General features: G+C 66.6%; 63 protein-coding genes and 1 tRNA gene (2 of these 64 cut by a window edge). 39 read left to right on the top strand and 25 right to left on the bottom strand.

The genetic code is table 11. The features are described from left to right. Together GQY20_RS00585 and GQY20_RS00580 are read left to right on the top strand one after the other, a co-directional pair. Positions 1-213, top strand: partial view of a S8 family serine peptidase gene (locus GQY20_RS00585; protein ID WP_157215099.1) — the end only. It extends 1,107 nt beyond the left edge of the window; the window shows 213 of its 1,320 coding nt (coding positions 1,108-1,320); its start codon lies off the left edge, out of view; the stop codon is at positions 211-213. An 83-nt stretch (positions 214-296) separates the two neighbouring features. Beyond that, on the top strand, positions 297-875 hold the full coding sequence (locus GQY20_RS00580) for a hypothetical protein (RefSeq protein ID WP_157215098.1): 579 nt from the start codon (positions 297-299) through the stop codon (positions 873-875). Between the two features lie 181 nt (positions 876-1,056). On the opposite strand, the gene GQY20_RS00575 is transcribed toward GQY20_RS00580, so the two are convergent. Beyond that, positions 1,057-1,131 (bottom strand) — tRNA-Gly (locus GQY20_RS00575). Between the two features lie 178 nt (positions 1,132-1,309). Here GQY20_RS00575 and GQY20_RS00570 point away from each other — a divergent pair. The 3 genes from GQY20_RS00570 to GQY20_RS00560 are packed head-to-tail and all read left to right on the top strand — an operon-like array spanning position 1,310 to position 3,020. Then, positions 1,310-2,206 (top strand): tetratricopeptide repeat protein, encoded by an 897-nt coding sequence (locus tag GQY20_RS00570; protein WP_157216094.1) that lies wholly within the window; start codon positions 1,310-1,312, stop codon positions 2,204-2,206. Next, entirely contained in the window at positions 2,206-2,844 is a 639-nt protein-coding gene (locus GQY20_RS00565) for an LON peptidase substrate-binding domain-containing protein (RefSeq protein ID WP_157216093.1), read from the top strand. Before GQY20_RS00570 ends, GQY20_RS00565 begins: the two co-directional genes overlap by 1 nt. After that, the gene (locus GQY20_RS00560) at positions 2,841-3,020 is read left to right on the top strand and encodes a Trm112 family protein (RefSeq protein ID WP_157215097.1); all 180 of its coding nucleotides are present in this window, start codon (positions 2,841-2,843) and stop codon (positions 3,018-3,020) included. Before GQY20_RS00565 ends, GQY20_RS00560 begins: the two co-directional genes overlap by 4 nt. 4 nt (positions 3,021-3,024) lie before the next feature. Here GQY20_RS00560 and GQY20_RS00555 read toward each other — a convergent pair whose 3' ends face one another. Further along, the gene (locus GQY20_RS00555; RefSeq protein ID WP_157215096.1) at positions 3,025-3,582 is read right to left on the bottom strand and encodes a glutathione peroxidase; all 558 of its coding nucleotides are present in this window, start codon (positions 3,580-3,582) and stop codon (positions 3,025-3,027) included. Between the two features lie 28 nt (positions 3,583-3,610). Then, positions 3,611-4,831 (bottom strand): UbiH/UbiF/VisC/COQ6 family ubiquinone biosynthesis hydroxylase, encoded by a 1,221-nt coding sequence (locus GQY20_RS00550; protein ID WP_157215095.1) that lies wholly within the window; start codon positions 4,829-4,831, stop codon positions 3,611-3,613. A gap of 214 nt (positions 4,832-5,045) precedes the next feature. Between GQY20_RS00550 and GQY20_RS00545 the strand changes: the two genes are divergently transcribed. The 5 genes from GQY20_RS00545 to GQY20_RS00525 all read left to right on the top strand — a co-directional run bounded on the left by GQY20_RS00545 (position 5,046) and on the right by GQY20_RS00525 (position 10,713). Continuing rightward, a complete protein-coding gene (locus GQY20_RS00545; RefSeq protein ID WP_157216092.1) occupies positions 5,046-7,403 on the top strand; it encodes a DNA translocase FtsK in 2,358 nt (785 codons plus the stop codon). Between the two features lie 77 nt (positions 7,404-7,480). After that, positions 7,481-8,104, top strand: a complete 624-nt coding sequence (locus tag GQY20_RS00540; RefSeq protein ID WP_157215094.1) for a LolA family protein — start codon at positions 7,481-7,483, stop codon at positions 8,102-8,104. A 253-nt stretch (positions 8,105-8,357) separates the two neighbouring features. Continuing rightward, positions 8,358-9,155, top strand: a complete 798-nt coding sequence (locus GQY20_RS00535; RefSeq protein WP_157215093.1) for an exodeoxyribonuclease III — start codon at positions 8,358-8,360, stop codon at positions 9,153-9,155. Beyond that, a complete protein-coding gene (ribA, locus tag GQY20_RS00530) occupies positions 9,152-10,216 on the top strand; it encodes a GTP cyclohydrolase II (protein ID WP_157215092.1) in 1,065 nt (354 codons plus the stop codon). Before GQY20_RS00535 ends, ribA begins: the two co-directional genes overlap by 4 nt. Beyond that, on the top strand, positions 10,213-10,713 hold the full coding sequence (locus tag GQY20_RS00525; RefSeq protein WP_157215091.1) for a L,D-transpeptidase family protein: 501 nt from the start codon (positions 10,213-10,215) through the stop codon (positions 10,711-10,713). Before ribA ends, GQY20_RS00525 begins: the two co-directional genes overlap by 4 nt. Before the next feature lie 199 nt (positions 10,714-10,912). Here GQY20_RS00525 and GQY20_RS00520 read toward each other — a convergent pair whose 3' ends face one another. Next, the gene (locus GQY20_RS00520) at positions 10,913-11,578 is read right to left on the bottom strand and encodes a YggS family pyridoxal phosphate-dependent enzyme (RefSeq protein ID WP_157215090.1); all 666 of its coding nucleotides are present in this window, start codon (positions 11,576-11,578) and stop codon (positions 10,913-10,915) included. A gap of 58 nt (positions 11,579-11,636) precedes the next feature. Here GQY20_RS00520 and GQY20_RS00515 point away from each other — a divergent pair, with 58 nt between their 5' ends. Beyond that, positions 11,637-12,152, top strand: a complete 516-nt coding sequence (locus tag GQY20_RS00515) for a thiamine phosphate synthase (protein ID WP_232475820.1) — start codon at positions 11,637-11,639, stop codon at positions 12,150-12,152. 38 nt (positions 12,153-12,190) lie between these two features. Here the strand turns inward: GQY20_RS00515 and GQY20_RS00510 are convergent, their stop codons facing one another. Then, positions 12,191-12,886 (bottom strand): porin, encoded by a 696-nt coding sequence (locus GQY20_RS00510; RefSeq protein WP_157215088.1) that lies wholly within the window; start codon positions 12,884-12,886, stop codon positions 12,191-12,193. 222 nt (positions 12,887-13,108) lie between these two features. Here GQY20_RS00510 and GQY20_RS00505 point away from each other — a divergent pair, with 222 nt between their 5' ends. Genes GQY20_RS00505 through holA form a run of 4 tightly spaced genes read left to right on the top strand, consistent with a single transcriptional unit; the run spans position 13,109 to position 17,595 of the window. Continuing rightward, complete coding sequence (locus GQY20_RS00505; protein WP_157215087.1) at positions 13,109-13,543, top strand: DUF3576 domain-containing protein; 435 nt, start codon at positions 13,109-13,111, stop codon at positions 13,541-13,543. A gap of 19 nt (positions 13,544-13,562) precedes the next feature. Continuing rightward, positions 13,563-16,070, top strand: a complete 2,508-nt coding sequence (gene leuS / locus GQY20_RS00500) for a leucine--tRNA ligase (RefSeq protein WP_157215086.1) — start codon at positions 13,563-13,565, stop codon at positions 16,068-16,070. Continuing rightward, complete coding sequence (lptE, locus tag GQY20_RS00495) at positions 16,067-16,570, top strand: LPS assembly lipoprotein LptE (RefSeq protein ID WP_157215085.1); 504 nt, start codon at positions 16,067-16,069, stop codon at positions 16,568-16,570. The genes leuS and lptE overlap by 4 nt, the downstream gene beginning before the upstream one ends. After that, on the top strand, positions 16,567-17,595 hold the full coding sequence (holA, locus tag GQY20_RS00490) for a DNA polymerase III subunit delta (RefSeq protein WP_157215084.1): 1,029 nt from the start codon (positions 16,567-16,569) through the stop codon (positions 17,593-17,595). Before lptE ends, holA begins: the two co-directional genes overlap by 4 nt. A 68-nt stretch (positions 17,596-17,663) precedes the next feature. Here holA and GQY20_RS00485 read toward each other — a convergent pair whose 3' ends face one another. Genes GQY20_RS00485 through GQY20_RS00460 form a run of 6 tightly spaced genes read right to left on the bottom strand, consistent with a single transcriptional unit; the run spans position 17,664 to position 23,414 of the window. Continuing rightward, positions 17,664-18,569 carry a ParB/RepB/Spo0J family partition protein gene (locus GQY20_RS00485; RefSeq protein WP_157215083.1) on the bottom strand — a complete coding sequence of 302 codons (906 nt, stop codon included), beginning with the start codon at positions 18,567-18,569 and terminating at the stop codon, positions 17,664-17,666. After that, positions 18,566-19,351: a ParA family protein gene (locus tag GQY20_RS00480; protein WP_157216091.1), complete on the bottom strand. Its 786-nt coding sequence runs from the start codon at positions 19,349-19,351 to the stop codon at positions 18,566-18,568. Before GQY20_RS00480 ends, GQY20_RS00485 begins: the two co-directional genes overlap by 4 nt. Next, on the bottom strand, positions 19,351-19,977 hold the full coding sequence (gene rsmG / locus GQY20_RS00475) for a 16S rRNA (guanine(527)-N(7))-methyltransferase RsmG (RefSeq protein WP_157215082.1): 627 nt from the start codon (positions 19,975-19,977) through the stop codon (positions 19,351-19,353). The genes GQY20_RS00480 and rsmG overlap by 1 nt, the downstream gene beginning before the upstream one ends. Continuing rightward, on the bottom strand, positions 19,974-21,824 hold the full coding sequence (gene mnmG / locus GQY20_RS00470) for a tRNA uridine-5-carboxymethylaminomethyl(34) synthesis enzyme MnmG (protein WP_157216090.1): 1,851 nt from the start codon (positions 21,822-21,824) through the stop codon (positions 19,974-19,976). The genes rsmG and mnmG overlap by 4 nt, the downstream gene beginning before the upstream one ends. 51 nt (positions 21,825-21,875) lie before the next feature. Beyond that, complete coding sequence (gene mnmE / locus GQY20_RS00465) at positions 21,876-23,171, bottom strand: tRNA uridine-5-carboxymethylaminomethyl(34) synthesis GTPase MnmE (protein ID WP_157215081.1); 1,296 nt, start codon at positions 23,169-23,171, stop codon at positions 21,876-21,878. Positions 23,172-23,183: 12 nt separating this feature from the next. Continuing rightward, positions 23,184-23,414: a DUF6489 family protein gene (locus GQY20_RS00460; RefSeq protein ID WP_157215080.1), complete on the bottom strand. Its 231-nt coding sequence runs from the start codon at positions 23,412-23,414 to the stop codon at positions 23,184-23,186. A 62-nt stretch (positions 23,415-23,476) separates the two neighbouring features. Between GQY20_RS00460 and GQY20_RS00455 the strand changes: the two genes are divergently transcribed. From GQY20_RS00455 to GQY20_RS00445, 3 genes are read left to right on the top strand one after another with little or no spacing between them, the layout of a single operon-like run. Next, positions 23,477-23,962: a methylated-DNA--[protein]-cysteine S-methyltransferase gene (locus GQY20_RS00455; RefSeq protein WP_157215079.1), complete on the top strand. Its 486-nt coding sequence runs from the start codon at positions 23,477-23,479 to the stop codon at positions 23,960-23,962. Beyond that, positions 23,950-24,651 (top strand): dienelactone hydrolase family protein, encoded by a 702-nt coding sequence (locus GQY20_RS00450; RefSeq protein ID WP_157215078.1) that lies wholly within the window; start codon positions 23,950-23,952, stop codon positions 24,649-24,651. The genes GQY20_RS00455 and GQY20_RS00450 overlap by 13 nt, the downstream gene beginning before the upstream one ends. Next, on the top strand, positions 24,648-25,625 hold the full coding sequence (locus tag GQY20_RS00445; RefSeq protein WP_157215077.1) for a quinone oxidoreductase family protein: 978 nt from the start codon (positions 24,648-24,650) through the stop codon (positions 25,623-25,625). The genes GQY20_RS00450 and GQY20_RS00445 overlap by 4 nt, the downstream gene beginning before the upstream one ends. 235 nt (positions 25,626-25,860) lie before the next feature. Here the strand turns inward: GQY20_RS00445 and GQY20_RS00440 are convergent, their stop codons facing one another. The 5 genes from GQY20_RS00440 to hemE form a co-directional block, all read right to left on the bottom strand. Next, entirely contained in the window at positions 25,861-26,550 is a 690-nt protein-coding gene (locus GQY20_RS00440) for a YjbE family putative metal transport protein (protein ID WP_157215076.1), read from the bottom strand. A gap of 11 nt (positions 26,551-26,561) precedes the next feature. Continuing rightward, on the bottom strand, positions 26,562-27,818 hold the full coding sequence (gene rho, locus GQY20_RS00435; protein ID WP_157215075.1) for a transcription termination factor Rho: 1,257 nt from the start codon (positions 27,816-27,818) through the stop codon (positions 26,562-26,564). A 146-nt stretch (positions 27,819-27,964) separates the two neighbouring features. Continuing rightward, positions 27,965-28,288 (bottom strand): hypothetical protein, encoded by a 324-nt coding sequence (locus GQY20_RS00430; protein WP_157215074.1) that lies wholly within the window; start codon positions 28,286-28,288, stop codon positions 27,965-27,967. Between the two features lie 39 nt (positions 28,289-28,327). Then, positions 28,328-28,780, bottom strand: coding sequence for a CopD family protein (locus tag GQY20_RS00425; RefSeq protein WP_157215073.1), 453 nt, complete (start codon positions 28,778-28,780; stop codon positions 28,328-28,330). 16 nt (positions 28,781-28,796) lie between these two features. Then, complete coding sequence (gene hemE, locus GQY20_RS00420) at positions 28,797-29,819, bottom strand: uroporphyrinogen decarboxylase (protein ID WP_157215072.1); 1,023 nt, start codon at positions 29,817-29,819, stop codon at positions 28,797-28,799. Positions 29,820-30,108: 289 nt separating this feature from the next. On the opposite strand from hemE, the gene GQY20_RS00415 reads away from it, so the two are divergent. The 11 genes from GQY20_RS00415 (at position 30,109) to GQY20_RS00365 (ending at position 37,011) form a co-directional block, all read left to right on the top strand. Then, positions 30,109-30,933: a pyruvate, water dikinase regulatory protein gene (locus tag GQY20_RS00415; protein WP_157215071.1), complete on the top strand. Its 825-nt coding sequence runs from the start codon at positions 30,109-30,111 to the stop codon at positions 30,931-30,933. Further along, on the top strand, positions 30,930-31,526 hold the full coding sequence (locus GQY20_RS00410; protein WP_157215070.1) for a Maf family protein: 597 nt from the start codon (positions 30,930-30,932) through the stop codon (positions 31,524-31,526). Before GQY20_RS00415 ends, GQY20_RS00410 begins: the two co-directional genes overlap by 4 nt. Next, entirely contained in the window at positions 31,523-32,359 is an 837-nt protein-coding gene (locus GQY20_RS00405) for a shikimate dehydrogenase family protein (protein ID WP_157215069.1), read from the top strand. Before GQY20_RS00410 ends, GQY20_RS00405 begins: the two co-directional genes overlap by 4 nt. A gap of 8 nt (positions 32,360-32,367) precedes the next feature. After that, positions 32,368-32,982, top strand: coding sequence for a dephospho-CoA kinase (coaE, locus tag GQY20_RS00400; RefSeq protein WP_157215068.1), 615 nt, complete (start codon positions 32,368-32,370; stop codon positions 32,980-32,982). Next, positions 32,970-33,683 carry a DNA polymerase III subunit epsilon gene (gene dnaQ / locus GQY20_RS00395; protein WP_157215067.1) on the top strand — a complete coding sequence of 238 codons (714 nt, stop codon included), beginning with the start codon at positions 32,970-32,972 and terminating at the stop codon, positions 33,681-33,683. The genes coaE and dnaQ overlap by 13 nt, the downstream gene beginning before the upstream one ends. 74 nt (positions 33,684-33,757) lie before the next feature. Then, a complete protein-coding gene (gene hpf / locus GQY20_RS00390; RefSeq protein WP_157215066.1) occupies positions 33,758-34,336 on the top strand; it encodes a ribosome hibernation-promoting factor, HPF/YfiA family in 579 nt (192 codons plus the stop codon). 39 nt (positions 34,337-34,375) lie between these two features. After that, positions 34,376-34,846 carry a PTS sugar transporter subunit IIA gene (locus tag GQY20_RS00385; RefSeq protein ID WP_157215065.1) on the top strand — a complete coding sequence of 157 codons (471 nt, stop codon included), beginning with the start codon at positions 34,376-34,378 and terminating at the stop codon, positions 34,844-34,846. Further along, complete coding sequence (locus tag GQY20_RS00380) at positions 34,833-35,312, top strand: PaaI family thioesterase (RefSeq protein WP_157216089.1); 480 nt, start codon at positions 34,833-34,835, stop codon at positions 35,310-35,312. The genes GQY20_RS00385 and GQY20_RS00380 overlap by 14 nt, the downstream gene beginning before the upstream one ends. Next, positions 35,312-35,656 (top strand): DUF1491 family protein, encoded by a 345-nt coding sequence (locus GQY20_RS00375; protein WP_232475819.1) that lies wholly within the window; start codon positions 35,312-35,314, stop codon positions 35,654-35,656. Before GQY20_RS00380 ends, GQY20_RS00375 begins: the two co-directional genes overlap by 1 nt. A 162-nt stretch (positions 35,657-35,818) precedes the next feature. Beyond that, positions 35,819-36,475, top strand: a complete 657-nt coding sequence (locus GQY20_RS00370; protein WP_157215064.1) for a cell wall hydrolase — start codon at positions 35,819-35,821, stop codon at positions 36,473-36,475. 41 nt (positions 36,476-36,516) lie between these two features. Further along, entirely contained in the window at positions 36,517-37,011 is a 495-nt protein-coding gene (locus GQY20_RS00365; RefSeq protein ID WP_157215063.1) for an MmcB family DNA repair protein, read from the top strand. Positions 37,012-37,101: 90 nt separating this feature from the next. Here GQY20_RS00365 and GQY20_RS00360 read toward each other — a convergent pair whose 3' ends face one another. Further along, positions 37,102-37,647, bottom strand: coding sequence for an ankyrin repeat domain-containing protein (locus tag GQY20_RS00360; protein ID WP_232475818.1), 546 nt, complete (start codon positions 37,645-37,647; stop codon positions 37,102-37,104). Positions 37,648-37,750: 103 nt separating this feature from the next. Here GQY20_RS00360 and GQY20_RS00355 point away from each other — a divergent pair, with 103 nt between their 5' ends. Genes GQY20_RS00355 through GQY20_RS00345 form a run of 3 tightly spaced genes read left to right on the top strand, consistent with a single transcriptional unit; the run spans position 37,751 to position 39,505 of the window. Further along, on the top strand, positions 37,751-38,380 hold the full coding sequence (locus GQY20_RS00355; RefSeq protein WP_157215061.1) for an SCO family protein: 630 nt from the start codon (positions 37,751-37,753) through the stop codon (positions 38,378-38,380). Further along, positions 38,368-38,811, top strand: a complete 444-nt coding sequence (locus GQY20_RS00350) for a YcgN family cysteine cluster protein (RefSeq protein ID WP_157215060.1) — start codon at positions 38,368-38,370, stop codon at positions 38,809-38,811. Before GQY20_RS00355 ends, GQY20_RS00350 begins: the two co-directional genes overlap by 13 nt. Beyond that, a complete protein-coding gene (locus GQY20_RS00345) occupies positions 38,768-39,505 on the top strand; it encodes a M48 family metallopeptidase (RefSeq protein WP_198350794.1) in 738 nt (245 codons plus the stop codon). The genes GQY20_RS00350 and GQY20_RS00345 overlap by 44 nt, the downstream gene beginning before the upstream one ends. Here the strand turns inward: GQY20_RS00345 and GQY20_RS00340 are convergent. The 5 genes from GQY20_RS00340 to GQY20_RS00320 all read right to left on the bottom strand — a co-directional run bounded on the left by GQY20_RS00340 (position 39,484) and on the right by GQY20_RS00320 (position 44,887). Continuing rightward, the gene (locus tag GQY20_RS00340) at positions 39,484-41,511 is read right to left on the bottom strand and encodes a transglycosylase domain-containing protein (RefSeq protein ID WP_157215059.1); all 2,028 of its coding nucleotides are present in this window, start codon (positions 41,509-41,511) and stop codon (positions 39,484-39,486) included. The genes GQY20_RS00345 and GQY20_RS00340 overlap by 22 nt on opposite strands. 80 nt (positions 41,512-41,591) lie before the next feature. Then, positions 41,592-41,993 carry a peptide-methionine (R)-S-oxide reductase MsrB gene (msrB, locus tag GQY20_RS00335; protein WP_157215058.1) on the bottom strand — a complete coding sequence of 134 codons (402 nt, stop codon included), beginning with the start codon at positions 41,991-41,993 and terminating at the stop codon, positions 41,592-41,594. A 31-nt stretch (positions 41,994-42,024) separates the two neighbouring features. Continuing rightward, positions 42,025-43,149 carry an NAD(P)/FAD-dependent oxidoreductase gene (locus GQY20_RS00330; protein WP_157215057.1) on the bottom strand — a complete coding sequence of 375 codons (1,125 nt, stop codon included), beginning with the start codon at positions 43,147-43,149 and terminating at the stop codon, positions 42,025-42,027. Continuing rightward, positions 43,128-43,826, bottom strand: coding sequence for a methyltransferase domain-containing protein (locus GQY20_RS00325; RefSeq protein ID WP_157215056.1), 699 nt, complete (start codon positions 43,824-43,826; stop codon positions 43,128-43,130). The genes GQY20_RS00330 and GQY20_RS00325 overlap by 22 nt, the downstream gene beginning before the upstream one ends. Beyond that, on the bottom strand, positions 43,823-44,887 hold the full coding sequence (locus GQY20_RS00320) for a type III polyketide synthase (protein WP_157215055.1): 1,065 nt from the start codon (positions 44,885-44,887) through the stop codon (positions 43,823-43,825). The genes GQY20_RS00325 and GQY20_RS00320 overlap by 4 nt, the downstream gene beginning before the upstream one ends. Positions 44,888-45,099: 212 nt before the next feature. Between GQY20_RS00320 and GQY20_RS00315 the strand changes: the two genes are divergently transcribed. Both GQY20_RS00315 and GQY20_RS00310 read left to right on the top strand, forming a co-directional pair. Continuing rightward, on the top strand, positions 45,100-46,122 hold the full coding sequence (locus GQY20_RS00315) for a sulfate ABC transporter substrate-binding protein (protein ID WP_157215054.1): 1,023 nt from the start codon (positions 45,100-45,102) through the stop codon (positions 46,120-46,122). Positions 46,123-46,253: 131 nt separating this feature from the next. Beyond that, positions 46,254-47,783: a porin gene (locus GQY20_RS00310; RefSeq protein WP_157215053.1), complete on the top strand. Its 1,530-nt coding sequence runs from the start codon at positions 46,254-46,256 to the stop codon at positions 47,781-47,783. Between the two features lie 146 nt (positions 47,784-47,929). Here GQY20_RS00310 and GQY20_RS00305 read toward each other — a convergent pair whose 3' ends face one another. Continuing rightward, positions 47,930-48,325 carry a glycine zipper 2TM domain-containing protein gene (locus GQY20_RS00305; RefSeq protein WP_157215052.1) on the bottom strand — a complete coding sequence of 132 codons (396 nt, stop codon included), beginning with the start codon at positions 48,323-48,325 and terminating at the stop codon, positions 47,930-47,932. A gap of 192 nt (positions 48,326-48,517) precedes the next feature. Between GQY20_RS00305 and GQY20_RS00300 the strand changes: the two genes are divergently transcribed. Beyond that, a complete protein-coding gene (locus GQY20_RS00300) occupies positions 48,518-49,489 on the top strand; it encodes an esterase-like activity of phytase family protein (protein WP_157215051.1) in 972 nt (323 codons plus the stop codon). A gap of 168 nt (positions 49,490-49,657) precedes the next feature. On the opposite strand, the gene rpmB is transcribed toward GQY20_RS00300, so the two are convergent. Continuing rightward, complete coding sequence (gene rpmB / locus GQY20_RS00295) at positions 49,658-49,948, bottom strand: 50S ribosomal protein L28 (protein ID WP_157215050.1); 291 nt, start codon at positions 49,946-49,948, stop codon at positions 49,658-49,660. Between rpmB and GQY20_RS32375 the strand changes: the two genes are divergently transcribed. The 3 genes from GQY20_RS32375 to GQY20_RS00280 are packed head-to-tail and all read left to right on the top strand — an operon-like array spanning position 49,947 to position 51,124. Next, a complete protein-coding gene (locus GQY20_RS32375) occupies positions 49,947-50,423 on the top strand; it encodes a hypothetical protein (RefSeq protein WP_232475816.1) in 477 nt (158 codons plus the stop codon). The two genes, rpmB and GQY20_RS32375, sit on opposite strands and share 2 nt — an antisense overlap. A 20-nt stretch (positions 50,424-50,443) precedes the next feature. Continuing rightward, positions 50,444-50,638, top strand: a complete 195-nt coding sequence (locus GQY20_RS00285; RefSeq protein ID WP_157215049.1) for a YqaE/Pmp3 family membrane protein — start codon at positions 50,444-50,446, stop codon at positions 50,636-50,638. Positions 50,639-50,671: 33 nt separating this feature from the next. Next, entirely contained in the window at positions 50,672-51,124 is a 453-nt protein-coding gene (locus GQY20_RS00280) for a nucleoside deaminase (RefSeq protein WP_157215048.1), read from the top strand. A gap of 135 nt (positions 51,125-51,259) precedes the next feature. Here GQY20_RS00280 and GQY20_RS00275 read toward each other — a convergent pair whose 3' ends face one another. Further along, positions 51,260-51,934, bottom strand: coding sequence for an OmpA family protein (locus GQY20_RS00275; protein WP_157215047.1), 675 nt, complete (start codon positions 51,932-51,934; stop codon positions 51,260-51,262). 138 nt (positions 51,935-52,072) lie between these two features. On the opposite strand from GQY20_RS00275, the gene GQY20_RS00270 reads away from it, so the two are divergent. After that, positions 52,073-52,823, top strand: partial view of a hemolysin family protein gene (locus tag GQY20_RS00270; protein ID WP_157215046.1) — the 5' portion only. 581 nt of this gene lie beyond the right edge of the window; only the first 751 of its 1,332 coding nucleotides appear in the window; it begins with the start codon at positions 52,073-52,075; the stop codon falls past the right edge of the window.

The raw sequence follows: 52,823 nt of genomic DNA, 5'->3' as shown, positions 1-52,823 counted from the left end.
GCCGCCTTGCCCGGTCGTGGCTACGCGCCGGTGCGCGGGACGTCCTTTGCCGCGCCGCTGGTCGCCGCGCGCTTCGCAGCACAGACCGGGGACTCCGCGATGCGGCTCGCGGCGGTGACCGCAGAGGCGAAGCCGGGCCGGGGCCGCGTCGGCCGTGGCATCGTCTGCGCCGCCTGTCGCATCGACCCGGGTGCCGTCCGCGCAAAAAAATGATGGGGCTCGGGATGAAGCGCGCCGGTGCCGTCGTTGTCCTCGCGAAGGGCCGTGCAGAGGCCCCGACACGGAGGATCGGAATCATGACACGCAAGAGCTTTCTCATCACCGGCGGCATCATTCTGGCCGCTACGATCGGCCTGCCCGCGCAGGCGCAGCTCCTCGGCGGCGGCGGCGGCCTGGTGGGCGGACTCGGTGGCACCGTGAACGGCGCCCTCGGTGGAGCCGGCTCGCTCGGCAGCCCGCTCGGCTCGGCGACGCAGAGCGTGACCGGGTCGGTCGCGGGCTCCGGCAACGCGAAGGCCAGCAAGTCGGTCGACACGCGCTCGGGATCGGCCAGCGCCAATGCCGGTCTGGCCGGCACGGTCAGCGGCACGTTGAACAGCGCAACCTCGGCCCACGGGCCGGCGGGTACGGCATTGGCAGGCACCACCGGTCTCTCGTCGACCCAATCCGTCGACCGGAGCGCCGGCGTCTCCGCCCGCGCGATCGGTACGGACGGCGCCAAGTCCATGGCGGGACAGACGGTATCGACGGCCAGTGGGGCCGCCGGAACCGCAACCCAGGATGTGCGGGCCGCGGCTCGGTCCGCCAATATCGAGGCCGACGGTCGCGGCTCTGCCCGAGGCCATGGATCCCTCGCGACGGCGCCGCAGAACTGACCGCGTTCCCGTCATAAAAAAGGGAAAGGTGCGATCCGGCATGAGGTTCGCGCCTTTTTCTTTTGGCCGAAGAATCGAAAATCAGCCCGATATGACCGCTTTGATCCTATCCGCGCAGGCCGGCCGCGCGTCCGATTGGTGATCGCTGGGAAGATCGCGGCACATCATGCGCCGGAAGAACTGGAGCGGGCGAAGGGATTCGAACCCTCGACCCCAACCTTGGCAAGGTTGTGCTCTACCCCTGAGCTACGCCCGCTCTGGCGTCCCGCCAGGTGAAGCACCCGGCGGCGAGGCGCGGCTAATAGCGTGGGTTGATCGGGGTGGCAAGCGCTTAGTCGACGAAAACCTCATCGCTTGGTACAGGGCTTGGCACCGGCTATCGGCTGCCCACATAGGGCGCGCAAAGCAGGGAGACTGATGTGGCAACTCTGGGAATGAGCGCGGCGGAACGTGAGGCGGTCGAGGCGTTCCGGCGCGACGTCGTCGAACCGTCGATGAATGCTCTCGTCATCCTCGATTTCTGGGCGGAATGGTGCGGCCCGTGCAAGGCGCTGTCACCGGTGCTGGAGAAGGTGGCAGCCGCCTACGCCGATCGCGGCGTGAAGCTCGCCAAGATCAATGTCGACGAGAATCGGGTGATCGCAGCCCAGTTCCGCGTGCAATCCATCCCAACCGTCTATGCGGTCTTCCAGGGCCAGCTCGTGGCGGATCTGACCAGCGCGCGCACGGAAAGCCAGCTGTCGCAGCTGCTCGACCAGATTTTGCGGCAGCTGCCGATCACCGGCGCGGCCGAGGAAGCCCATCAGGAGATCGCGCCGCTGATCGAGATGGGCGAGGAGGTGCTGGCCGCGGGCGACACCGAACGCGCCTTGTCGATCTTCAGCCAGCTTTCCGAAACGGCGCCCGAAGATCCTGAGGTGATTTCCGGCCACGCCCGCGCCCTGGTGCGTGCCGGTCGCGCGGCCGAGGCCGAATCGCTGCTCGCGACGGTGCCCGCCGACAAGGCCAAGGATGCGGCCATCGGCCGGGCCAAGGCCGCTGTGGCATTGGCCAGGGAGGCCCAGCCGGTGGCGGATCTGGCGGGGCTTGCCGCGCAGGTGGCAGCCCATCCCGACGATCACGACGCGCGTTACCGCCTGGCCGGCGGCCTGATGGCGGCAGGCGATCGCGACGCCGCGGCGGATGCGCTGCTGGAGATCATCGCGCGCGAGCGCGACTGGAACGACAATGCCGCCCGGGCGCGCCTGCTCAAGCTGTTCGAGGCGGTCGGGCTGGAGGATCCTTGGGTCAGCGCGCAGCGGCGGCGGCTCTCGGCGATCCTGTTCACCTGATGGCCGCCGGCGGCTCCGCACGGCTGTCGGTCTTCCCGCTGGCCGGCGCCCTGCTGTTTCCGCGCGGGCAGTTGCCGCTCCACATCTTCGAGCCGCGCTACCGCGCGCTGGTAACGGACGCGCTCGCCAGGGACCGGCGAATCGGGATGATACAGCCGCGCGAGGCAGAGCGGGCGCCGCTGCGCCCCGCGCTGTTCGACGTCGGTTGCGTCGGCCGAATCGCCCATGTCGAGGCGCTCGACGATGGCCGGTTCAACATCGTGCTCGAAGGCGTGACGCGCTTCCGGATGACCGCGGAATTGCCGGTCGCGACGCCGTTCCGGCAGATCGAAGCGGATCTCGATCCGTTCGACGATCTCGCCGAGCAGCCCCCGCTCGCCTCCGCGATGCGGGCCGCACTGGAAGAAGAGGCGCGCCGCTTCGCCACGGCCCGCGGCTATCAGATCGATTGGAACGCCGTTTCGCGGCTGGACGATGAGAATCTGGTCAATGCGATCGCGCAGGTCGCCCCTTTCGACGTCGCCGCCAAGCAGGCACTGCTGGAGGCACGGACGCTCGCCGAACGGGCGGATCTCTCCATCCAGTTCCTGCAATTCTTCCGGGTCGGGGAGAATGACAACGGGCCGACGCTGCAATGAGCGTCGACCCGGACTATCTTGCATTGCTGGTTTGCCCGATCAGCAGGACCCCGCTGCGCCTCGATGCGGAGCGGAACGAACTGATCTCGGACGCGGCGCGGCTGGCCTATCCGATTCGGGAGGGGGTGCCGGTGCTCCTGGTGGAGGCGGCACGCCCGCTCGCCGAACAGGCCTGACAGGTCAGACCTTCGCGCTTTCCAGCTCGCGTTCGATCGCCTCGACGACGATGTCCGCATCCGGCGCGGTGTCCGGCGTGAAGCGCGCCACGACCTCGCCATCCCGGCCGACGAGGAACTTCTCGAAGTTCCAGAGTACCTCCGGCTCCGGATTCGGCGTCATGCCGTAACCGGTCAGCCGGGCACGAAAATCGGCGCCGCCATTCGGCTCCGCCTTGGGCTGCGCCTCGGTGAGCGCGGCATAGAGCGGATGCTTGCCTTCGCCCGCCACCGGGATCTTCTCGAACATCGGGAATTCGACGCCGAAATTGGTGGTGCAGAAGCTCTGGATCTCGTCGTTGGTGCCGGGTTCCTGCCCCGCGAAGTCGTTCGCCGGGAAGCCGAGCACCTCGAAGCCCTGGTCGCGATATTTCTTATAGAGCGCTTCCAGCCCCTCATATTGCGGGGTCAGGCCGCATTTGGAGGCGACGTTCACGATCAGCAGCACTTCGCCCTTATAGTCGGCGAGCGATGCCTCCTCACCCTTGATCGTCTTCAGCGGAATATCCTGAATGGCGGTCATTTCGGCTCCTTCCTTGATTCGCCGGAGACTATACCGCGACACCCCGTAACAGGCGCGGCAATTCGCCGGACTGGCCGCGCGCCTCGTCCATGAAACGTTGCTTCAGCGGAGCGATGCGCGCCACCGCGCCCAGGCCGATGCGGCGAACCAGCGATGCGGTGCGGCCGGGAATGCCGAACAGGCGGGTGAGCCCGTCGGTGGAGGCCGCGACCATCATCGTGTCGAGGCTGCGCCAGCGCTCATAACGGGCGAGAAGCTGGGCATCGCCCGCGTCCAGCCCGATCCGCGCGCCCTCGACCAGCACCTCGACCAGCGCCGCCGCATCGCGGAAGCCGAGGTTGAGGCCTTGCCCGGCGATCGGATGGATGCCGTGCGCGGCATCGCCGACCAGCGCCAGTCGCTCCGCGGTGATCTTGGCCGCATGGTGGAAACCCAGCGGATAGCTGGAGCGCGGCGAGCAGAGCGTCACCTGGCCCAGAAAGCCGCCCATCCGCTTCTCGATCTCGGCGGCATAGGCGCGTTCGGGCAGGCCGAGCATCGCCGGCGCCTCGCTGCCCTTCACCGTCCACACGATCGCGGACCGGTTCAGCCCGTCCTCGGCGGGCAGCAGCGGCAGGATCGCGAACGGCCCCGCCGGATAGAAGATCTCATAGGCGATGTTGCCATGCGGATGGGCATGGTTGACGGTGGAGATCATCGCCGTGTGATCATAGCTCCAGCGCGCGAGCCGGATGCCCGCTGCGTCCCGCGTGGGCGACTGGCGGCCTTCCGCGCCGATCAGCAGCGCACCCGACACGGTACGCCCGTCCTGCAGCCGCACCTCCACCCCGCCAGCGGTCCGTTCGCTGTGCGCCGGCCTGGCCGGCATCATCAGCGTGACGTTCGGCGCCGCCAGCACGCTCTGGCGCAGCGCCTCGCGCAGCTGCCGGTTCTCGAACATGATGCCGAGCGGCCCTTCGTCCGCATCCGGCTCGAAGCTGAGACCGCCGGGGGCGAGCCCTTCATTGACCCGGATCGATCCGATCGGGCAGCCCTTGCCTTCCAGATGCGCGCCGACGCCGATCGTCTCGAGCATGCGCCACGAGGTGATCGACACCGCCGATGCGCGTCCGTCGAAACCCCTGGCAAGCGTCGCCGAGGGGTCCGCCGGATCGATCACGATGCTGCTGAGACCATATTGGTCGAGGGCAATGGCGAGGGTGAGGCCGACTAGCCCGCCGCCGAGGATGATGACGTCCGCGCGCTCCATGGCGGCGTGTCTAGAGCCTCATCGTCGATCGGGAAAGCGCTTTGCGACCTGCCGGCGCCGCGACGCGAAAAGCGCCCGCCAGCGCGGTGTTTGCGGCGGCTGCCCGGTCTTGGGCGGCCGCTCCGCTTGACGCAGAGTCCGCCGTTGCGCATGCTCGCAGAGGGAACATTTCGTGCACGATCGGTTCGGCACGGGGCAGCAGCCGGGGAAGACGATGGCAAGCGGGGCGATGACGGCCAAGGGGCCGGCCTGGCAGGATACGGTCAAGCGCGGGGCGGTGCGCAGCGGCGCGCTGGTCGGCGGGGTGGGACTGGTGATCCTCACCGTGCTGATCGGCCTGGCGCTCGCCAGCTATCACACCAGCGATCCATCGCTGAACACGGCCGCCGGGGGGCCGGCACGCAACTGGATCGGGACGCCCGGCGCCTGGGCAGCGGACCTGCTGCTGAACCTGTTCGGCCCACCCACGGCGCTGCTGCTGCCGATCCTGCTCGTTTCCGGAACGCGGCTGTGGCGCGGCGTCCCGGTCGGACGCTGGAAGCGCTCGATGCTCGTGGTGGCGATCGGGCTTCTCTTCCTGGGCACCGGCCTCACCCTGTTCCGCGGCGGCTCGGTGATCGGCCTGCCAGCGGGCTGGGGTGGCGCCTTCGGGCTTGCTGGCGCCCATTTGATCGACTGGAGCCTGGCGCTGGTCGGCAATCCGGCCATCGCCGCCAAGATCCGCATCCTGATCATGCTGCTGATGACGCTGACCGGTTTCGTCGTGACCTTATGGGGCTGGGGCCTCGATGCGGGCGAGCGGGGCTGGCTGCTGCGCCGCCGCCTGCCGCGGCTGAAGACCTGGCCGGGCGTGCAGGATCGGCCGGACGAGGAGGAGGACGAGGAAGGCGACGAGCCGGCCGCCCGCGAACCCAGGGCAAGGCCGCCCCGCGCGACGGTGGCGCCGGCCGAGGAACAGGAGCCGCGCAAGCCGCCGGTCATCTCCACACCCGCCCAGCCTTCGACATCGCCGAAGCGCGCGCAGCGCGAGCGCCAGCCCGAGCTCGCGCTTCCCGACAATTATGCGCTGCCCTCGCTCGATCTGCTCAAGCCGCCGCCGGCCAACTCGGGCCAGGCGATCGACCGCGCCGGGCTGGAGCGCAACGCCCGCCTGCTCGAATCCGTGCTCGACGATTTCCACGTCAAGGGCCGCATCACCGAGGTCCGCCCCGGCCCGGTCGTGACGATGTACGAACTCGAGCCCGCCTCGGGCATCAAGGCGAGCCGGGTGATTGCGCTGGCCGACGACATCGCGCGCAACATGTCCGCCCTGTCGGCGCGCGTCGCCACGATTCCGGGCCGCACCGTGATCGGCATCGAGCTGCCCAACCAGAAGCGCGAGGCGGTGGCGCTGGCCGAGCTGGTCGCCAGCCACAATTTCGAGGACCAGGATCCGACGCACCTCTCGCTGATCCTCGGCAAGAACATCGCCGGCGATCCGGTGATCGCGGACCTTGCGCCGATGCCGCATCTGCTCGTCGCCGGCACCACCGGCTCGGGCAAGTCGGTGGGCCTCAACTGCATGATCCTCTCGCTGCTCTACCGGCTGACGCCGGACCAGTGCCGCATGATCATGATCGATCCCAAGATGCTGGAGCTCAGCATCTACGACGACATCCCCCACCTGCTCTCGCCAGTCGTTACCGAGCCGACCAAGGCGATCCGCGCGCTCAAATGGGCGGTGGAGCAGATGGAGGAGCGCTATCGCATGATGGCCTCGATCGGGGTGCGCGGCCTCGCCAGCTTCAACGAGAAGGTCCGCGCCGCCAAGGCCAAGGGCCAGGCGCTCGGCCGGCGCGTGCAGACCGGCTACGACGCGGAAACCGGCCGCCCGATCTACGAGGAGGAAAAGCACGATTATGATCCGCTGCCGCAGATCGTGATCGTGGTCGACGAGCTTGCCGACCTGATGATGACGGCGGGCAAGGAGGTGGAATTCCTCATCCAGCGCCTCGCCCAGAAGGCGCGCGCCGCCGGCATCCACCTGATCATGGCCACGCAGCGCCCGTCGGTCGACGTCATCACCGGCGTGATCAAGGCCAACCTGCCGACGCGCATCAGCTTCCAGGTGACCAGCAAGATCGATTCGCGCACCATCCTCGGCGAGCAGGGCGCCGAGCAGCTGCTGGGCAAGGGCGACATGCTCTACATGCCCGGCGGCAAGCAGATCGCGCGCGTGCACGGGCCGTTCGTGTCCGACGAGGAGGTCCGTGCCGTCGCCGACCATTGGCGCGCCCAGGGCACGCCCGACTATATCAGCGCCGTCACCGAGGAGCCGGAGGATGGCGGCTGGACGCTGGAGGGCGCGCCGTCGGGCGACGACGATCCGGAGACCCAACTCTATCGCCGCGCCGTCCAGCTCGTCATCGAGAACCGCAAGGCCTCGACCAGCTGGCTGCAGCGGCAGTTGCGTATCGGCTATAACAGCGCCGCGCGGCTGATCGAGCGGATGGAGAAGGACAGCATCGTCAGCGCCCCGGATCATGTCGGCCGCCGCGAGATCCTGCGCGACGAGCACGGCAACGAACTCTGATCGGCCCGGAACCGGCCAATTCAGAAGCTGTTCAAGGCGGACGCGGCAGAGACCGGCGCGTCCACCTGGAGATCAGAATGCCCCGTTTCGCTTCCTTCGCCCTGATTCCGCTGGCCGCGGTAATGGCCCCGGCGACCGCCATGGCCGCGGAAAACACGCTGGCACAGGTGTCGCAGCATCTGCTTTCGGTCGACACCATGACCGCCGATTTCGTGCAGACCGACCGGATGGGCACCAGCATCGGCGGCAAGTTGACGCTCAAGCGCCCCGGCAAGATCCGCTTCCAATATGAGCAGGGCGTACCGCGGCTGATCGTCGGCGACGGCAAGGCGCTGACCATGATCGACTATAAGGTCGGCCAGGTCTCGCGCTGGCCGATCGGCAATTCCCCGCTCGACGTGCTGCTGCATCCGCAGAAGGACATGTCGCGCTTCGCCCGCGTGCTGCCGTCCGACGGCGGCGACCGTCGCCTGCTCGTCCAGGCGCGCGATCCCAAGCATCCCGAATATGGCACCATCACGCTCGCCTTCGCGCGCAATCCTTCGGCGCCAGGCGGGCTCATGCTGCAGGGCTGGTCGGTGCTCGACGCGCAAAACAACCGCACGACGCTCGCGCTTTCGAATCAGCGTTTCAACGCCCCGGTTTCCGACGAAACGTTCCGTTGGAAAGACCCGCGCCCCCAACGGCCGCCCAATCGTTGAGCTTATTCATCCGAGCGACAGGTTGGGGGGACTATATCCTCACCTGCGGTCGCGGATAGGCCCCCTTCGGGATTTCCCCCTGTTGCCCGAACCGGGTTCCGCGTCCCGCCTGCGTGACGAACGCCAGGTTGGCCCCCGTTCCATGCCCCCGGAACGGGGGCCTTTCCATATCCGCTCTTTTCACCGTTAACCGGGCTTCCGGGAGCGTCCGCCATGCTGGCAATCGGCCCAGCGCATCGCTACATCGCCCGCCATGGCCAACAGCACGCTCAAGATCGCCAGCTGGAACATCAATTCCGTCCGCGCCCGGATCGACATCGTCGAACGTTTCCTGCGCGAGGAAGCGCCGGACATATTATGCCTGCAGGAAACGAAGGTGGTGAACGAATCCTTCCCGGCCGACATGTTCGACCGGCTCGGCTACACCCACCGTATCGTCAACGGCCAGCGCATGCATCATGGCGTGGCCATCCTCAGCAAGCTGCCGATCCACGAGGATCACAGCCATGACTGGCAGGACAATGGCGAGGCACGCCACATCGGCGCCATGCTCGACTGCGGCTTCCGGCTCGAAAATGTCTATATCCCCGCCGGCGGCGACATCCCGGACCCCGCACTCAATCCCAAATTCGGCCAGAAGCTCGCCTTTCTCGATCGCATGACGCGCTGGTCGGAGACTCTGAAGCAGCCGACCTTGCTGGTCGGCGACTTCAATATCGCGCCGCTCGAATGCGACGTGTGGAGCCATAAGCAGCTGCTCGACGTCGTCAGCCACACCCCGATCGAGGTCGAAACCCTCGGCCGGCTCCAGGCCAGCCACGATTGGGTGGATCTCGGCCGCAGATTCATCCCTGCGCCGGAGCGGCTATACACCTGGTGGAGCTATCGCGCCGCCGACTGGGCCGCCTCCGATCGCGGCCGTCGGCTGGATCATATGTGGGCCAGCCCCGAGATCGCGCGCAACGCCATCTCGCACAAGGTGCATGAGCCCTGCCGCGGCTGGCTGCGCCCCTCCGATCATGTACCGCTCGTAACCGAGTTCACCCTTTGAGCGATCCGCGCCAGGCAGCCCGCGCGATCGACGCGCTGAAGCGCGGATGGCCTGTTGCCGTATGGGGCTCCGCCGGAGCGATTCGCGTGCTCGCGATCGAGACGGCGGACGAAGGCCGGCTCGCCGATTTCGATCCGGATCGCAGCGCCGATCTGCTCATCAGCGGCGCGCGCGCGGCGACGCTGAAGCTCGCCAACCAGCGCGATGCCGCTTGCCCGGATCAGCCGGTGCGCGTCGCGCGCATGCCGTGGACGGATCTCGCCGGCGCCATCGCGCTCGCCGATCCGGCGCGGGATCTGCTGAGCCCGTTGCAGGGCCCCTTCCGCAGCACCGCCATCGGCCATGCCGACGCAGCGGCGGCGGCACTGGAACTGGCGCGCCTTGCCGGGCTGCTTCCCGCCTTCTTCCTGGTCGATGGCGATGATGGCGTGGCCGCGACGGTGACGCTCGCAGAGCTGAACGCCTATTCCGATCCCGGCGGCCTGCTGATCGCCTCGCGCGCGCGCCTGCCGGTCGCGGCGGCAGAAGATGCCGAGATCGTCGCTTTCCGGTCCTCCGTCGATGCCACCGAGCATGTCGCGCTCGTCATAGGTTCGCCCGACGGGCGGCCGCCGCTGGTGCGCCTGCACAGCGAATGCCTTACCGGCGACGTGTTGGGATCGCTCAAATGCGATTGCGGTCCGCAGCTTCAGGCGGCGCTGGCCGAGATCAGGGCGAATGGCTGGGGCATCCTGCTCTATCTGCGCCAGGAGGGCCGCGGCATCGGGCTGGTCAACAAGCTGCGCGCCTATGCGCTGCAGGATCAGGGTTTCGACACGGTCGACGCCAATCTGCGCCTCGGCTTCGCGATCGATGCGCGCGATTTCCGCGTCGCCGCGCGCATGCTCGCACTGCTCGGCCAGGAACGGGTGCGGTTGCTGACCAATAATCCCGCCAAGGTCGCCGCGCTGGAGGCGGCGGGAGTGGCGGTCGCGGAGCGCGTGGCCCATGCCATGCCGCCCAATCCGCACAACCGAGCCTATCTCGAAACCAAGCGCGACCGTACCGGGCACCAGCTGTGATCCGCGTCGAGAGCGCGGTGCGCACGCTCCATGCATTCGGGCAGAGCCTGCCCTGCGCGATCGGCCGTTCCGGCGCGCTGCCGGCGTCGGACAAGCGCGAGGGCGATGGCATGACCCCACTCGGCCGATGGCCGATCCGTACCGTGCTGCTGCGTCCCGATCGCGTTGCGCTGCCTGCGGGCCTGCGCCTGCCCTGGCGCTGGATCGGCCCGGATGACGGCTGGTCCGACGATCCCCGCGATCCCGCCTATAATCGCGCCGTCCGCCATCCCCACCGCTTCTCGGCGGAGCGGCTGTGGCGGGACGACGGACTCTATGACGTCGTCGTGCTGCTCGGTCACAATGACGCTCCCCCGGAGCCCGGCATGGGCAGCGCCATTTTCCTGCATTGCTGGCGGGATCGTCAGCCGACCGAAGGCTGCGTCGCCGTCGACAGGCCTGCCCTGCTCGATCTCGTCGTCCGTCTCTCTCCCGGAGACACGCTGGAAATCGTCTGAGCGCTCGGCGACGGGCCCCTCACTCGACCGAAGCGGATGGCGCATCTTCTCTTCGTCACCCCGGCGGAAGCTCGGGTCGCTCTCCACAATCAACCGTCTGCCTGTCGAGAGAGATGCCAGCGTCCGCTGGCACGACGCGGCAAAACGCAACTTCGCCGCTATTTCGCACTGCCGAAATCCTGAGCTTCCAGACAGATACTCAGCCGTCTCGCGTTCCGAACAGGGCCGTGCCAACGCGAACATGGGTGGCGCCCAGCATCACCGCCGTCTCATAGTCGCCCGACATGCCCATGCTGAGCCCGGCGAGGCCGTGGTCGCGAGCGAGCTTGGCCAGCAAGGCGAAATAAGGCGCGGCCTCGGTGTCCGCCGGCGGCACGCACATCAGGCCCACGACGGGCAGTTCCGCCGCGCGCGCGGCCGCCAGCAAGGCAGGCAGCGCCTCGATCGGGCAGCCGCCCTTCTGCTCCTCCTCGCCGATATTCACCTGTACGAAGCAGTCCGGCCGCCGGCCGATCCGCTCCATCGCCTTCGTCAGCGCCGTCACCAGCGAGAGCCGGTCGACGCTGTGGATCGCGTCGAACAGCGCGACGGCCGCATCGGCCTTGTTCGACTGGAGTTGGCCGACGAGGTGGAGGCGGATGTCCGGGGTTTGCTCGCGAAGCGCCGGCCATTTCGCCTCGGCTTCCTGCACGCGATTTTCGCCGAAGACGCGCTGCCCGGCGGCGATCAGCGGCGTGATCGCCTCGGCCGGATGGGTCTTCGATACGGCGATGAGCGTCACCGCGTCGGCCTTGCGCCCCGCGAGGGCAGCGGAGCGGGCGATACGGGCGCGGACGTCGGAGAGCAGGGCTTCGGCTGAGGACATGGCCGCTGCTATAGGGACGCATATGTCGCCCCGCCACCCTCCCCCGCGCCTGTGGTTGATGACGGACGAGCGCCAGGGCGAGACGCTGTTCCCCGCCCTGCGCGCGTTGCCGCGCGGCACTGGCGTCGTCTTCCGCCACTATCGGCTCGCCCCGGCGGATCGACGCGCGCTGTACGAACGGGTTCGCGGGCTCGCCCGGCGGCGCGGCCTCATTTTGCTGCTGGGGGCCTCTCCACGGCAGGCGATGGCCTGGAAAGCCGACGGCGCCCATGGTCGTTCTCCCCATCGCAGCCCTCGCCCGATGCTGCGCAGCACGCCGATCCATCGCGGATCGGAGCTGCGCGGTGCCGCCGCGGGCCGGGCCGAACTGCTGTTCCTGTCACCCGTCTTCGCGACACGCTCGCATCCTGGCGCTCCGGCGCTCGGCCCCGTGCGTTTCGGCCTTTTGCGGCGCTACGCCGGCAAATCCCTGATCGCGCTCGGCGGAATGACCCCGTCTCGCGCACGCGCGCTGCGGAAACTCGGCGCATATGGCTGGGCGGCGATCGACGCGCTCAGCCGCCACCCAATCTGAATGGGGAAAGGAGGCACCGGATCGACCGGTGCTCCGAATCAGAAGCGGAAGGCCGTTCCCAGATACACGGCCTGCGAATCGCGCCGCTCGTCGGTCGCGAAGTCGAGCCGCTCATGCTGGCTACGATAGCGCAGGCCGCCGTTCAGCTCGATATTGTGGGTGAGCGCATAGGTGCCGCCCAGATCCACCGTATAGGCGCTGTCGGAATTGACCAGACCGAGCTGGTTGCCGATCGAACGATCCGTACCCACCGACAGGCGGGTGCTCCACTTGCGGCTGACATAGGCGAAGCCGACGTCCATCGCCTCGCGGCTGCCCGGCAGCACGCCGGTGTCGACGCGCGCAATGTCACCCGAGATGGCGAAACGCTGCCAGCCCACCGACACGCCCAGATTATAGGCGGACGGCGTCACGCTGGTGGGCGTGGTGTTGGCTGCGAGCGAAGCGGAGCGCGCCGCCTCGGCCGGCGTGGTCGCGCGGGCGCGAATCGCGACGGTGACCGCGCGGCGGCCACCCGGCGCGGCAGACGGCGTGAAACGCAGCCCGACGCTGGAAATGGACGCGCGGCCCAGCGCCGCGGCCATGCGCGGATCGGCTGCGGCCGGGGTGAAGGAACCGAAGCTGCCCGTATCGGTGAGGAGCTGCACGCTCGACGCCCGCTTCTTGGCCTTGGCTGCCGTGGCCGAGACGGGAACGCACAGAATCGCGATCGCTGCAAACGCAGCGCCCACCATTCCGGATTTTCCCCGACTCAGAAACATAAGACAGAACTTCTCCCCTGCACGGGCCGACTAGCACGAAGAGAGCGGATCGCGCCACTCCCGCCCGGCACGAATCTTGCCGGCTGTTGCAACATATCCACAGAGCCGTGAAAGTTCCGCTTGTGCACGGGCGCTTGCGAGTGGAGATGGACCATCTATAACGTCGCCACCGTACGGAATTCCAAGGATCGTTTCATGGCCCGCCCGCTCTCTTTCGCGCTCGCGCTGACGCTTGCCGCCGTCACCTTAGCCGGGTGTGGCCACAAGAAGGAAAATGTGAAGGCCGAGCTCGCGCCGCCGCGCATCACCACCATCGGCATCAACAGCTATTTGTGGCGTGCCGCGCTCGACACGCTGTCGTTCATGCCGATCGCGCAGGTGGATTCCAATGGCGGCGTGATCGTGACCGACTGGTATGCCAACCCCGCCCTGCCGACCGACAGGATGAAGGTGACCGTCACCATCCTCGATCAGGATCTGCGCGCCGACGCGGTGCGCGTGGCGGCCCAGCGCCAGGTCCTCCAGGGCGGCCAGTGGGTCGATACGCCGGTCCAGGCGGCGACGGTGCAGAAGCTTGAGGACATCATCCTCTCCAAGGCTCGCGATCTGCGCCGCGGCACCGCCGGCTAAAAACCGACGAAACATACTCATGAGCACGCGCTTCAATCCCCTCGCGGCCGACGCGCGCTGGCAGAAGAACTGGGAGGAGCAAGGCACCTTCCACGCCGATGACAGCAGCCCGAAGCCGAAATCCTATGTCCTCGAGATGTTCCCCTATCCCTCGGGGCGCATCCACATGGGCCATGTCCGCAACTATACGATGGGCGACGTTCTCGCGCGCTTCCGCCGCATGACGGGCCATGAGGTGCTCCACCCGATGGGGTGGGACGCCTTCGGCATGCCGGCCGAGAATGCGGCGATGGAGAAGAAGGTCCATCCCGGCGAATGGACGCGCGCCAACATCGCGGCGATGCGCGCCCAGCTCAAGAAGCTCGGCTTCGCGCTCGACTGGTCGCGCGAGCTCGCCACCTGCGAGCCCGATTATTACGGGCAGGAGCAGGCGCTGTTCCTGGATCTGTACGAGCATGGCCTCGTCACCCGCAAGGAATCGGCGGTCAACTGGGATCCGGTCGACATGACCGTGCTCGCCAACGAGCAGGTGATCGACGGCCGCGGCTGGCGCTCGGGCGCGCTCGTCGAGCGGCGCAAGCTCAGCCAGTGGTTCCTGAAGATCACCGATTTCGCCGAGGAGCTGCTCGACGGGCTGGGCACGCTCGATCAGTGGCCCGACAAGGTCAAGCTGATGCAGGAGAACTGGATCGGCAAGAGCCAGGGCATGCGATTCCGCTTCAGCCTGGCCGAGCCGGCGGCGGGCTTCGACGGGTTCGAGGTGTTCACCACCCGGCCCGACACGCTGTTCGGCGCCTCCTTCGCCGCCATCTCGGTCGACCATCCGATCGCGCTGGCGCTAGCCGAGCGCAGCAACGCGCTCGCAGCCTTCGCCGCCGATTGCCGCAAGACCGGGACCGCCGCCTCGGAGATCGAGACCGCGGAGAAGATGGGCCTCGACACGGGCCTGCGCGTCGTCCATCCGCTCGATCCGAGCTGGACGCTGCCGCTGTTCGTCGCGAACTTCGTGCTGATGGATTATGGCACCGGCGCGATCTTCGGCTGCCCCGCGCACGACCAGCGCGACCTCGACTTCGCGCGCAAATATGCGCTGCCCGTCGAACGCGTCGTCGCCCCCTCCCCCGAGGAAGCGAACACGCCGATCCACGACGAGGCCTATGTCGGCCCTGGCAGGCTGGTGAACTCGCGCTTTCTCGACGGCATGAGCGTCGAGGAGGGCAAGGCCGCGGTGATCGGCCGCGCCGAAGCCGAAGGCTGGGGCCAGGGCACCACCGTATGGCGCCTGCGCGACTGGGGCGTCTCGCGTCAGCGCTATTGGGGCACGCCCATCCCGATCGTCCATTGCGAAACCTGCGGCCCGGTCGCCGTCCCCAGAGAACAGCTTCCGGTCGTCCTGCCGGAGGATGTGAGCTTCGACATCCCGGGCAACCCGCTGGACCGGCATCCGACGTGGAAGCATGTTCCCTGCCCGAGCTGCGGGGCGGACGCACGGCGCGAGACCGACACGCTCGACACGTTCGTCGATTCCTCCTGGTATTTCATTCGCTTCGCCAGCGCGCCGGCGGACAAGCCGTTCGATCGTGCGATTGCCGAGCAGTGGATGCCGGTGGGGCAATATATCGGCGGCGTCGAGCACGCGATCCTGCACCTGCTCTATGCGCGCTTCTGGACGCGGGCGCTGGCGCGGATCGGCAAGATCGGCGTCACCGAACCGTTCACCGGCCTCTTCACCCAGGGCATGGTGACGCACGAGACCTATCAGGATCCGGCCGGCAGCTGGCTGGCGCCGGACGAGGTTTCGGGCGGGATCGTCATCGCGACGGGCGAGCCGGTGACGGTCGGCCGCGTCGAGAAGATGTCCAAATCGAAGAAGAACACGGTCGATCCGGGTCCGATCGTCGAGCAATATGGCGCGGACGCGGTACGCTGGTTCATGCTCTCCGACAGTCCGCCCGAGCGCGACCTGCCGTGGAGCGAAGCGGGCATCGAAGGCGCATGGCGCTTCGTCCAGCGGCTGTGGCGTCTCACGGACGCGATCGATACCGCCACTGGCGAAGATCGCGACATCGATCGCCGCCTGCATCGCACGATCGCGGGCGTTGCCGCCGACATCGAGGCGCTGTCCTTCAACAAGGCCGTCGCCAAGATCTACGAGCTCGCCAACGCGATCGAGAAGGCGCCGCCTTCCGCCTCGCGCAGCACCGCGATCCGCACGCTCGTCCGCATCGTCGCACCGATGGTGCCGCATCTGGCCGAAGAAGCCTGGGAGAAGCTGGGCGAGACCGGGCTGGTCGCCAACGCGGCCTGGCCCGAGGTCGATCCTGCCCTGCTGATCGACGACGAGGTGACGATCGCCATCCAGGTCAACGGCAAGCTGCGCGACACGCTGACCGCGCCCAAGGGGGCGCCCAAGGATCAGCTGGAGGCGCTGGCGCTGGGATCGGACAAGGTCATTCGGCTCCTCGAAGGCAAGACGCCGCGCAAGGTGATCGTCGTGCCGGACCGGCTGGTCAATCTCGTCGCATGAAACGCGCGCTGCCCGCCGCGCTCGCCGCGCTCCTCCTGCTCGGTGGATGCGGCCTGCATCCGCTCTACGGCGGTGGCGGCAGCGGACCGGTGGCCAGCGGTCTCGCCTCGATCGAGGTGGGGAACATCGCCGGGCGCGCGGGCTGGCTCACCCGTACGGCGCTGATCGACCGGATTTCCGCGGGCAAGGCCGTCGGTACGCCGCGCTATCGGCTCGAGGTCGAGCTTGACGACCAGATCACCGGCTATGGCGTGCGGCGGGACACCGCCATCACGCGCGAGAGGCGGACATTGCGGGCGCGCTATCGTCTCGTCGACGTCGGCAATGGATCGGTCGTGCTGGATGCGGCCGCGGATGCCGACGCCGGTCTCGATGTCGTCGGCTCGGAATATGCCACCATCGCAGCCGAGCAGACCGTGCAGGAACGCCTCGCCCAAAGCATCGCCGACCAGATCGTCACGCGCATTGCGCTGTTCGTCCGGCGATCCCAGCCGCAATGAAGGCCAATAAGGGCCAGATCGAACGGGCCCTCGACAGCGCCGATCCCAATATCCGCCTGTTCCTGCTCTACGGCCCGGACGAATCCGGGTCGCGCGCGCTTGCCGAACGGCTGGCGCGGAAGATGGGCACAGATGCCGAGCGCGTGGATTTCATCGGCCCCCAGCTCAAGGCCGATCCCGCGATATTGTCCGACGAGGCCGCCTCGATCTCGCTGTTCGGCGGCCCGCGCTGGATTCGCGTCGAAAGCGCGGGCGATGAATCCCTCGAAGCGGTTCAAGGCGTGATCGGGCAGACCACCGCTTCGTTCAATCCGATCGTCATGATCGCGGGTGCGCTGCGCAAGGATTCGAAGCTGCTCAAGGCGGCGCTCGACGCGGATGCCGTGATGGCCTTCGCCAGCTATGTGCCGGAAGGCGCCGATGCCGGCCGCATCGTGCTCGAAATGGCGCGCGCCGCTGGATTGCAGATGGCGCCCGATCTCGCCCGTCGCATTGCCGATTCCACCGGTGGCGACCGCGCGCTGATGGCCGGAGAGATTGAGAAGCTCGCCCTTTATGTCGACGCTGCGCCCGATCGGCCGCGCGACATAGACCAGGACGCCTTCGCCGCCCTCGGTGCCGACGCGAGCGAAGGCAGCCAGGCTCGCTTCGTCGATGCTGCGCTCGAAGGCCGGAGCGACATAGTGGAGGAGGAGTTGGGCCGGCTTGCCGAAGAGGGCATCGAGGGCATTCCGCTGGTCCGCGCCATGCTGCGGCGGCTGCTGCTGCTTGCCGAGCTGCGTGCCCAGGTGGAACGCGGCAACGCGATCGCAGCGGTAATGGCAACGTCTGGCAAATCATTGTTTTGGAAAGATAAAGACGTCGTCGCCCGCCAACTCGGCCATTGGACGTCGGATCATCTTCGGCGCGCGATCGATCGCATGACCCAGGCCGAGCGCAAGCTCAAGGCCTCCGGCGGCCCCGGCGAGATCGTCGCGCGTGAAGAGTTTCACGCGCTGGCTCGCGCCGGCGCACGGCTACGGTAGAAACGCTTCGGCCATCGCTCTTGCTGCGTCGATGAATGCAGCAAATCCGCAGCAAAACGCTCAGCGCGTCAAATCTGCTCGCCGCTGAGCCGCTGACAGATCATATCCAGCTGATCCAGGGTCGAATAAGCGAGCGCGACGGTGCCGCCGCTTGGTCCGTGGGCGATCTTCACCTTCAGCCCCAGCAGGTCGCCAATCTGGCGCTCCAGCGCCGTGATGTCGGCATTGGCGCCCTTATACTGCATCGGGATCTGGCGCTTTCCGCCACCCGGCTTGGCATCGCGCGCAAGGGCCTCGGTTTCGCGGACGGAAAGGCCGCGACGGATCACCTCCTCCGCCAGCGCCTCCGGGTCCGGCGCGGTGACGAGAGCACGGGCGTGGCCCATGCTGATCTCGTTATTGGCGACCGAGATGCGAACCCGCTCGGGCAGATCGAGCAGGCGCAGCAGATTGGCGACATGGCTGCGCGACTTGTGGACGAGCTTGCCCAACTCCTCCTGGCTGTGGCCGAAATCGCGTACCAGGCGGCTATAGGCCTCGGCTTCTTCGATCGCGTTCAGATCCTGGCGCTGGATATTCTCGATGAGCGCGACTTCGAGCGTCTCCGTCTCGTCGAAATCGCGGACGATCGCGGGAATCTCGTGCAATCGCGCACGCTGTGCGGCACGCCAGCGACGCTCGCCGGCGACGATCTGCCAGCCGCGGCCGTGAGGGCGCACGATGATCGGCTGGATCACGCCGCGCGACGAGATGGACTGTGCCAGTTCCTCGAGCGCAGCTTCGTCGAACTTGCGGCGCGGCTGATCCGGATGCGGCGAAATCGCTGCGATTGGAATCGTCTGAACGCCCGGACCGGTTTTGGCACCCGCGGCAACGGGCTCCTCGCGCTCGACATCGCCGAGCAGAGCGGAGAGCCCCCGTCCCAATCCTGCCGGGCGCCGCCGTGCCGGCGTCGGTTCATCGGACGCGCTCATGCAGCCTCGGACGCAGGTTTGGGCAGGCGGCCCATCAGTTCACGGGCAAGAGCGATATAGGCTTCGGAGCCCGGACAACGATAATCATAGATCAAGGCAGGTACACCGTGGCTGGGCGCCTCGGACAGACGCACGTTACGCGGGATCACCGTATCGAACACCACATTGCCCAGCACCGCACGAACGTCCTGCGCAACCTGATCGGACAGCCGGTTGCGACGATCATACATGGTCAGCGCCACGCCCAGAATCGACAATTCCGGGCAGAACCGCGAACGCACCCGCTCCACCGTGTTGAGCAGCTGGCTCAACCCCTCCAGCGCGAAGAACTCGCATTGCAGCGGCACGAGCAGCGATCGCGACGCCACCAGGGCGTTGATGGTGAGCAAACCCAGCGAAGGCGGACAATCGATCAGGCAGATATCCCACCGCCCCGCCGGAGCCGCGTTGAACGCGTCATCCATGCGATGCGTCCGCCGATCGAAATCGACGAGCTCGATCTCCGCGCCGGACAGATCGACCGTCGCCGGGACCAGATCCAGCCGCGGCACTTTCGTCGGCATGGCCGCTTCTGCCAGCGAGCAATCGCCGGTCAACAGCTCATAGCTCGATCGCACGCGCTCAGCATGACCGACGCCGAGGCCGGTAGACGCGTTGCCCTGCGGATCGAGATCGATCAGCAGCACCCTCCAGCCGATGGCGGCAAGGGCCGTGGACAGGTTGATCGCAGTCGTGGTCTTGCCGACCCCGCCCTTCTGATTCGCGACCGCAATCCGGATCATCATCTTCTCCGACGGACATCGCTCAGTATAAGAATCGCAGAATCCGGGTCCGTGATGCTCGGCGCGATCCGGAAATCACCCTGCCATGAAGTCCGCGCCGCATCCAGTTCATTGGGCGCATTTCTGCCTTTCGGCAGCAACCAAAGCGTTTCTGCGGTCGAGAATCGCTGCGCGACATCCAGCAGTCGGTCCAAGGGCGCGAAAGCGCGTGCGCTGATCACCGAGAAAGCGGTGCTCGGCAGCGTTTCCACACGCGCGCTCCGAAGACTGACGCGATCGCCGACACCCAGCGTTTCGATCGCAGCTTCCAGAAACGCACAGCGTTTCCGTCGGGATTCAACGAGCGTCACCTGCCTTTGGGTGAGCGCGCCTATGATGAGACCGGGAAATCCCGCGCCCGAACCGAGATCCAGCCAGTCGCCTGACCGCTCTTCCGCAAGGGGAATCAACTGAGCCGAATCGACCACATGACGTGCCCAGACATGATCCAGCGTGGAAGCCGAGATAAGATTCTGCCGGCTCCCCTCCTCCTTCAGAAGGGTGAGGAAGGCTTTGATCCGATCCAATGTTCCACGTGGAACATCAAGCGCCGCATTGAGCCAATCGCGGGCGTCCTCTTCCGTCACGCCGCTTTTCGCCTCGCATGGACCAATATGGCGGCAAGCGCCGCTGGCGTCACGCCGCGGATACGCGAAGCGGCGCCCAAGGAGGATGGTCGCGCAGTCTCCAGCCGTTCGATCATCTCGTTCGACAGTCCGGCGATTCCACGATAGTCGAGTTCGGCAGGCAGGCTCACATTCTCGTCGGCGCGTAGTCTCGCCACCTCGTCGTCCTGTCGTGCAACATAGGGCGCATAATGCGCGTCGCCGGCTAGTTCCGACACAATCTCCGCATCGAGGGCCGCAAGCTCTGGAACCAGCCTGGTGGCCGTCGGGATATCCACTTCGGGAAAGCGTAACCAGTCGTAAAGGCTACGCTGTGCCCCGTCGCTCACGATCGCGGCTCCCGCCGCGATTATCGCGTTCCCCGTGAACCTCCGCTCAAGCAGCTCGCGACCCTTTCGGCGACTCTCCTCCCTCCGCGCAAACCACCCGCCACGCTTACCGGACACCGCGCCATGGCTTGCCGCAAATTGGGTCAGCCGTGTCGTGGCGTTGTCGGCACGGAGCCGCAGACGATATTCCGCGCGCGCGGTGAGCATTCGATACGGTTCGGTAACGCCCTGAAGGACGAGGTCGTCGATCATCACCCCGATATAGCTCATGGCGCGATCGAACAGCACGGGCCCGCGCCGCCCGACATAGGCCGCAGCATTCATGCCGGCGACGAGGCCCTGAGCGGCGGCCTCCTCATATCCTGTCGTACCGTTGATCTGCCCCGCCAGATAAAGTCCATCGAGCGCGCGAAGACCAAGCGTCGGTTCAAGCGCCCTGGGATCGATATAGTCATATTCCACGGCATAGCCCGGCTGCACGATCTCTGCTCGCTCAAGCCCCGTGATGCTGCGGATCATAGCGCGCTGCACATCTATCGGGAGCGACGTCGAAATGCCGTTGGGATAGATTTTGGAGTCGTCCAGACCCTCGGGTTCGAGGAAGATCTGATGACCATCCCTGTCACCGAAGCGTACGACCTTATCCTCGATCGACGGGCAATAGCGCGGGCCCCTGCCCTCTATGATTCCCGAATAGAGAGGCGAGCGATCATGGGCATCACGAATAATCGCATGCGTCTTTGCATTGGTGCGAGTGACGGCGCAAAAAAGTTGGGGCGCGGTCCGGCCCTCGCTCAGCGGCGACATCGTCCACATCTCGGCGTCGGACGCCTGCCGCTCGAGACCAGACCAATCGATCGTGCGACCGTCCAGACGCGGCGGCGTGCCGGTCTTCAGACGCTCAACCGGAAGATCGAGCGATCGTAGCTGGCTCGCCAGCGTCGTCGCCGACTGCTCTCCGACCCGTCCGCCCGCGTGACTATCCAACCCAAAATGAAGCTTGCCGTTGAGAAAGGTTCCTGTAGCGAGCACGACCGCACCGGCAGCAATGGAGCTTCCATTGCCGAGGACGACGCCTTTTACCTTGCGGCCATCGAGCAGCAGATGCTCCGCCGTCGCCTCCACGATGTCGAGGTTGGAAAACTCCGCGAGCAGCTCGTGGATCGCGGACCGGTATAGTTTACGGTCGGCTTGGATACGTGGGCCTTGCACCGCGGCGCCTTTGCTGCGGTTGAGCATCCGATAATGGATAGCGGCATGATCGGATGCGCGGGCGACCAATCCGTCGCATGCGTCTACCTCACGAACGAGATGGCCCTTGCCCAAGCCGCCGATGGCGGGGTTGCACGACATGGCGCCGATCATGTCGCGGCGCATCGAGATGAGAGCGACACGCGCGCCCATGCGCGCGGCCGCTGCCGCGGCTTCGCAGCCGGCGTGTCCGCCTCCGACGACGACGATGTCATAGCTGTGCATGATGCGCCGCTACCGGCGCCGACCCCCGAAGACAAGATGTTCCACGTGGAACATCTATTTTCCGATGCAGAACCGCCCGAAAAGCGCGTCGAGCATATCTTCGACGCCCGCCCTGCCCGTCACCCGGTCGAGTGCGGCACGGGCCAGGCGGAGCGCCTCCGCTACGATCAACGGGTCCGCGTTCGATGTGCAGAGTTCGAGCGCGGAAACCGCATCGGCCACCGATCCCCTCTGCCTGGCGTTCAGGGCGATTTCACCCTCTGCGGGGATGAGCGATTCCGCGCGACGGACCAGCTGCGCAAGAAGCGCCGCCATTCCTTCCCCGGTTGCAGCCGAAATACCCAAGCGACCTTCGGCCGGGTTTTTACGGTCTTCGATATCGATCCGTGGGTGCAGGGCCACGAAACGTGCATCGTCGGGCGGAGCCGAGTCATCCAGCCACAGCACGATGTCCGCCGCCGCGATGATCGCGTGCGCCCGCTCCACTCCGATCCGTTCTATCTCGTCTTCGGAGGCACGCAGGCCGGCGGTGTCGCTGAACAGGAAAGGAATAGCTCCGATCGCCACCGGCGCTTCGATCACATCGCGGGTGGTGCCGGGAATCGCGGACGTGATCGCCGCCTCCCGTCCGACGATGGCGTTCAGCAGGGTCGATTTGCCGGTATTGGGCGGTCCGGCAATCGCAACCCGAATGCCATCACGCAGCCGCTCGGCGGAAGGCGCGTCGAGCAGGTCGCGCATTTCACGTGAAAGGTCGAGTACCTCTGCCCGCCCCTCCTCGTCCATCGCGGGGACATCGTCTTCATCGGCGAAGTCCAGCATCGCCTCGATACGAGCGGAAGCCTGGACGATATTTCGCCGCCAATACTCGATCTGGCGGCTCAACCCGCCTTCCGCCATCGCCAGCGCCGCGCGGCGCTGGCTTTCGGTCTCGGCGGCGAGCAAATCCGCAAGACCCTCCGCTTCGGCAAGATCGATGCGGCCATTCTCAAAAGCACGCCGCGTGAACTCGCCAGCCTCTGCGGGAGAAAGCCGTGGATCGCCAGCCAAGGCCCTCAGCACGGCCGCGACCACGCCGCGTCCCCCGTGCAGATGCAACTCGGCGAGATCCTCGCCAGTCGCGCTATGAGGTCCCGGAAACCAGAGCACGAGACCATGATCGAGCATCAGGCCGCTCGCTGGATCGCTGATCCGGCGGAGCGTCGCAAACCGCGGTCGCGGCACAGACCCGGAAAAATCCTCGAGCACCGGACCGGCTGCGGGTCCACTGATCCGGATCACCGCGATCCCGGAAGGCGGTGCACCGCTCGACAAGGCGAAGATGGTATCGCGGCGGTTGTTCCCGCTCATCAGGCTAGACGCTCATTTTCCACCCAACTTGTCGAACAGCTGCTTCCAGAGGGCAAAGCCCGCCTCGCCCATCGGCGTCCAGCTATTCAGCAGCGTTTGCAACGTATCCGGCGTGATCATGCCGTCGTCGATCGTGCGCCGGATCTTGTCGAGATAGATTTCATGCACGCTGGTGAGATCCGGCAGTCCCAGGAAGCGACGGGCCTCCTCAGGCGTGCAGTCGACATCGACGCTGATCTTCATGGGCGCTATCCCTGTTGAGCCGAACCTGCTGCTGCTGGTAAAGCGTCCACCGGAACCCGTCCATGCCCGAGACACATGTCGCCCTTCTGGAAAGTCCCATCGGCGCGATCGAGCTGATCGCCCGGGACGAGCGGCTCTGTTCGATCCGCCTGTGCGCGGAGGACGCACATGCCACGGATAGCACCGCCGTTCTCCGCGAAGCCGCTGCGCAGATCCGGGCCTGGTTCGACGGAAGGCTGGCAATGTTCGATCTTCCTCTCGAAACTGCATCGAGCGAGCGGGGTGAAGCGCATCGCGCCGCCATCGCCGGCATCCCCTATGGCGAGACGATGAGCTATGGAGCCCTGGCACGCACCATCGCCTCGGGTCCGCGTGCCATCGGGCAAGCCTGCAGGCGCAATCCCTTTCCGATCGTCATTCCCTGCCACCGTGTCATCGGATCGGGGGGATCGATCGGCTATTACAGCGGCGGCAAAGGCATAGTCACCAAGCTATGGCTGCTGGATCACGAATCGAAATGGCGAAAGGATCAGGCATGGGCAAGATGATCGACATCGAAACGCTGGAGCATGACGGCAGCTTCAAGGCGTATTGCGCGGAGCCGGCCGGCACGCCCAAGGCGGCGATCATCGTGATCCAGGAAATCTTCGGCGTGAATGCCGGTATCCGCGACAAGGCGGACACGCTGGCCGCTGACGGTTATCTCGCTATCGCACCGGACCTGTTCTGGCGGATCGAGCCGGGCATCGAGCTCGATCCCGACGTGCCCGAGCAGATGCAGCGCGGCTTCGACCTGTTCGGCAAGTTCGACCAGACCCAGGGAATCGCGGACATCGAGGCGACGATCAAGGCTGCGCGCAGCCTGCTCGGCGGCAGCGGCAAGGTCGGCGCGGTCGGCTACTGCCTCGGCGGCCGGCTCGCCTACATGACCGCTGCGCGTACCGATATCGACGCGAGCGTGGGTTATTATGGCGTCGGCATCGACGGTCTGCTCGGCGAGAGCCACGCCATCGCCAAACCGCTGCTCCTCCATGTCGCGGGTGAGGACGGCTTCGTTCCGAAGGATGCCCAGGCGAAGATGCATGAGGGGCTGGACGGCCACCCCAAGGTGACGATCCTCGATTATCCGGGGCTCGATCACGGCTTCGCGACCCAGTTCGGCGCTCGCCGCAACGAAGAGGGCGCCCAACGCGCCGACGGCACCACGGCTGCCTTCTTTGCCGAGCATCTCGCGTGAACGAACCATATAGGATCATCATCCGGTCGCACGGCGGACCGGAGGTGATCGAACGCGAGAACATCGCCCTGCCCGAACCCGGGCCGGGCGAGGTCCGCATCCGGGTTGCCGCCTCGGGCCTCAACTTCATCGATACCTATCACCGCAGCGGCCTCTATCCGCTCGCCATGCCGTCCGGCCTGGGCGTCGAGGGCGGGGGCACGGTCGAGGCCGTCGGCGAGAGCGTGACCGACATGCGGACCGGAGACCGTGTCGCTTTTCTGGTGCGCGCGGGTAGCTATGCGACCCATGTCGTGGTGCCCGCCACGATGACGGTCACACTGCCCGAGGGCGTGTCCGAAGAAGTCGCGGCCGGTGCTTTCATGAAAGGCCTCACCAGCTGGATGCTGGTCGAGCCCTGCGCAAAGATCCACGCCGGCCAGAGTGCGCTGGTGCATGGCGCAGCGGGCGGCGTCGGCCAGGTGCTCGTGCAATGGCTGAAAGCGATCGGCGTCACCGTGATCGCCCATGCCGGCAGCCCGGAAAAGGCGGATCGCGCGACGGCGCTCGGCGCGGATCATGCACTCTCCTGCCCTTATGACGCGCTCGCGGGGACGGTGCGTGATCTGACCGGCGGACGCGGCGTCGATGTCGTGTTCGACGGGATCGGCGCGGCAAGCTGGGCCGCGTCGCTGGCGGCCACGGCACGATGCGGCCTCGTCATAACCTATGGCAACGCCAGCGGGCCCGTGCCCCCCTTCAGCGCGCTCGATCTCCTGCGCGCCGGATCGCTGTTCGTCACCCGGCCGACGCTCTACGACTATATCGCCGCGCCCGGCACGCTCCAGTCTGCTGGCCGGACGCTGTTCGAGATGGTGGTGGACGGCAGGCTGAAGGTCGGGATCGACCAGCGTTTTCCGCTCAGCGAGGCCGCCGAGGCGCATCGCGCGCTGGAAGGCCGCCAGACGACGGGATCGACCATCCTGGTGCCGTGATTCTCATCCTCCACCTGCTGCGCATCACCCCCATCCCATTCCAGGTATCGTCGCGTAAATCCACGTCGTGCCAGCGAAAGCTGGCATCGCTCTCCACGATCCCGCCGGCTGCCAGTTGAGAGTCATGCCAGCGGAAGCTGGCATGACGCGGCGAAAAAAGGCGAAGCCTCCGCTGGGTGACGCATCGAGAGTCCTCGACCTTTTCTCGACGCTCCCCTTCAAGGGAGGATCATGGTCACCCCAACAAACCCGCTCTGCCGAGATCGCCGAGGCCGTCGTAGATCATCTTGCCGGCGACCCACAGGATGATGGCGAGGCCGATGAAGGCGATCCAGCGATAGCGCTCGATCAGCCCCGCAATGATGTTGGCGGCGAGCCCCATCAGCGCGACGGAGAGGATCAGGCCCAGCACCATGATGCCAGGATGCTGGCGCGCGGCTCCTGCCACCGCCAGCACATTGTCCAGGCTCATCGAGACATCGGCGACGGCAACCGCCCAGGCCGCGGACAGGAAGCTGCGGGAGCGGATGCCCTCCTCCTGCCCTTCCGTGCCCTCGCCGACGCTCGCGCGCAGCTCCCGGTACATCTTCCAGGCGACCCACAGCAGCAGCAGCCCGCCGGCGAGGACGAGGCCGTAGCGCTTGAAATTCTCCAGCCCGTAAAGAACCGCGACCGCGAAGACGATGCGTAGAACCAGGGCGGCGAGCACGCCGATCAGGATCACCCTGCGCCGCTGCGCGACCGGTAGTCCCGAGGCCAGCGATCCCACGATGACCGCATTGTCGCCCGCCAGCGCCACGTCCAGCAGCACCACGGTCGCAAAGGCGGTCAGCGCGGAGAGACTTCCGAAATTGGCGAAATCGGCCAACGCCTCCTGCCACAGCCCGGCCAGGGAGGTCGTGCTGGCGACGAGGAGTGCAATCATCGCCGATCCGCTTACTGATTCATCGAATCGAAGAAGTCCTCGTTGGTCTTCGAATCCTTCATCTTGTCGAGCAGGAACTCCATCGCGTCGATGGTGCCCATCTGCATGAGGATCCGGCGCAGCACCCACATTTTCGAGAGCTTCGCCTTGTCGACCAGCAGCTCTTCCTTGCGGGTGCCGGACTTGCCGACGTCCATCGCCGGGAAGATGCGCTTGTCGGCGACCTTGCGGTCGAGCACGATCTCGGAGTTGCCGGTGCCCTTGAACTCCTCGAAGATCACCTCGTCCATGCGGCTGCCGGTATCGATCAGCGCGGTCGCGATGATCGAGAGCGAACCGCCCTCCTCGATGTTGCGCGCGGCGCCGAAAAAGCGCTTCGGCCGCTGCAGCGCATTGGCGTCGACGCCGCCGGTGAGCACCTTGCCCGAAGACGGCACGACCGTGTTGTAGGCGCGACCCAGGCGGGTGATGGAGTCGAGCAGGATGACGACGTCCTTCTTATGCTCGACGAGCCGTTTGGCCTTCTCGATCACCATCTCGGCGACCTGGACGTGGCGGCTGGCAGGCTCGTCGAAGGTCGAGGAGATTACCTCGCCCTTCACGCTGCGCTGCATGTCGGTGACTTCCTCGGGCCGCTCGTCGATCAGCAGCACGATCAGGAAGACTTCGGGATGGTTGTCGGTGATCGCCTTGGCGATGTTCTGCAGGAGCACGGTCTTGCCGACCCGCGGCGGCGCCACGATCAGGGCACGCTGGCCCTTGCCCTGCGGCGCGATGATGTCGATCACCCGCGCCGACTTGTCCTTCACGGTCGGGTCGAGCGTGTCGAGCCGCAGCTTCTGTTCCGGATAGAGCGGGGTGAGATTGTCGAAATTGACGCGATGGCGCACGACATCGGGATCGTCGAAGTTGATCGAGACCAGCCGGGTGAGAGCGAAATAGCGCTCGCCATCCTTGGGCGCGCGAATCTCACCTTCCACAGTGTCGCCCGTGCGCAGGCCGAACTTGCGGACCTGGTTGGGCGATACGTAGATGTCGTCGGGTCCGGCGAGATAGTTGGCCTCCGGGCTGCGGAGGAAACCGAAACCGTCGGGCAGCACCTCGATGGTGCCGATGCCCATGATCTGGTCGCCATTCTCGGCCTGGACCTTGAGGATCCCGAACATGAGATCCTGCTTGCGCATCGTGGACGCGCCCTCGACGCCCAGCTCCTCGGCCATGGTGACCAGCTCGGCGGGGGTCTTTTTCTTCAAGTCCTTGAGATGCATTCGAATTTTCCTGGAGGATGTGGCATCTGCGCCACGATACTGAGAAATCGGGAAAAGTCGGCCTCGCTCGAACGGGAGGCATCCTCTTTCCGGCGGTTAGGCGGGGGCGAAAGCCAAGTCAAGCGGCGGCAGACGCAGTTTAGCGGCTATTTGCCCTGTTCCAGCGCCTGCCCGATGGCCTGGAGTTCCTGCCCCTTGGCCACCAAAACGTCCCCGCAACGCTGCGCGTCGCGGGCGAAGTCCGTCTGGGTCATCGCGGCCGAGACCTTCTGCATCTCGGTCTTGAGATCGATCCCAGGCGCTTTGCCGTCGATCATGCCGACAAAGTAAAGCACTCCGCTGACGAGATTTTCCTTCCCTTCGCCCTTACCGTCGCCAACGATCGTCGCGGTTACCACCAGGCAGCGCAGATCCTCGTTCAACGTGCTCGCACCCGCCGGCCCGGAAGCCACCAGGAGCGCCGCTGCCATCGCTGCCGACACCGTCCCGCGCACGGCTGGGCCGCCCCGTCAGAAAGGCCGGACGATCACCAGGATCACCACCACCGCGGTGGCGATGCCGGGGATCTCGTTCATCATCCGAAGCGCCCGGTCGCTGGGCGGGCGGAAGCCAGAGGCGAGCTTCTTGCCATAGCCCACCGCCCAGCCATGATAGCCGCTGAGCGCGAGCACGCAGGCGAGCTTGGCCTGGAACCAATGCTGGTCCCACAGGCCCTGGTCGGTCGCCAGCATGAGCCCGAAGATCCAGACGAGCGCCATCGCAGGCGTGATGATGATCCGCCTGAGCCGGCTCTCCCGCTCGATCCACTGCCGGTCTTCCACCGATCCCGGCGCCACCGGCTGGTGGTAGATGTAGAAGCGCGGCAGCATGAAGAGGCCGGCGATCCAGAAGATCACGAAGATCAGATGCGCCGCTTTCACCCACGGATAGGCAGCGCCAAGAAATCCCACCAAGGCAGTCATCGGATTGTCGCGGCCCTCACGCCCTCACCAGCTCCAGCAGACGCTCGACATGCGCGATGGGCGTGTCGGGCAGGATGCCGTGGCCGAGATTGAACACATGCGGGCGCTCCGGGAAAGCCCCTCTGATCGCCTTGACCGATGAAAGGAGCGCTTCGCCCCCGGCAATCAGTGCAAGTGGATCGAGATTGCCCTGGACGGGCAGGCCGAGCGGTAGATGGGTATTGGCCCAGGCCGCGTCAACCGTTTCGTCGAGCCCGATCGCATCGACCACCGTTTCGCGGGCATAAGCGGGCAGCTTGCCGCCGGCTCCCTTCGGAAAACCGATGATCGGCGTGTCGGGATGACGCGCGCGCAACGCGGTGACGATGCGTACCGTCGGTGCGATCACCCAACGTTCGAACTCACGCGGAGCGAGGCTGCCCGACCAGCTGTCGAAGAGCTGCACGGCATGCACGCCCGCGTCGATCTGTTCGGCGAGATAATCGACGGTGGCGTCCGCGATCGCATCGATGATCGCACCGAAGGCGACCGGATCGCGATAGGCGTAGCGGCGCGCCTCCGCCTGCTCGCGGCTGCCCTGTCCGGCGACCATGTAGGTCGCGACGGTCCAGGGGCTGCCCGCAAAGCCGAGGAAGGTGGTCTCGCGCGGCAGAGCGGCGGCGACGCGGCGGACCGTCTCGTAGATCGGGGCAAGCCGTTCTGGCGCGCGGGTCAGCGCATCCAGCGCATGATCGACCAGCGGCGGCGCGAGGCGCGGGCCTTCGCCGGCCTCGAAGGTCAGATCCTGTCCCAGCGCATGGGGAATGACGAGAATGTCCGAAAAGAGGATCGCGCCGTCGAAGCCGAAGCGCCGGATCGGCTGCAGCGTCACCTCCGCCGCCGCGGCGCTGTCGTGGACGAGCTCGAGGAAGCCGCCCTTATCGGCCCGGAGCGCGCGATATTCGGGCAGATAGCGCCCGGCCTGGCGCATGAGCCACACGGGCGGAGGGTCTCGCCGCTCGCCGCGAAGCACGGCGAGAAGCGGGCGGGACGGGCCCATAATCAATTCCTTTTTAGAATCTGAAGAGTCTGATGAAGCTAGTAGGGGCATGGATCGCGGGGTTTATTCACAGCGCGCCCGATTGCCAACAGCTTGACTCATCGAGTCATCGCAGCGGGCCGCTGAGTCGGATTCATGATTCCCGTTATCCACAGCCTGCCTTGAATCGTGAATCCACTGTGGAAAAGCCTTGGGGATGAATCCGCATCGCGGGGATCGAATCGATCGCTTGAATCGCTCACCGCCCTTCCGCTAGCTCAATCCCCATGGCTATCCACAGGCTTTGCGCATGATCCGCTTGCATCTCCACCTGCTGTCGGATTCCACCGGTGAAACGCTCGAGAACATCGCCAAGGCCGGGCTTGCCCAGTTCGACGGGGTGGAGACGATCAAGCATTTCTGGCCGATGGTCCGATCGGAAGGCCATCTGGACCGCGTGCTGATGGAGATCGCGCAGCGGCCGGGCCTCGTCATCTATACGCTCGTCAATTCCGACGTACGGCGGAAGCTGGAGACGCGATGCCTGGCGCTCGGCCTTCCCTCGGTCGCCGCGCTCGATCCGGTGATCGAGGCTCTCTCCCGCCTGCTCGGCCAGGAGGCGAAGGCGCGGCCCGGGCGCCAGCATGCGCTGGATGCCGCCTATTTCGCCCGGGTCGATGCCATCCAATATACCATCGCGCATGATGACGGCGTGGCGCCCGAGGATTGGGAAGAGGCGGACATCGTGCTCGCCGGGGTCTCGCGTTCGTCCAAGACGCCGACCTCCATCTATCTCGCCAATCGCGGCTACAAGGTCGCCAACATCCCGCTCGTGGTCGAAAGCCCGCCGCCGCCGTCGCTCTACACGCTGCGCCATCCGCTGGTGGTCGGCCTGACGACCAGCCCAGACCGGCTCATCCAGATCCGGCGCAACCGCCTGCTCTCGCTCAATCAGGCGCCGGAGACCGCTTATGTCGATCAGGAGATGGTCACGGCCGAGCTCGCCTTCGCACGCCGCATCTTCTCCGATCATGGCTGGCCGGTGATCGACGTGACCCGCCGCTCGATCGAGGAGACGGCCGCCGCGATCATCAATCTGGTCAATGAGCGCAATTCGGAGATCAATCCGGAATGACCCTGATCCTCGCCTCCCAGTCGGCCTCGCGGCGCGCGATGCTGGAAGCGGCAGGGATCGCCTTCGAGGCGATGGCGCCGGGCGTCGACGAGGATGCCGCCAAGGAGGCGCTGCGCGCCGAAGGCGTCGATGCGCGGTCGCTCGCCGATGCGCTGGCCGAGCTCAAGGCGACCAAGCTTTCGCAGCGCCATCCCGCCGCGCTCGTCCTGGGCGCCGATCAGACGCTGGCGCTGGACGACGGTACGATGCTCGACAAGCCGGCAAGTCGCGAGGATGCCGCCGCGCATCTGCGCCTGCTGAGCGGCCGGACGCACAGGCTGCTCAGCGCGGCGGTGATCTGCGAGGCCGGCCGGCCGGTCTGGCGGCATGTCGGCATTGCGAAACTCACCGTCCGCAGCCTCTCGGAGTCCTTCATCGCCGCCTATCTCGATGCGGAATGGCCGGCAGTCGGCGGCTGTGTCGGCTGTTATCGCGTCGAGGGACGTGGCGTTCAGCTTTTTGCACGCATCGAGGGCGATCACTTTACTATCATGGGGCTGCCGCTCGTGGCATTGTGCGATTTTCTACGGGCAAGGGGGATATTGGCGGAATGACGGCGCCCTATGCCGAGGTCATCGGCGATCCGATCAGCCATTCCAAATCTCCCGTCATTCATCAGTTCTGGCTCAGGCAGCTCGGCATCGAGGGCCGTTATGGATCGCGCCGCGTGACGCCTGCGGGCCTGCGCACCTATTTCCATGTACGCGGCAATGACGGCGCCTGGATGGGATGCAACGTCACCATCCCGCTCAAGGAGCATGTGGGCAGCCATCTCGACCGGCTGTCGGAGCGGGCCCGCCGCGTCGGCGCGGTGAATTGCGTCCATCGCGACGGGCGTTTCCTGGTCGGCACCAACACCGACGTCGCGGGCGTTGCGCTGGCGATTGCGGGCGCAGCCGCGGACAGGCCGGCCTGCGTGATCGGTGCGGGCGGCGCGGCGCGGGCGGCACTGACCGCGCTCAGGGAACGAGGCCATGGCGATGTGCGGATCGTCGCGCGCGATCCGGCGAAGGGCCGCGCCCTGCTCGATCTCTGGGGTTATGACGGCGCTGCGGTCGCGATCGGCGATGCCGCATCGGCCTTTTCCGAGGCAGGCGTGGTGATCAACGCCAGCCCGCTCGGCATGGCCGGCCTGGCGCCGATGCCGCTGCCGGTGCAGCAGGCGATCGAGGGCACTGCCGAAGGCGCGGTGATCTTCGACATGGTCTATAATCCGATCGATACGGCGCTGCTCGCCGCGGCGCGCCGGCGGGGTCGGATCGCCGTTGACGGCCTGGTCATGCTGGTCGGTCAGGCGCGCGAGGCGTTCGAGCTTTTCTTCGGCTATTCTTCCCCGCGGGACACGGCGAGCGACGCCGCGCTCCGATCGCTCCTCACCGGCGGATAAGCCCTGCGATGATCGTGCTCGGCCTCACCGGCTCCATCGGCATGGGCAAATCCACCGTCGCCGCGATGTTCCGGGAAGCGGGCGTGCCGGTTTTCGATGCCGATGCCGAAGTGCATCGCCTGCAACGGGCCGGCGGCGCGCTCGTCGAGCGGATCGAGGCGCTGTTTCCGGGAACCACCGGCCCGGCCGGCGTCGATCGCGGCGCGCTGGGCCGGCATGTGCTCGGCAATCGCGAGGCGCTGACCCGGCTGGAGCGGCTGATCCATCCCGCCGTCGAGAAGGCGCGGCGGGATTTTCTGCGCCGTCACCGCTCCCGCGCGCTGGTCGTGCTCGATGTGCCGCTGCTCTTCGAAAAAGGCGGCTGGCGACGGGTCGATGCCGTCGTCGTGGTGTCGGCGCCGCTATGGATGCAGCGCCGCCGCGTGCTGCGCCGGCCGGGGATGAGCATGGGCCGGCTGCGCCATATTCTGGGCCACCAGATGCCCGATCATAGCAAGCGCGCGCGGGCGGATTTCGTCATCCCTACCGGTGTCCTGCCGTCGGACACGCGCGCTATCGTGCGTCATCTGATCGCTTGCTTGCGCGCGCGCGGAGTCCGATACTGCCGGGCATGCGCGAAATAGTTTTCGATACCGAAACGACCGGCCTCAGCCCCAAGGATGGGCACCGGCTGGTGGAGATCGGTTGCGTCGAACTGGTCAATCGCGTCGAGACCGGCAACAGCTATCACGCCTGGTTCAATCCGGAGCGCGACATGCCGATCGAGGCGGAAGCGGTGCATGGCCTGTCCGCCGCCTTCCTTTCGGACAAGCCGCTCTTTTCCCACAGCGTCGACGAGTTTCTCGCCTTCATCGGGGACAGTCCGCTGATCGCACACAACGCGATGTTCGATTTCGGGTTCATCAATGCGGAGCTGGAGCTATGTGGCCGGCCCTTGATCCTCGTCGATCGGATCGTCGACACGCTGGCCTTGGCGCGGGGGCGACATCCCGGCGCCAAGCACACGCTGGATGCGCTGTGTACCCGCTACGGCATCGATCGCAGCCATCGCATCAAGCATGGCGCGTTGCTCGACGCCCAGCTTCTCGCCCAGGTTTATGTCGAGCTGACCGGTGGACGGCAGATCGGCCTGATGTTGCGCACGGAGGAGACGACCGCCGCCGGGACGGTGGCGGAACCCATCCGCCTGCGGAACGCGCCGGTTACGATGCGCGTGCCTCGCCCTCATGCGGCAAGCGCGGAAGAACTGGCACGCCACGCTGCATTCATATCGGGATTGAACGACCCGTTATGGCATGCGTTGGCCCCTGTGGTTGACCCTTAGGACCCTCGGGCCTAAGGGCGCCGCTGCTTTCCATCGCGCAGGCGGCGGCGGGGATTGTAACTGGAGGTTGAACGATGGAAATCCGTGTCTCTGGCCATCAGGTCGACACCGGCAATGCGCTTCGCGAGCATGTCGACGAGCGCCTGCAGGGCATCGCCGAGAAATATTTCTCTCGCGCGCTCTCGGCGAACGTGACCTTCGGCAAGGGTCCGCACGACAATCGGTTCGGCTGCGACATCGTCGCCCATGTGATGCAGGGCGTGATCCTGAAGGCCTCGGGTTTCGGCGGTGAGGCGCATCCTGCCTTCGATCAGGCCGCCGACAAGATCGAGACGCAGCTTCGCCGCTATATGCGCCGCCTGAAGTCCCGCCATGGCAACGGCCACGAACCGGCGGCCGCCTATGAGGACAATGCCGGCTATACCGTCTTCGAGGGTGGCTCGGAGCAGGAAGAGGCTGCCGACAATCCGGTGATCATCGCGGAAACGCGGGTGGACGTTCCGGACGCGAGCGTTTCGGATGCGGTGATGATGCTCGATCTGCGCAATACCAACGCTCTGCTGTTCCGGAATTCCGGTACCGGGGCCTTCAACATGGTCTATCGCCGTGACGACGGCACGATCGGCTGGGTCGAACCCCAGCGCGCGGCCTGAGCTGCGTTCACCCACGGCAAGGACGCGCGACGAAAATCGATGGATGATTTGAGCGATCTGCTGTCGCCGCAGGCGGTTTTCGCCGGGCTGGCAGTGCCCAACAAGAAAGCGCTGTTCCAGCAGCTCGCGGCGATCGCGGGCAAGCAGATCGGCCTCGATGCCAAGCTGGTGACCGAGCGGCTCTCCGAACGCGAGCGGCTCGGCTCCACCGGCTTCGGCGGCGGCGTCGCCATCCCCCACGGCAAGATCGAGGGGCTGGAGAAAGTCGTCGGCATGTTCGCGCGCCTGGCGCAGCCGATCGATTTCAACGCCATCGACGATCTTCCCGTGGATCTCGTCTTCCTGCTCCTGTCGCCGCCGGACGCCGGCGTCGATCACCTCAAGGCGCTGGCCCGGGTGAGCCGCCGGCTGCGGGACAAGGCGTTCGTCGCCAAGCTCCGCGGCGCAGGCTCGCCCGACGCGCTTTACGCGCTGTTCGCCACCGGCGAAGCCCGTGATGCCGCCGCCTGACGGCTTCTTCGAAGGGCAGCCCTCCGGGGCGCAGGCGCATTATCGCGCGCTGGAATCGCTGTACCGCGCGGCGCCGATCAATCGTCTGTTCGAATCGAAGCTCGAGATCGTCACCGACGGCCACGCCCGTATCCTGTTCACGGTCGACGAGCGTTTCCACCATGCCGCGGGTGCCGCACATGGGACCATCTATTTCAAGATGCTCGACGATGCGGCCTTCTATGCCTGCAACAGCCTGGTCAGCGACCGCTTCCTGCTGACCACCGCCTTCAACCTGCTGTTCACCAAGCCGATCACCGCGGGCCCGATCGTTGCCGAAGGCCATTGGGTCAGTGGCCGGCGGCGGGTGTTCGTGGGGGATGCCCGGCTGCTCGATTCCGAAGGAGAGGAGGTCGCCCGGGGGACCGGCACCTTCATGCGATCCCGCATTCCGCTCGCTACGCTGCCGGGCTACGCCGGCCGCTGATGATCGAGCCGCGCCTTGCATCGGGCGTTCTCATTTCCTCGTTGATCCGCAGGGTCGAGGCGCGGGGCGGCCATGGCATGGTGCTGTTCAAGGGCGATGCGATTGCCGGCGGCATCGTGGTGGCAGTGCTCGATCGCGGCCGGCCGCTACGGCTGCTCGAACGGACGCATGATCTCGATGGCCGCGCCAAATGGCAGCCCGTTGGTCCACAAGCAATTGAAAAAGAACAAGAAATATCCGAGTATCTAGCTCGCAGGCGGCGAGTGGACCCCGATATGTGGGCCATCGAACTGGATATCGCTGATGGCGAACGGTTCGCCGATGAAATGATCGCATCGGGTTGACTCGATCCTCCTGAGCCCCAAGAGTGGCCCGACCGCAACGCGCAGGGTCGCACCGCATGCCGTTCTTTGCATCGCGGCCCGCGCAGTCGGGGGGAAGATCTGGGGCAATCTGTACTGCGTCCGCCCGGCGTCGATCAGCCCACCGCATGACCTAGAGATTCGATGAGCGATCGTCTGCGCGCCGTATTCGTCGCGGCTGCCCTTTTCTGCCTTGGCATGGTTGCGGTCCCGGCACCGTCCTTCGCCATCGGCTTTTCGGCAGAACCGGCGATCCATCCGGTGACCGGACTGGCCGATACGGCCAATGTGAAGCCCATCCTCTCCAACAATCTGGATGCGATCCAGGTTCCCGCCATCGAAAGCATTGCGTCGCCGGCCGCCGCGATCCCTCCAGCTGGCATCGGGGCTCAGACGCTCGCCCAGCTCGTCGATGCGCGCGAAACCTCCGACACTGTCGATCGCGAGCATGAATGCCTCGCCGGTGCCGTCTATTTCGAATCGAAGGGCGAACCGCTCGAAGGCCAGCTGGCCGTGGCCGAGGTCGTCCTGAATCGGGCGGCTTCCGGCCGCTTTCCCCCGTCCGTCTGCTCCGTGGTATTCCAGCCCGGCCAATTCTCCTTCGTCCGCGGCGGGACCATGCCGACGATCCGCCGCGACAGTCCCGCCTGGCAGGAAGCCGTGGCCGTCTCCAGCATCGCGCGGGACCGCCTGTGGAAGGATGTCGTGCCGAACGCCATGTATTTCCACGCGGCGCGCATCTCGACGAGCTGGGGCAAGCAGCGGGTCGCCCGTCTCGGCCATCACATCTTCTATCGCTGACGGGCTTTCGCCGGTTCGCATTTTGTTCTAGCTTTGCGGGCATGGCCAGTCATGCCCCCGAATCCGCCTGTTTCGATGCAGCGCCGATTGCGGCCGATGTCGCTCGCGGCGTGGCGCGGCTCTTCTTCCGTCAGGATCTGTTCGCCTTGTGCGAGGTGCCGCTCGGCAACGGCCGCCGCGCCGACATCATGGCGATCGACGGCAAGGGCGGCATGACCATCGTCGAGATCAAATGTTCCCGCGCGGATCTGCGCGGTGATCTCAAATGGCCGGATTATCTCGATTATTGCGATCGTTTCTTCTGGGCGGTGCCGCCCGGCTTCGATCTTTCGCCCTTCGAGGAAGACTGGTTCCAGCCGGGTCTGGCCGGATTGATCGTCGCCGATCGCTACGATGCGGCGGTCGTGCGGGAGGCGGCGACACGGCCGCTCGCGGCATCGCGGCGCCGAGCCGAAACGCTGCGGTTCGCCCGGCGAGCGGCGCGGCGCCTGCTGGGCGATCTCGATCCCGGCCTCGCCGAGATCGAATATAGCTGAAGGGAATGAAGCCCAATATCCTCCCCGTTTGAATGAGGATGAAGGGCGGCAATGCCGGGGCGACGCTTTTCCGCGAGCGTGCGAATCATCCTATAGCGACGGCCCCACTATCGATTTGGCCTTTTTCGGCTTGGCCTCGTCGAGCAGCTTCAGGATCGCGCCGGCGCGGGGATCGCGGCTGGCATAATCATGGGCCGACATGCCGGCGATGCGGTCGGTCGCGGTGGGGCTGGCGCCGCCGGCCAGCAGCAGGCGGACACAGGTGACGTCGCGATTCTGCACGGCGGCGATCAGCGGGGTCTCGCCGCGCGAATTGGCGAGATCGACGGACGCGCCGACCTTCACGAGCAGGTCCACGCCCTCGGCAAAGCCGATCCGCGTCGCATCCATCAGCGCGCTGTTGCCTTCATTGTCGCGCATGTCGAGATTGGCGCCCTTCTGGATGACGAAACCCATCCAGTCGAGCGCCTTGCGCTTCGTCACGATGTGCAGCGCGGTATCGCCATTGGAAGGATCGCGCGTGTTGACGATCGTCGATCCGGGTTTGCTCAGGAACTCGGTCGCCTTGGCGCCGTCGCCATCCTTCACCGCCTTGAGGAAGGTGTAGCTGTCGGTAAACTGGGCAGTCGCCGGCACTGCGAGTGCCAACGCTGCGAAAAAGGCAAATATACTGCCTCCTCGCCCTCCAAGCTTCGTCATCTCGACCCCATGTTGCTTGCATGAGCGCGCATAGCAAAGCATGGCTGGCCTTACCATGAATGATGCGATCCCGATGCTGCGGCGATTGGCGCTGGCCTTTTTGCTCGGCGCTGCCCCGCTGGTCCTCTCCGCGTGCGACAAGGCGGGCGGCTCCGGCGCGCCGCCGCTGGAAGGCGCGGCGATCGGCGGCCCCTTCACGCTCGTCGACCAGAACGGCAAGACGGTCTCGGACAGCGATTTCGCCGGCCGCTACCGGCTGGTCTATTTCGGCTATACCTATTGCCCTGACGTCTGCCCGACCGACCTGCAGAAGCTGATGCGCGGCCTCAAGGATTTCGAGGGGAGCGCCCCGGCGCTCGCCGCTAAGGTGCAGCCGATCTTCATCAGCGTCGATCCGCAGCGCGATACGCCGCCGGTGCTGAAGCAATATGTGGCCGCTTTCCATCCACGCCTGATCGGGCTCACTGGCAAGCCGGACGTCATTGCCGACGTCGCCAAGCGCTACGGCATCTATTTCCAGCGCGAAAAGGGCAAGGGCGGGGACGATTATCTGGTCGATCACAGCACCCAAGCGGTGCTGTTCGGACCGGACGGCAAGCCGATCGCGATGTTGCCGCAGGATCAGGGCGACAAGGCGGTCGCCGCGGAACTTGCCAAATGGGTGCATTGAGCCCGCGCTTCTGGGAGACCAAGTCGCTCGATGCGATGAATCGCACCGAGTGGGAGGCGCTGTGCGACGGCTGTGGCAAATGCTGCCTGCATAAGCTGGAAGATGAGGAGACCGGCGATCTCTATCCCACCAACATCGCCTGCCGCCTGCTCGATCGGCGCACGGGGCGCTGTTCGGATTACAAGCATCGCCATGCCTATGTGCCGGAGTGCGTGCGGCTGACCCCTGCCAAGCTGCGCCAGCTCGATTGGCTGCCGTCGACCTGTGCCTATCGGCTGCTGGCCGACGGCGAATCCCTGCCCGACTGGCATCCGCTGATCAGCGGCGATCCCGAGTCGGTGCATCGCGCGGGTGAATCGGTGCGGGGTTGGACGATCTCGGAGGACGATGCGGGGGACTTCGAGAATCACCTTGTCGACCGCAAGCTCTGAACTGGTCTTTCGCGGCGGGGGGCGGGAGCGGCCTCTCGTCGTGCGCCGGATGGCGCAGGCGCGCAGCATGCGGCTCAGTGTCGATCCGCGGGATGGCACCGTCCGCCTGAGCCTGCCGAAGCGGGCGGCGCTGAAGCCGGCGCTCAAATGGGTCGAGGGCAAGCGCGAATGGATCGAGCGGGCCCTCGAAGGGGTTCCTGCTCCCCATCCGATCCGCAACGGCGCGGCGATTCCGTTCGAGGGCGGACTGCTCACGGTCACTTGGTCGGCCGGCGCGCCGCGCACGGTGCGGCGTGAGGGCGACCGGCTGGTGCTCGGCGGCGCGGAGGAATCGCTCGAGCCGCGCGTCCTGCGCTGGCTCAAGCGCGAGGCGCTGGAGCGGCTGGAGCGGGAGACTCGCGCCTGCGCTGAAACGGCGGGGGTCACGGTCGGGCGGGTGTCGATCGGCGATCCGCGCGCGCGCTGGGGAAGCTGCTCGTCGACCGGCGACATCCGCTATAGCTGGCGGCTGATATTGGCGCCGGCCGACGTGCTGCGCGCCACCGTGGCCCATGAGGTGGCCCATCGCCTCCATATGGATCACAGCCCGCGCTTTCACGCTGCGGTCGCCAGGCTCTTCGGGCGGGAGCCGGTCGCCGAGCGCCGCTGGCTGCGTACGCACGGCCCGTCGCTCTATTGCCTGGGTCGTTCCTGACCCGAACGGTCGCGTCCCAGGACGCCATCCAGCCAATGCTGATCCAGCTTGTCCGGCGGCGTCTCATAGTCGCTGCCGGGCGGGGGCTGGTCGTCGGGCTGCTGGCTCGGCGGAGCCATGCCGTCGGGGTCGACCATCTGGCCGTTGTCGGGATGGCCGAAATAGGCCTCGTCGTCAGGCTCTAGCTGCCATTCCGGCAAGGTGACCTGCGTATCGAATTGTTCGACCGGACGTTTCGCGACCGCCACCATCATGAAATCGTGGAAGGCCGCCGCCGGGGCATGGCCGCCCTGCAGGCCGCGCACCGGCTTGGCATCGTCGCGGCCCATCCAGACGCCGGTCGTGATGCCGCTGGAGAATCCCAGGAACCAGCCATCCTTGTTGGACGAGGTGGTGCCGGTCTTGCCCGCGACCGGACGCCCGATCTGCGCGGCGCGGCCGGTGCCGGTATTGACCGCGGTCTGCAGCAGGTCGGTCATCTCGGCAGCGACGCCGGGGGCCACGAGCACGCGGCTATCGTCCACCTTGTGCTGGTAGAGCAGCTCGCCGTCGGCGGTCGTCACCTTGAGGATCGCGTAGGGCGTCACCATCACGCCCTTGCGCGCCACCGAGGCGAAGGCGCGGGTCATGTCGATCAGGCGGACGTCGGAGGTGCCGAGCACCATCGAGGGATGGGTGTTCACCGGCGTGGTGATGCCGAAGCGGCGCGCCATGTCGGCAACCGTGCTGAAACCGACTTCGGCACCGAGCTTGGTCGCCACCGTGTTGATCGAGAAAGCGAAGGCGGTGCGGATGTCGATCGCGCCGGAGAAGCGGCCGGAGCTGTTGCGCGGGCTCCAGCCGTTGATCGTCACCGGTTCGTCGACGATCGTGTCGCTCGGCGTGTGGCCGGCTTCCAATGCGGCGAGATAGACGAACAGCTTGAAGGCCGAGCCCGGCTGGCGGACGGCCTGGGTCGCGCGGTTGTAGATAGACGAGACATAGTCCTTGCCGCCCACCATCGCGCGCACCGCGCCGTCGCGATCCAGCGAGACCAGCGCACCCTGCGCACCGGCGGGCGCATTGGCGCGGATCGCGGCGTCGGCGGCATGCTGCATGCCGAGATCCAGCGTCGTCCAGACGTCGATCGGCTGCACCGTCTCGTCGATCAGCGTGTCGAGCTGCGCGAGCGCCCAGTCGGTGAAGTAGCGGACGCTGTTCTGGCTGCCCTCGGGCGCCAGCGTCACGCCCGCGGGATCCGCGGCGGCCGCTTCCGCCTGGGTGACGCGGCCCGCGTCCAGCATGGTCGAGATCACCACCTTGGCGCGGCCGATCGCGGCCTCGGCATCGGCAGTCGGCGAATAATGCGACGGGGCCTTGACCAGCCCGGCGATGATGGCGGCCTCGGCAAGCGAGAGATGGTTGGCGCTATGGCCGAAGAATCGCCGCGAGGCCGCATCGACGCCATAGGCGCCGCCGCCGAAATAGACGCGGTTCAGATAGAGCTCGAGAATCTCATGCTTGCTGAACTTGCGCTCCAGCGCCAGCGCCAGGATCATCTCGCGGAACTTGCGCGCGAAGGTGCGCTGGTTGGTCAGGAAGATGTTCCGGGCCAGCTGCTGCGTGATCGTCGACGCGCCCTGCACATTATGGCCGGTGCGCACGTTCACATAGGCGGCGCGCGCCATGCCGACGGGATCGACTCCCGGATGCATCTCGAACCGGCGATCCTCCACCGCGATCATGGCATTGCGCATGACGTCGGGAATCTGGTCGTAGGTCAGCCACTGGCCATAGCTCGGCCCGAGCGAGACGATCACCGTGCCGTCGGCGGCGTGCACCCGCACCATCTGCCCGTTGGGCGAGGATTTGAGCTCCTGATAATTGGGCAGCTGCGCCGTCGCGATGAACACCGCGACGACGAGCGCGATCAGCGCCAGGAGACCGGCCACGACAATGGCCTTGCCGGTCGTCACGACGGCTCGCCAGATGGGGCTTTTGGGGGAGCGTTGCTGTTCGGATGCCATCGTTCGAAGCGACCGATTACGCCGGATCGCGTGGCGTCACAAGCGGATGCGTGTGCACGCCGTCCCGGGAAGCGGGCAGCTTATTCCTTCCCGCGGGCGCGAAAGTCGAGCGAGGCCGAATTCATGCAGTAGCGCAGCCCCTCCGGGCCGGGTCCATCCGGGAAGACGTGGCCGAGGTGCCCGTCGCACTTGGCGCAGCGCACTTCCACGCGGCGCATGCCGTGGCTGGTGTCCGCATGTTCGGTCACCACCTGCCGGGCCACCGGTTCTGTGAAGCTCGGCCAGCCGGAGCCGGAATCATATTTGGTGCCGCTGTCGAACAGCCGCGCGCCACAGCCGGCGCAGCGATAGATTCCGTCTTCGTGATTGTTCCAGTAGCGGCCGGTGAAGGCGGGCTCCGTCCCGGCCTCGCGTAGGACGTGATATTGTTGCGGCGAGAGGCGCTTTCGCCATTCCTTCTCGGGCAGATCGATTCGGTCCATCGCCGAAATGTGTGTCGCGCCCAGCGGCCGGTCAATGGCCCGAAAGGGGATTTGGCGGCGTCCCCGCCCGAGTCAGCCGCGCCCCTATGCCGGTAAGTCCGGGAGCGTGGCGAAAGAGTGACAGCAGCCCGGCACGGAGCCGCGGGCGGCGCTCGGCGATGGTCCTGAGAATCCCGGCGATGGCGAGCGGAAGGGCGACCCGGCGGCCGAATCGCGCCTGGAAGCCGATGGCGCCTTCCGGCCCGTCGCGGAGCAGGGACGTTGCAGCGAGCTGTCCGCTGGAGAGCGCGATGGCGATGCCGTCTCCCGCCAGCGACGCGATCACGGCTGCCTGGTCGCCGATCCGGAAGAGCCCGCTCGAGCCGGTGCGGGCGCGCCAGCCATAAGGCACGCCGGCAACCGCGCTCCAACCCCCGATTCCCGCCGCCGCCCCGATCCGGGCAGCGAGCAAGGGCGCCTCCGCCGCGATATCTTCGAGCAGCCGTCCGGGAGTGAGGCCGGCGAATCGCGCCGCCGAGACGGAGAGGCAGAGATTCGCCCGGCCATCCTCCTGCAGCAGCAGGCCGGCATAGCCGCCGTCGAACAGATGCAGCTCGATCACCCCTGCAAGCATGCGTTCCAGCGCGGCGGATCCGGCCAGCGTCGTCCGCAGCCCGATCGCGAGCGCTTCCGGCGGGCGGCCGTGGGGTCGTGCGAGACCGCGCAGCTCATGCTTGCCGGTGGCGAGGAACAGCGCTCCGCAGCCGAACTCGGCGCCGTCGGCCAGCGCGACCCGCAGGCGCTCGTCGTCGGCGCTGCGCAGCCGGACGCCCCCTTCCAGCCCGGCGCCGGCATCGGCTGCGGCGCGCAGCAGCGCGGTATCGAGCGTTCGGCGGCTGAGTCCGGCCGCCCGCCCGGGTAGCGGCGCCGCCGCTTCGGACGTCCCTGCGACGAGTCGCATCCGCTCGATCGGACGCGCGCCGAGCGCCGCCGCGTCGATCCCGAGCGCGCCGAGCTGCTCGAGCGCATCCCAGCCGAGGAACCCTCCGCAGACAATGTCTCGCGCCTCCCGCTCGCGCTCGAGCAGCACGGGCCGCAGCCCCTGCCGCGCCAGCGCGATCGCGGCGGCCGCCCCGGCCGGGCCGCCGCCGGCGATCAGCGCAGCCGTTCGACGCACAGGCGGAAGGGAAAGGCCCGGAAGATTCGCGGCGCTGCGGCTTCCAGACCCGCTTCGGCGAGGATCGCGCGCCATTCGGCCGGGCGGAAGCTGCGGGCGATCGAAAGCTGGCCGTCCTCGCGCACGATCCGGTGCCAGCCCATCAGCCGGGCGAGCAGCGGATAGCCGCGATAGGCGAAGCCATGCCGATGCAGATCGCAGACGAACCAGCCGGCGCGCGCTTCCCGCTCCATGAACTGCAGGAAGGCGAAGAGCTGGTCGTCGCTCATATGATGCGTGACCTGGCTGCTGACGATGAAGTCATAGCCATCGCCGGCGAGATCAAAGCAGTCGCCGGTGCGATAGTCGATGCGCGACGCGGCCGGTGTGGCCGCGCGGGCGACCGGTGCGCTGCGGGGATTGAGATCGATGCCGACCAGTTCGGCCTCCAATCCGCGCTTGCCGGCCCAGCTTTCTATCGTGCGGAGGAGGTCGCCATCGCCGAAGCCGACGTCGAGCAGCCGGAAGGCCGGCCGCTCGCGTGTCGCGCGCGCCAGAAAGGCGAGGATGGGGCGGGCGGTGAAGGTCAGGCGGTTGACCTTGGCGAGATCGGTCAGAACGGCGGCATAGGTCGCGGCATCCAGATCTTCCGCGTCCATCTGCTCGTCCTGGCGCGAGCGGACGGCCAGGCCGGTCATGACGCGGTCCGGAAGCGAAAGCCTTCCATGGCGAGGCCCGGCCCGAACGCCACGGCCACGCCGTCCTCGATGCGGCTCGCGCCCATCAGCGAATCGAGCACGAACATCAGCGTTGCCGACGACATGTTGCCGTAGCGGCGCAATATGTCGCGCGAGGCGGCCAGCGCGGTGGCCGGCAGCGCCAGTGCCTGCTCCACCGCATCGAGGATCGATCGGCCGCCGGCATGGACCGCCCAGTGATCGATCTGGCCGCCGCCGATCCGCGCGCGCAAGGCGTCGTCGCCCAGCGCCCGCCCGATCCGGCCCGGTACTTCGCCCGAAAGGTGCATGGCGAATCCCTGGTCGCCCACCGTCCAGCGAATCAGTTCCGCCGATTCGGGAAGCGTCGCCGCGAAGAACCGCTCGATCGCGATGCCCGATGCCTCCGCGCTCACCAGCGCCGCCGCGGCGCCGTCGCCGAATTGCAGCATGGCCAGCATCGGTTCGATGCGTATCTCCGGCTGGAGATGCAGGGTCGAAAGCTCGACGGCGATCACCAGCACGCGGGCATCCGGCTCGGAGCGCACGATGTGCCGCGCGACCCGCAGCGCGGCGACCGCGGCATAGCAGCCCATGAAACCGATCAGGGTGCGTTCCACATCGTCGGGCAGGCCCAGCCTTGCGGCGATGATCTGGTCGATTCCGGGCGCGACGAAGCCGGTGCAGCTCGCGACCACCAGATGGGTGATGCCATCCAGCGTCGCACGGCTGCGCAGCGCGGCCACCGCTTCCAGCGCGAGGCCAGGCGCCGCGTCGGCGTACAGGGCCATGCGGGCGGACGTCGGCGGCAGCGGCTCCGCTTCGTAAAAGCCGCCGTCCGCCACGGGGGATCCGCCTTCCGGGGTAGGCGGCAGCACCGACCAGCGATGATCGATGCCCGATCGCGCGGCCATGCGCCGGAACAGCGTGCGTTCGCGATCGTCGTCGATGCGCGGCTCCGCCCAGTCGATGAAAGCCGCGTGGATGTCGTGCCCGGGGGCGGCGGTGCCGATCGCGTTGATGAAGGCCGTCGTAGCGTTCACGTCATCCGTCCCAGCGCCCGTCAGCCCATCCTAACCTGCTTGGAACCGGCGCGATACGGCAACGGTTCCGCCCGTGCGTGCGCGCGGTCGACATTGCCCATTCGAGAGGCTGGAACGGCGCAAAAGGGGAGCTATCGGGCATCCCAAGTTTTTCTCTATTTTTTCTGTAGAGTTTCTGAATATTATCGAAACATCAAATCGAGGGGATTTTCATGCGGCCTTTCATCCGGAATTTGGCGGGCGCGCTGGCGGCTTTCGCCACTGTCGCGACCGCCACGACGGCGGCCATCGCCGCGCCGTCGCAACTGCTCAACGTGTCCTACGATCCGACGCGCGAGCTCTATCGCGACGTCAACGCCGCCTTCGCCAAGCGCTGGCAGGCCGCCGGCGGCGATGCCGTCACGATCCGCCAGAGCCATGGCGGTTCGGGCAAGCAGGCGCGATCGGTGATCGACGGGCTGCCTGCGGATGTGGTGACGCTGGCGCTGGCCTATGACATCGACGAGATCGCCAGCAAGGCGAAGCTGCTGCCGGCGAACTGGCAGACCCGCCTGCCCTTCAACAGCGCGCCTTATTATTCGACGATCGTCTTCCTCGTCCGCAAGGGCAATCCCAAGGGCATCAAGGATTGGGACGATCTCGCCCGGCCGGGCGTCGCGGTGATCACGCCGAACCCCAAGACGAGCGGCGGCGCGCGGTGGAATTATCTCGCGGCCTGGGGCTATGCCAAGAAGAAATACGGCAGCGATGCCGCGGCGCGCGATTATATGAAGAAGCTGTTCCGCAACGTGCCGGTGCTGGATTCCGGCGCGCGCGGCGCCACCACCACCTTCGTGCAGCGCGGCCAGGGCGACGTGCTGATCGCGTGGGAGAATGAGGCGTTCCTGGCGGTGAACGAGCTGGGCAAGGGCAAGTTCGACATTGTCGTGCCCTCCATCTCCATCCTGGCCGAACCGCCCGTCGCCTTGGTCGACAAGAATGTCGACAAGCACGGCACGCGCAAGGTGGCGGAAGCCTATCTGAGATATCTCTACTCGCCCGAGGCGCAGGACATCATCGCCAAGAACTATTATCGGCCTCGCCTCGCCTCGGTGGCGGCGAAATATCGCAGCCGCTTCCCGCAGGTCACGCTGCTCACCATCGACGGCAATTTCGGCGGATGGCAGCGGGCTCAAGCCACCCACTTCAACGATGGCGGCCTCTTCGACCAGATCTTCGAAGACGCCAAGCGCTAGACCGCCGGCGCGACGGGCGGCCGGCATGATGCGGCCGCCCGCATGAAGGGGGTGCGGGGGCCGCCGCCGTATCCGGCCAAGAGTTCAAAGGAACGAGGCCGAACGACCGGCCGAACAGGGAAGGACCACCCATGCCTGCACGCCTCATCGGCGTGAGCGCGCTGGCGCTCATCGCCGCAACCCCGGCGCTTGCCCAAAATAAACCGGATCCCGGTGACGCCTTCGCGCTGCCGGCCGAGACGCAGCCGGCGACGTCCGATCAGCAGATCGACACCCGCGCCCCCGCTGACAAGCCGGCCGAAGCGGCGCCCGTCGCCGCCACCGGCGATCCGGTGCTGGATCGGCTGAACGCGCTGGAAGCGAAGATCAAGGCTCTCGAGGCGCGCAATGCGCAACTGGAGGAGCAGTCGCGCTTCAACGAGGATCGCATCGAGAAGGTGGAGACGCGCGCCGCCAAGGCCGTGCAGTTCACCTGGGCGCCCACCCTGTCCGATGTCGGCGGCAACTTCACCTTCAAGCCGCGCGGCATGCTGGAGCTCGACTATGCCGGCTACAACAGCCGGGCCGGCGGTTATCAGTTCAACAACGGCACCCAGATCCGGCGCGGCCGCTTCGGCTTCGAAGGCACTGCCTTCCGTACCTTCGCCTACCGGGTCGAAGCCGAATATGTGAACAACGCCGTCAATCTGCTCGACGCCTATATCCAGTATAACGGCTTCAAGAAGCTTTCGATCACCGTCGGCCAGCAGAAGGCGCCTTACGGGCTCGAGGCCAACACCTCGGATGCGTTCAACACCTTCCTCGAGCGCGGCATGGCCAATGTCGCTTTCGGGGCGGTGGGTGCGGAGCGCCGCGTCGGCGCGACGCTCGCTTATTCGACCGACCATCTCTACGCGACCGTCGGCATCTTCGGCGCCGGCGAGGCGGTGAACCGCAATGCGACGACGCCGGGCGAGACCTACGGCTTCAACGGGCGCGTCGTGTGGGAGCCGATCAACGACACCAACCGTCTCGTCCATGTCGGCGTGTCGGGCTACAAGGTGACCGATTTCGCCGCCAACAGCCTGACGATCGGCGATCGGCCGAACAGCCGCGTCGATGGCGGCCTGATCACCTCGGTCTCGATCACGGGAACCAATCCGGCCAATGGCGTGCAGACCGGCGTCAAGAACGCCACCTTCGTCGGCGGCGAGGCCGCGTTCGTCTACGGCCCCTTCTCCGTGCAGGGGGAATATGACCATCTGACGCTGAATCGCTTCGAGGCCGGCAACCCGAACAACACCAATCTCCATTTCAACGGCTTCTACGTCTTCGGCAGCTTCTTCCTGACCGGCGAATCGCGCAGCTTCCGCGGCGGCGTGGTCGATCGCCTGAAGCCGTTCCGCGATTTCAACCCGCAAAAGGGCAATTGGGGCGCGTTCGAGGTCGCGTTGCGCTACGACAAGCTCAATCTCACCGACCATGATCTGTCGCCGCTCACCCGGGAAGCGACGAGCTGGACGACCGCGCTGAACTGGTATCTGAATGGCAACGTCAAATTCATGTTCAACTGGGTCCGCTTCAAGGGGCTGAACTCGCCGCTCGCCGTGGCGCCGGTGGCGATCAACGGCACCACCGTGAAAGGCGACGTCTTCGGCTCGCGCCTGCACCTGGATTTTTAGGGCCAGTTCTGTCCGCGCGGAGAGGGCGCGGGGTCGCATCCACCCGGCTCGGCCGAGCCGCGGAAAAAGAGGAGGGCCGGATCCGCGAGGATCCGGCCCTCCGCCCTCATACGCTACGCGAGGGCTAACCGAAGGATTGGGCGAGATCAGCAGTCCCGGTCGATCGCGCGCCCGGCGAGGGCGCCTACGCCTGCACCCACGATCGTGCCGGCCGTGCGATCGCCATAGCGGCCGACTGCCGCATTGCCGAGCAGGCCGCCGGCGATCGCGCCGACGATGGTGCCGCCCGTGCCGCGGTCGCAGCGATAGCGATAATGGTGGCGGCCGCCATAATAGCCGTAACCGCGGCCATAATAGCCCCGGCCATAGTAGCCGCCGCGATCATAGCCGCGATAATGTCCTCGATGGCCGTAATAGCCGTCCCCGCGATAGCCGTCATAATAGCCGCCATGGTGATGACGGGCTTCGGCTGCGGTCGGAACGACGGCGGCCGCGGTCAGCGCGGCTGCCGCAACGGCAAGCGAAAGGGGCTTCGCGAACATCGTCTGTCTCCTCGTCGTCCTGTCTTCCTGGCGGGCCGAAACGCGCTGGAGACCGCAAAGTCTCGCCGACGGCTTGCCGGAACATTGCCTTTCTTTCATGATTCGGCTGAGACGAGGCTGAATGCGCATGTCAGCCGCAGTTCATCTTCGCCCGCTGCTTGCACCGTCCCATGCCTTGCTTAGGTATGGGTCATGCGCTCCCTCGTCCCGATGCTGTTTATGTTCGCCCTGGCGGGTGCCGCACCTGAATCGCCGCCGCCGGGCGGCTGGCCGATCATCGCCAGGCCGGTGCCCATGGACGCGGAGCATCCGGACCGCGATCGGGTGGGCGCGCTGCACTGGCTGGGCGGATGGGTGCTGAGCAGCCGCGATCCGCGCTTCGGCGGCATCTCGGCGCTGACGCTGGACGATCGGGGTCGATTCCTGGCGATCGGGGATACCGGCGGCGTGTTCCGCTTCCGGATGGCGCGCGGCCGCCCGGCGGAGAGCAGCATCGCGACGCTGCCGGCCGGCCCGGGCAAGACGGACGGCAAGAATGACCGCGATGCCGAATCGATGGCATTCGATCCGGTCTCGGGATCGGTCTGGATCGGCTTCGAGGAGCATAACGCCATCTGGCGATATGACCGCGCAATGACACGGGCCGAGGCGCATGATGAGCCGCCTGCGATGAAGGACTGGCCATCGAACGGCGGCCCCGAGGCGATGACGCGCTTGCCGGATGGGCGTTTCGTCGTGCTTGCGGAGGAAGAGAAAGGGCCGGACGGATCGACCGAGGGGCTGCTCTTCCTCTCCGATCCGGCGGTGCCGGGAGGAACGCCGATCCGCTTCGGTTATCGGGCGCCCAAGGGTTATGTGGCGACGGACATGGCGGTGCTGCCGGATGGCCGGGCGGTCGTCGTCAATCGCCACTATACGCCGATCGACGGGGTGTCGGCGGTGCTGACGCTGATCGACACGCGGGGGATCCGGGCCGGCGCGGTCCTGGAGGGGCGCGAACTGGCGCGCCTGGCGCCGCCGATCACGGTCGACAATATGGAGGCGCTCGTCGTCACGCGGGAAAGCGGGCGGACGGTGTTGTGGATCGCCTCCGACGACAATTTCAATCCGCTGCAGCGCACGCTGCTGCTCAAATTCGCGCTGGACGATTCGATCGCGAAATAGCGCCGGGCCGATTCAGCCGACGCGGTTGAACGCGTCGTCGACGAAAGGGGCAGCAACGAGCCGCCGACGCGCCGGCCTGCCCGGCACATCGATGCAACAGGAAAAGCCGGGCGCGAGGCCCGGCTCATCAAAGCCCGATCGGACGAGAGGTCGGCCGAAGCCGACGCCTCAGGCCGCGGCGGCGAGCTTCTTCGAGACTTCGCGCTTCAGGCGCCGCGCGCGCAGCGACAGATCGGTGTCCGATGTCTTGAGCAGCCAGTTGTCCAGGCCGCCGACATGCTCCACCGAACGCAGGCCGTGGGTGGAAACCCGCAGGCGCACGCCCTTCTGCAGCGCGTCCGAAATCAGCGTCACATTCTGCAGGTTCGGCAGAAAGGTCCGCTTGGTCTTGTTGTTGGCGTGGGAAACATTGTGTCCCACCTGCCGGCCCTTGCCGGTCAGCTCGCAAATGCGCGACATGGCGTTCGTCCTGAGTTTCGGGTTTGCCCGGAAAGTGGCGCCGGATAACGGTCTGCGGCGGATTCGTCAACCGACGCCGTCATCGATCGGAGACTCTCCTTTCGTTGCGCCGCTGCAACCGTTCGGGAACGCATTCGTTGATCCTCCATTCGAAGCTTTTTCGGAGGTCGACATGCGTGCGCTTCTCGCCCTGCTGGTGATCGTCGTGATCGCGCTCATCGCCGCGATGGCAACCGGGCTGATCGACATCGATCAAACCAGAAAGGCGCAGTCTCCGCAGATTCGCGTAGAAGGCGGCCAGATTCCCGCGTTCGACGTCAAGACGCCCGAAGTGAGCGTCGGCAGCACGAGCAGCACCGTCACCGTGCCGGACGTGAATATCGGTACGAAAAAGGAAAGCATCTCGCTGCCCACCGTTTCGGTGCGCAAGCCCGATCAGCAGCCGGAACCGGCGCAGAACCAGCAGGCCCAGTGATTCGCGAAAGGGATCGTGAGATGATTCGTCCCAGGCCGGCTGTCGCGATCGCGGCGATCCTGCTGCCGCCGCTCGGCGTCTTCCTCGATCGCGGACTCGGTGCCGCCTTCTGGATCACCACGGGGCTCACCTGCCTGGCCTTCGTGCCCGGCGCGATCTTCGCCCTTTATACCGTTTCGCACGCGCCGCTGCGGCCGCCGGCCCACGCCGCTTGAGGATAGGGCTCGGGGCGGGGTAGAGCCCGGCCCATGGCCTTCCCGCTGCCCGCTCCCATGCGCCTGGCGCTCGATCTCGCCCGAGATGCAGCGGCGGCCGGTGAGGTGCCGGTCGGCGCGGTGGTCACGCGCGGCGGCGATGTCGTCGCCACCTCCGCCAATGCGATGCGGGGCGGATGCGATCCGACGGCCCATGCCGAGATGCTGGCGATTCGCCGGGCAGCCGAGGCGTTGCGGACGTCCCGGCTCGACGAATGCGATCTCTGGGTCACGCTCGAGCCTTGCGCGATGTGCGCGGGCGCGATCGCCCTCGCCCGATTCGCGCGGCTCTATTATGCGGCGACCGATCCCAAGGGCGGTGCCGTCGCGCACGGCCCGCTCCTGTTCGCGCAGCCGACCTGTCATCACCGCCCCGAAGTCTATGGCGGCATCGGGGAAAGCGAATCAGCGGCGCTGCTCCGTCAATTCTTCGCACAGCGCCGCTGATCGCGACCCGTCCCCCGTTCGGGCTGAGCTTGTCGAAGCATTCCCTTCTTCTTCAGGCTTGTGAAGGAGAGAAAGCAAAGCGCTTCGACAAGCTCGGCCCAAACGGCAATGGGTCGTGATCGACGCAGCTCGGTATTACTCGGACGTATTGGTGATCGGCACGATCTTGATCTCCACGCGCCGATTGGCCTGCCGTCCTTCGGGCGTCGCGTTGGATGCGACCGGCTGGCTCGATCCGAATCCCTGCGTTCCGATTCGCGCGCGGTTGACGCCCCGGCTCGACAGATAGTCCGCCACCGAGCGTGCCCGGTTCTGCGAAAGCGGGATGTTGATCGCGTCGTTGCCGGTCGAATCGGTATGGCCGTAGACGTCGATATAGGTCTTTTCGTAGCTCGCCAGCGTCGAGGCGACGTCGTTCAGCGTCGATTGGAATTCGGGCCGAATCGCATAGCTGTTGGTATCGAAGGTGATGCCGGAGGGCATGTTGAGCACCAGCTCGTCGCCGTTGCGAATCACCTGCACGCCGGTTCCGGCGGTCTGCTGGCGCAGCTTCTTCTCCTGATTGTCCATATAGGCGCCGATCGATCCGCCGGCGATCGCGCCGATGCCGGCGCCGACGATCATCTCGGTGCGATTGTGGCGGCCACCGACGAGCGCGCCTGCGCCGGTGCCGACCGCCGCGCCGGCCAGAGCGCCGATCGCGGCCTTGGAAATCTTGCGTTCGCCGGTCTGCGGATCGGTCACGCAAGCAGTGGTGGCGAGCAGCGCCAGCATGCAGCCGGCGCCCCTGAGCCTGTTGGAGTGCATCATCGTCAAAGTCCTTTCCTGTCCCCGGACGGACCTTGCGAACCCGTCCAGCGACGGGTTGTTCCGTTTGCGTGTTGAACGATGAATGATCATGCTGTTGTCGGAATGAAAGAAACACGCCAATAAGGGGCAGACGACGCCATGCCGCCCGCCGCTCCCCTGACGCCATTCCCTTGGTACGACTTGATCGTGATCCTCGCGCTCGTCGGGCTGAACGGCCTGTTCGCGATGTCCGAGATGTCGATCGTCTCCTCGCGCAAGCCACGCCTGGAGGCGATGGCCCGTGCCCGTCGGCGCGGCGCGCGAACGGCGCTGGAGCTGGCGTCGGATCCCGGCAAGTTCCTGTCGACCGTGCAGATCGGCATCACGCTGATCGGAATCATCGCCGGCGCCTATTCGGGGGCTAGTCTGGGCGAGCCGGTGGCGCAGCGCCTCGCCCGCATCGGCGTGCCGTCGCGCATGGCCGGGGAGGCCGGCTTCGCCCTCGTCATCGGCATCACCACCTTCGCCTCGCTGATCATCGGCGAGCTCGTGCCGAAGCAGTTCGCGCTGCGTTCGCCCGAGCCGATCGCGGCGCTCGTCGCCGCGCCGATGCTGTGGCTCTCCCGGATCACGGCGCCGCTCGTCTGGGTGCTCGATCGCACCAGCAGCCTCATCTTCAAGCTGCTCCGGCTCGACCGGGAGGCGCAGAGCCACGTCACCGCGGAGGAACTGCACCTGATCGTCGCGGAGGCAAGCCATGCCGGCGTGATCGAGGAGAGCGAGCGCGCGATCATCTCCGGTGTCGTCCGCCTCGCCGATCGTCCGGTGCGTGAGGTGATGACGCCGCGCACCGACGTGAGCTGGATCGATGCCGATGCCGACGAGGCGACGGTGCGCGCGGCGGTGCTCG

The sequence above is a fragment of the Flavisphingomonas formosensis genome (genome assembly GCF_009755815.1).
Classification (GTDB): domain Bacteria; phylum Pseudomonadota; class Alphaproteobacteria; order Sphingomonadales; family Sphingomonadaceae; genus Flavisphingomonas; species Flavisphingomonas formosensis.
Note: the sequence above shows the minus strand (reverse complement) of the source record. Positions and strands in the feature narration are given on the sequence as shown.

Excerpts from the sequence above, each read along its gene's own strand:
- GQY20_RS00580 (WP_157215098.1), top strand. The coding sequence starts at position 297 with ATGACACGCAAGAGCTTTCTCATCACCGGCGGCATCATTCTGGCCGCT.
- GQY20_RS00570 (WP_157216094.1), top strand. The coding sequence starts at position 1,310 with ATGAGCGCGGCGGAACGTGAGGCGGTCGAGGCGTTCCGGCGCGACGTC.
- GQY20_RS00565 (WP_157216093.1), top strand. The coding sequence starts at position 2,206 with ATGGCCGCCGGCGGCTCCGCACGGCTGTCGGTCTTCCCGCTGGCCGGC.
- GQY20_RS00560 (WP_157215097.1), top strand. The coding sequence starts at position 2,841 with ATGAGCGTCGACCCGGACTATCTTGCATTGCTGGTTTGCCCGATCAGC.
- GQY20_RS00555 (WP_157215096.1), bottom strand. The coding sequence starts at position 3,582 with ATGACCGCCATTCAGGATATTCCGCTGAAGACGATCAAGGGTGAGGAG.
- GQY20_RS00550 (WP_157215095.1), bottom strand. The coding sequence starts at position 4,831 with ATGGAGCGCGCGGACGTCATCATCCTCGGCGGCGGGCTAGTCGGCCTC.
- GQY20_RS00545 (WP_157216092.1), top strand. The coding sequence starts at position 5,046 with ATGGCAAGCGGGGCGATGACGGCCAAGGGGCCGGCCTGGCAGGATACG.
- GQY20_RS00540 (WP_157215094.1), top strand. The coding sequence starts at position 7,481 with ATGCCCCGTTTCGCTTCCTTCGCCCTGATTCCGCTGGCCGCGGTAATG.
- GQY20_RS00535 (WP_157215093.1), top strand. The coding sequence starts at position 8,358 with ATGGCCAACAGCACGCTCAAGATCGCCAGCTGGAACATCAATTCCGTC.
- GQY20_RS00520 (WP_157215090.1), bottom strand. The coding sequence starts at position 11,578 with ATGTCCTCAGCCGAAGCCCTGCTCTCCGACGTCCGCGCCCGTATCGCC.
- GQY20_RS00515 (WP_232475820.1), top strand. The coding sequence starts at position 11,637 with ATGACGGACGAGCGCCAGGGCGAGACGCTGTTCCCCGCCCTGCGCGCG.
- GQY20_RS00510 (WP_157215088.1), bottom strand. The coding sequence starts at position 12,886 with ATGGTGGGCGCTGCGTTTGCAGCGATCGCGATTCTGTGCGTTCCCGTC.
- GQY20_RS00505 (WP_157215087.1), top strand. The coding sequence starts at position 13,109 with ATGGCCCGCCCGCTCTCTTTCGCGCTCGCGCTGACGCTTGCCGCCGTC.
- leuS (WP_157215086.1), top strand. The coding sequence starts at position 13,563 with ATGAGCACGCGCTTCAATCCCCTCGCGGCCGACGCGCGCTGGCAGAAG.
- lptE (WP_157215085.1), top strand. The coding sequence starts at position 16,067 with ATGAAACGCGCGCTGCCCGCCGCGCTCGCCGCGCTCCTCCTGCTCGGT.
- holA (WP_157215084.1), top strand. The coding sequence starts at position 16,567 with ATGAAGGCCAATAAGGGCCAGATCGAACGGGCCCTCGACAGCGCCGAT.
- GQY20_RS00485 (WP_157215083.1), bottom strand. The coding sequence starts at position 18,569 with ATGAGCGCGTCCGATGAACCGACGCCGGCACGGCGGCGCCCGGCAGGA.
- GQY20_RS00480 (WP_157216091.1), bottom strand. The coding sequence starts at position 19,351 with ATGATCCGGATTGCGGTCGCGAATCAGAAGGGCGGGGTCGGCAAGACC.
- mnmE (WP_157215081.1), bottom strand. The coding sequence starts at position 23,171 with ATGAGCGGGAACAACCGCCGCGATACCATCTTCGCCTTGTCGAGCGGT.
- GQY20_RS00460 (WP_157215080.1), bottom strand. The coding sequence starts at position 23,414 with ATGAAGATCAGCGTCGATGTCGACTGCACGCCTGAGGAGGCCCGTCGC.
- GQY20_RS00455 (WP_157215079.1), top strand. The coding sequence starts at position 23,477 with ATGCCCGAGACACATGTCGCCCTTCTGGAAAGTCCCATCGGCGCGATC.
- GQY20_RS00450 (WP_157215078.1), top strand. The coding sequence starts at position 23,950 with ATGGGCAAGATGATCGACATCGAAACGCTGGAGCATGACGGCAGCTTC.
- GQY20_RS00440 (WP_157215076.1), bottom strand. The coding sequence starts at position 26,550 with ATGATTGCACTCCTCGTCGCCAGCACGACCTCCCTGGCCGGGCTGTGG.
- rho (WP_157215075.1), bottom strand. The coding sequence starts at position 27,818 with ATGCATCTCAAGGACTTGAAGAAAAAGACCCCCGCCGAGCTGGTCACC.
- GQY20_RS00430 (WP_157215074.1), bottom strand. The coding sequence starts at position 28,288 with ATGGCAGCGGCGCTCCTGGTGGCTTCCGGGCCGGCGGGTGCGAGCACG.
- GQY20_RS00425 (WP_157215073.1), bottom strand. The coding sequence starts at position 28,780 with ATGACTGCCTTGGTGGGATTTCTTGGCGCTGCCTATCCGTGGGTGAAA.
- hemE (WP_157215072.1), bottom strand. The coding sequence starts at position 29,819 with ATGGGCCCGTCCCGCCCGCTTCTCGCCGTGCTTCGCGGCGAGCGGCGA.
- GQY20_RS00415 (WP_157215071.1), top strand. The coding sequence starts at position 30,109 with ATGATCCGCTTGCATCTCCACCTGCTGTCGGATTCCACCGGTGAAACG.
- GQY20_RS00410 (WP_157215070.1), top strand. The coding sequence starts at position 30,930 with ATGACCCTGATCCTCGCCTCCCAGTCGGCCTCGCGGCGCGCGATGCTG.
- GQY20_RS00405 (WP_157215069.1), top strand. The coding sequence starts at position 31,523 with ATGACGGCGCCCTATGCCGAGGTCATCGGCGATCCGATCAGCCATTCC.
- coaE (WP_157215068.1), top strand. The coding sequence starts at position 32,368 with ATGATCGTGCTCGGCCTCACCGGCTCCATCGGCATGGGCAAATCCACC.
- dnaQ (WP_157215067.1), top strand. The coding sequence starts at position 32,970 with ATGCGCGAAATAGTTTTCGATACCGAAACGACCGGCCTCAGCCCCAAG.
- hpf (WP_157215066.1), top strand. The coding sequence starts at position 33,758 with ATGGAAATCCGTGTCTCTGGCCATCAGGTCGACACCGGCAATGCGCTT.
- GQY20_RS00385 (WP_157215065.1), top strand. The coding sequence starts at position 34,376 with ATGGATGATTTGAGCGATCTGCTGTCGCCGCAGGCGGTTTTCGCCGGG.
- GQY20_RS00380 (WP_157216089.1), top strand. The coding sequence starts at position 34,833 with ATGCCGCCGCCTGACGGCTTCTTCGAAGGGCAGCCCTCCGGGGCGCAG.
- GQY20_RS00375 (WP_232475819.1), top strand. The coding sequence starts at position 35,312 with ATGATCGAGCCGCGCCTTGCATCGGGCGTTCTCATTTCCTCGTTGATC.
- GQY20_RS00370 (WP_157215064.1), top strand. The coding sequence starts at position 35,819 with ATGAGCGATCGTCTGCGCGCCGTATTCGTCGCGGCTGCCCTTTTCTGC.
- GQY20_RS00365 (WP_157215063.1), top strand. The coding sequence starts at position 36,517 with ATGGCCAGTCATGCCCCCGAATCCGCCTGTTTCGATGCAGCGCCGATT.
- GQY20_RS00355 (WP_157215061.1), top strand. The coding sequence starts at position 37,751 with ATGGCTGGCCTTACCATGAATGATGCGATCCCGATGCTGCGGCGATTG.
- GQY20_RS00350 (WP_157215060.1), top strand. The coding sequence starts at position 38,368 with ATGGGTGCATTGAGCCCGCGCTTCTGGGAGACCAAGTCGCTCGATGCG.
- GQY20_RS00345 (WP_198350794.1), top strand. The coding sequence starts at position 38,768 with ATGCGGGGGACTTCGAGAATCACCTTGTCGACCGCAAGCTCTGAACTG.
- GQY20_RS00340 (WP_157215059.1), bottom strand. The coding sequence starts at position 41,511 with ATGGCATCCGAACAGCAACGCTCCCCCAAAAGCCCCATCTGGCGAGCC.
- msrB (WP_157215058.1), bottom strand. The coding sequence starts at position 41,993 with ATGGACCGAATCGATCTGCCCGAGAAGGAATGGCGAAAGCGCCTCTCG.
- GQY20_RS00325 (WP_157215056.1), bottom strand. The coding sequence starts at position 43,826 with ATGACCGGCCTGGCCGTCCGCTCGCGCCAGGACGAGCAGATGGACGCG.
- GQY20_RS00315 (WP_157215054.1), top strand. The coding sequence starts at position 45,100 with ATGCGGCCTTTCATCCGGAATTTGGCGGGCGCGCTGGCGGCTTTCGCC.
- GQY20_RS00310 (WP_157215053.1), top strand. The coding sequence starts at position 46,254 with ATGCCTGCACGCCTCATCGGCGTGAGCGCGCTGGCGCTCATCGCCGCA.
- GQY20_RS00305 (WP_157215052.1), bottom strand. The coding sequence starts at position 48,325 with ATGTTCGCGAAGCCCCTTTCGCTTGCCGTTGCGGCAGCCGCGCTGACC.
- GQY20_RS00300 (WP_157215051.1), top strand. The coding sequence starts at position 48,518 with ATGCGCTCCCTCGTCCCGATGCTGTTTATGTTCGCCCTGGCGGGTGCC.
- GQY20_RS32375 (WP_232475816.1), top strand. The coding sequence starts at position 49,947 with ATGGCGTTCGTCCTGAGTTTCGGGTTTGCCCGGAAAGTGGCGCCGGAT.
- rpmB (WP_157215050.1), bottom strand. The coding sequence starts at position 49,948 with ATGTCGCGCATTTGCGAGCTGACCGGCAAGGGCCGGCAGGTGGGACAC.
- GQY20_RS00285 (WP_157215049.1), top strand. The coding sequence starts at position 50,444 with ATGATTCGTCCCAGGCCGGCTGTCGCGATCGCGGCGATCCTGCTGCCG.
- GQY20_RS00280 (WP_157215048.1), top strand. The coding sequence starts at position 50,672 with ATGGCCTTCCCGCTGCCCGCTCCCATGCGCCTGGCGCTCGATCTCGCC.
- GQY20_RS00275 (WP_157215047.1), bottom strand. The coding sequence starts at position 51,934 with ATGATGCACTCCAACAGGCTCAGGGGCGCCGGCTGCATGCTGGCGCTG.